The following is a 47,858-nucleotide window of genomic DNA, read 5'->3' as shown; positions in this document are numbered from 1 at the left end:
ATATTATAACACATTACCACAAATTGCTCAATACTAAATAGCAATAATTTGACGATTTTCTAACAAAAAAAGCCCTGTTTTCAAGGCTTTCAAAGATTTTAATATTTATGCAAGTGTCAAAGACCCGTCTATCCCAACATGAAGGTTATTCTTTTCTTTGTCAGTAATTCTGTGATGATGCGAATCCAGATTACATTCCCCCTCAAACAAATTCAGCAGAATTATTTTTCCATCTGAGGGGGTTATTATTCATTGTCTACCTTACCGTCTGAAGTTATTAGAAAAATAATATAAATTTTTCTACCCACATTCTGTCCTTCGTGTTAATATAGTCTTATGAAATCACAATGGAATATTATTACCCAGAACAGATGGAGCTCTCAAAATAGAACCGCTGGAATATAAATGATGAGAATCCATAGATTTATGAAAAAATGACTTTTCGATTCCGTGAAAAAGCTAAATCATCAAGGAAGTTCCTTTTGAATTGGATTAAGGGGGATGGGTCATGGGTAAACAAATCTATCGGTCTCAAAACAAAGTGATTGCAGGGGTCTGCTCTGGAATTGCGGAATATTTTGAAATAGATCCTACGATTGTACGGATTATCTGGCTGCTCGCATTTTTTGCTGGGATTGGAATTCTTGCCTATCTCGTCTGCTGGGTAGTGATTCCTCAAAAACCTTTTGGCTCATTTGGCAGTTCTCAGAACTATGCCGACTCGGCAGATATCCCAAACAATGATCATAATCAGGCCATCAATAAGGACAAAAGCCTTAAAGTATTTGGCATTGCGCTGATCATTGTTGGTGCTGTATTTTTGTCAGACAGACTCTTCGACTGGTTCGACATTGACATCCTGCTACCCATAGGTTTGATTGCCGTTGGCGTTTACGTATTGTTTGCGAGGAGAGATCATCAATGAAAAAAAATATTACCCTGGGTGCGGTGATCATTCTGGTCGGTGTAATCTGGCTGCTTAGTAATCTTGACGTTTTTTCGTTTTCGATCATCGGGACTTTTTTCCTATCACTCAGGAAGCTCTGGCCTCTGCTATTGATTGGTGCCGGTGTCAGTTTATTGATTAACAAGAACTCCATGATGAAAACAATTGTTTGGATCATCATCGTCATCTGCATCATGTTTTATGGTATTTATGGAATGAATAACGGCACGTTGAATTACCCGGAATTTAAGTTGCAGGAACATCTTTACTGATTGCATTGACCTTAAGTTGTATTTTTGCAAGGTCTTATGTCTCTTTAGATGATACAATCCGTATCAGAAAGATAAATATTTTGTCTATTTTAATAATTTTGATCTGGCTATGACTTTTCGTGTTGGCTTATTTGCAAGTTTTTTCAGCTGTTTTATGTTTTGGCACGCTTCTTGCATTTATTAATTTGGAAAATAGATAAACTTTATATATATTTGGATGATTTTTTTCGGTATATTGCTCACTGCAATAATATATTTTTACGAAAATGTATTATCTAAATATTTATAATTTTTATCCTATTTTATATTAAGTAAGAATTTTAATTTTTTTGGACATGTGGAGGAGGAATTGCAGAATGAACACATTTGATGCTCTGGCAGCAAGAGGAGTATCCCGGCGCAGCTTTTTGAAACTGATGACTGCGACTACGGCAGCTTTGGGTCTCCCTGCTGCAGTATCTCCCAAGGTCACTCAGGCTGTTGAGACTGCCTTGGACAAACCGCCGGTCGTATGGCTTCATGGAATGGAATGCACAGGCTGTTCTGAGTCACTTTTGGCAACACTGAACCCGTCAGCGGCTGAAGTGGTCCTGGATATGCTTTCGATCCGTTATCATGAGACCATTATGGCGGCTTCCGGCTATAAGGCCGAGGAAGCTTATCAGGAGGCCCTGAAAGAAAACTTTGTGCTCGTTGTCGAAGGAGCTATTCCCTCAAAGGAAGACAGGTATTGCATGGTGGGCGGCAAACCTTTCCGGGAAACCGTCCTGGAAGCTTCCAAGAAAGCTAAAGCCATTATTGCTGTCGGCAGCTGCGCAACCGATGGCGCCGGAATTCCCGGAGCCTGTGAGGTTGACGCTGTCGGCGTCCGTGAACTGTTGAAACAAAACAACATTTCAACCCCTGTCATCAATCTTCCATGCTGTCCGGTCAAACCGGCCACCATGCTCGGAACGATTGTTTACTACCTGACCTATGGCACGGTTCCACCCTTGGATGATCAGGCCCGCCCGGTCGTTTTCTACGGTAAGCTGCTTCATGACAACTGCCCGCGCCGCGGCCAGTTTGAAGCCGGCAACTATCTGAAAGACTGGAATGACCCCACCCAAAAAGACTATTGTCTGCTCCTGAAAGGCTGCAAAGGCCCGAAGACGTATACCGACTGCGCACAGGTTTGGTACAACGACAATACCAACTTCTGTATCAACGCCGGTTCACCATGTTCCGGTTGTTCAGAGGCAGGATTCTTTAAAACCTTCAGTCCTCTTTATGACAAACAAGAAGGCTTTGAACTTCCCGGCATCGGCCAAATTAATGCCGATGCTACCGGCAAGATTATCGGAGGCGTTGCCGTAGCAGGCCTTGCCGTTCATCTTGCAGCTACGGCAGCAACCGGCCGTTTAGGCAAAAAAGACCACGGACATAAGGAGGAGTAAGGAATGTCTGCACAGAAAATTGTCATTGATCCCATTACCCGTATTGAAGGCCACTTGAAAATAGAAGTAGAGATCGAAAATGGTGTCGTCTCTAACTCCCGTGTCATAGGCACCATGTACAGGGGCCTTGAAAACTTGGTTATCGGTCGTGATCCCAGAGATGCCAGTTATGTTACGGAACGTGCCTGCGGCGTCTGCTCGACAGTACATGGTTTAGCTTCCGCGCTGGCTTTGGACGCTGCTTTTGGTGCCGAAGTCCCCTATGGCGGCCGTCTTATTCGCAATCTGATTTACGGCGCAACGCTCTTGCATGACCACCCGCTCCATTTTTATCATCTATCTGCCTTGGACTATCTGGATGTCATGGCGATTGCCCAGTACAAAGGCAATGACGCTGGTTTAAACGGCGTTAAGGACAAAATTTTGAAACTGGTTGCAGCTAACGATACAGCGCCTCTGACGCCACGTTACAATCCTGATCAATATTGTGTCAGCGATCCTGAACTCGTTACGATGGCTGTTGCGCACTACCTGAAAGCCTTGGAAATGCAAGCAAAAGCCAAGAAAATGTCTGCGATATTCGCCGGCAAACAACCACACCAATCCTCGATCGTAGTCGGCGGCGTCACGATACTGCCTACTTTGGAGCAAGTCTTCCAATACCGTTCCATGCTGATGGAGCAGATCGCCTTCGTTGAAAATGTCTACCTCCAGGATGTCCTGACCTTCGGGACCGGGCCGCTTCTGCCTTTGGCTCAGGCCGGCGTTGGCGGTAGTCATGGCAATTACATGTCTTATGGTGGCTTTGCCGGAGATGCAGAAGGAAAAGACTTGTTATTTACATCGGGTATCATTCTCGACAATAACCTGGCGACCGTTCATCCGTTCAGCATCGACAAAATCACGGAAGATATCACGCATGCCTGGTACAAGAGCGACAAAGGCAGAACTCCTTATGAGGAAGACACAGTTATTGACTTGGATAAGAAGGACGCCTATACCTATGTCAAAGCACCGCGCTATGAAGGCAAACCGATGGAAGTCGGACCGCTCGCCCGTATGCTCGTCATGCAGCCGAAAGTGCTTATGGACGTTATTACGAAATATAACATCAAACCCGGCGCTGTCGCCCGTCATGCCGCCCGGGCGGTGGAAACCATTCTTATGGCTAAGAAAATGCTCGAATGGGTCGATTCCCTCATTGCCGAAATGGGCAAGCCGAACTTTAAGATCCATGATACCGATCATTGGGAAATCCCCGCAAGCGGTCAGGGCGCAGGCTTGATTGAAGTTGCCCGCGGATCGCTTGGCCACTGGATTAAAGTTGAAGACCATAAAACAGCAAATTACCAAATGGTCGTCCCCTCGACTTGGAACTTTTCACCGACAGATGGAAACGGCGTTTTAGGCCCGGTTGACAAATCCATGATTGGGGTACCGGTACCAGATCCGGACAATCCGATCAATGTCGTCCGTGTCATCCGTTCCTACGACCCATGTCTGGCTTGTGCAATTCACCTAATCGATCCGCAAAGCAACGAAATCAAGAAATACAATATCGGCTTCTAAGGAAAGAGAGGGAACGAAAAATGGCTAAAGCATCTGATCATCCGTTTACCCAGCGAATCTCTCACTGGATAAACTTAATCACCTTTGCGGTCCTGATCTCGACCGGTTTTATCATCCATGCTCCTTTCCAGGGAGCCAATATGAATGTCGCCAGAAATCTCCACTTTATCTTCATGTACATTCTGGTGATCAATGGGATTGTACGTTTCTATGTCTCCTTTTTCGGGAAAAATAAAGATTATAAGGAGTTTTTCCTGAACAAACTAGATCTGAAGACTTTTATCCCCCAGATTAAATATTATCTGTTTATCAGTAAGGAACATCCAAAGACCAACAAATACAATGGACTGCAGAAATGTGCCTATATTGCATTACCAGTCCTGGCTGTCTTTCAGGCCATCACCGGGATCATTCTATATCTGCCGATGAAGTTCTCAGGAGCTGCTCAAGCACTTGGCAGCCTGGCTGCAGTCAGAGGGATCCACTATGTTGTGATGTGGTTGTTTATTGCGATCATCCTTGTTCATGTTTACCTTGTCTTTACTGAAGCTAAGGATGAGTTTTTTCTGATGTTCTTCGGTAAAACCGGTAAGAAAGAAAAGGGTGGCGCTAACAAAGCAAATCAATCGGTCATAAAAAGCTGATATTTACAGGCTGAAAGATTCAATTCCATCATATTGAGTATAATATTGAAAGTAAAGCTAGTATCATCGTATTACTAGCTTTACTTTACGAAACTTTTTAGGAAAGGACTTCACGTATGACTCCACCAAAAATTATGCTGATGGGCGTAGGGAACGTTTTACTAAGTGACGAAGGCTTAGGCGTTCAGTTTTTAAATGAATTTAAGCCTGAAGAACTTCCTGACAACGTCGAGCTGTTAGAAGGCGGAACAGCCGGTCTGGAACTGGTCCATCTGATCAAGGAAACCGATTTCCTGATCATTGTGGATGCAATCAATGCCCAGACAGAGCCCGGCAGTGTCTTCCGGTTCTGTCCAGAAGATATCCGGGTTTTCCCGGAGAAGTACCAAGTATCGTTTCATCAGGTGGGCATTCTGGAAGTTCTCGCACTGGCAGACATTCTGGGAAATACTCCCCAAACCCTGATCTACGGTGTTCAGCCGAAGAGTCTTGAATGGGGCATGGACCTGTCCGAGGAGATTAAGGCGGTTTTCCCGCGACTCAAGGAACAAATGTTTAAGGAATTCGGCCAAATCAATGCCGCATCCAGCTTCCTGGCTATTCCGCATGCCGAATAGGCATAAAGTGCTTCAAGCGTAACTTTAAATCTAAAAAGATACTGCTGATAGTTTTATACTATTGGCAGTATCTTTTTGTAAACTTAGGATTTTACAACAAACCTCACTATTTCAGCTTATCCAGAAAACAATGCAGTCTTCTCATACCCTCCGTTATCTGTTCCGGAGAACTTGCATAAGAAATCCGTAAATACCCCGGCGCCAGGAAGGCACTGCCGGGTACGACGGCAACCAGTTCGGAATCCAACAGCATATTGCAGAATCCGATATCATCCTTGATCTTCTGTCCTTCAAAGGACATGCCGATACAGTTCTTAATGTTTACAAAAACATAAAAGGCACCTTCAGGTTCCGGAAAGGAGATATGCGGCATTTTACGCAAAAGTCCGCAGATCAGGTCCCGTCTGTCACTAAAAGCTGCCTTCATTCTCAGCACATCTTCCCTGCTTTCCCGCATCGCCCCGACTGCGGCCCATTGGGCAATGGAGCAGGCATTGGAGGTAAGATGACTTTGAAACGAATTGATCTTGGAAGATAACTCGAGTGGGGCAATCGAATAACCGATCCGCCAGCCTGTCATCGCATAGGCTTTGCTCACCCCGTTAATGATAATTGTCCGGGAAGCCAGCTCCGGCATAAGCTGCAGCGGATTAACATGTTTGTTCTGACCGTAAACCAGCTTCTCATAAATCTCATCCCAGATCAGCCAGAGATCATGCTTCTGGGCGATCTCAGCCAGGCCTCTAACGGTCTTCTCGTCAAATAGGACCCCTGTCGGATTGGATGGGGAGTTCAGCAAAAGTGCGATGGTTCTGTCCGTAATTGCGGCTTCCACGCGGTCCAATCTTGGTATAAAACCACTATCTTCTGTTTCCACGATCATCGGTTTCCCATCTACAAGATGGATCTGTTCGATATAGCTTACCCAAGCCGGCGCAAGCAGGACAATCTCATCCCCTGGATCAACGATCGCTGCCAGCGCTTCATATATGCAAGGTTTGGCTCCCGGGCCAACGACTACCTGTCCCGGATCAAACTTCAGACCAAATTCCTTTTGGTAATAAGCACAAATTTCTTGACGAAGTTCAGGAACCCCAGGTGTTGATGTGTAATGAGTTTTCCCTTTTTCCATCGCTTCCGCCGCATACTTGAAAGCGGACGGTGGGGACACGAAATCTGGTTCCCCGGATCCAAACGAAATAACATTCTTTCCCTGGCTCTTTAATTCTTTGGCTTTGGCGTCAACAGCCAACGTAGCAGACGGCTTCATGCCCAGAATGCGCTGGGACAGCTTCATACTTTCAAATCCTTTCACCTATGGCGTTCTGTATATGTTGCAGACATCATGATTGCAGGCATTATTATTGAAACTATTTATTATCATATCGTAAATAATCAAAAATTTCATCATATTTCTGCCATTTTGGCAAGATTTTCGACACTTTTAGCTCTGATCTTTTCTTTTGGATTCATAATCTTCGATAGCTTTTTTCAGGGCCTGGGGACCCAGCACGGAACAATGAACTTTACTTGCCGGCAGGCCATCCAGCGCGTCGAAAACATCTCTGCCGCCTATGTTTAAAGCCTCCTCAATACTTTTCCCTTTCACTAAAACCGTAAACATGCTGCTTGCTGCCACCGCCGCGGCACAGCCAAACACCAGATAACTGATATCCGTCAGGATACCATCCTTTACTTTCAGATAGATCGTCAGCGAATCTCCGCAGGTCACATCTCCAAAGATTCCCTCGGCATCTGCATCAGGCATGCTGCCCACATTTTGCGGGCACATAAAATGTTCAATAACTTTATCCGAATAATCCACGTTTCTTCCTCCGGTCTAATCCCAATCTGTTTTTCCAGAATCGTTCCAACCCTTTTGACCTATTCTCTTTAATAGTCTACAACCAAAATTCTTTTTTCTCAAATCTAAACCAGTGTGGTCTAAAAAAGAGTGTTTTTGCATAAACATAGTATGGCGTGCAGCGGCACACGCAGCTGCAAATCCGTGAACAAAGTGCTTCATCCATAAAAAGGATATTTGTCAGATGTATAGAATTATCGATTAATTACGTCTAATATGTTGTTAAACACGCTAATCTGTTATCAGATGCTTCTAAATATAATATTAAACTGACAATACCATCGTATTGTGTCGAAAGGATGGTTAATTTATGGCAAAGAATTTCAGGAACTTGATGAGTTGGAAAAAGTCAATCGGCATCGCCTTAGTTCTTGTAATGGCTATCAGCATTTTCTACGGATTTGACTTTTTTCGTCTAAATGACACAACAATTTTGGCCTCGGATATCGCTATTACTGCGGTTGACTTGGATCAGCTCGGGATTGATACTACGACAACTTTTTTACTGACCAGTAAAGAAAGCCTGACTGAAAAAATGGTGAAAGCATCACTCAAGCTTCGTCCGGAATTTTCCTACACCTTGGATAAACAGAATAACGGCAAGAGCTATAAAATTATTCCCAAGGAAAAATTAGCACCGAATACGATTTATCGTTTGGCCTTTGATCCGGAAGCATCGGGAAAGGAAAACCTTAGCTGGGCCTTCCAGACCAAATCAGCCTTTCAGGTGCTTCGTTCCCTTCCTGGAGATAAAAGCACCTCTGTTCCGGTAGACACGGGAATCGAATTGACTTTCTCTTCCGACAACTATGAAATTAGCAGCCTGAAGGATTATTTCAGTATCTCACCCGAGTTGAAGGGGGCTTTCGAAAAGCACAAAAAAACGCTGGTATTTACGCCGGAAGCACTGCAACCGGCCACCGTCTATACGGTCACGCTCAAAAAAGGCTTTGTACTCCCCGGTACGACGGAAACCCTGTTCGAAGACTATCGTTTCAGCTTTGAGACCGGGACGGTTGAACAGAACAATCCTCCTTTTACGTTTGATCTGAACACAAGTCTGACCGAATTCAGTACCAGTGAGCAGCCTGCATTTTCCGTATATTTCACCAACAATACGTATTCGGGAGGCCAAATTATAGACACACCTCCGCTTCATATCAACCTTTACCGCTATCCGGATCACCAAATCTTTCAAGCCTCTCTGGCGAAACGGGATGTGCTGCCTGATTGGTCGTACTATACTTTGAACCATTATCTCGAAAAATTACCGTCAGCCTACATACTGGCTGAATATGACACCAAATTTCTGAAGACAGACCCTTATAATCAATACATCATGCTACCAGAAACCCTGGAAGCAGGGTACTATTCCGCAGAATTCCAGGCAGACGAATCCGTCAGGCAAGTCTGGTTCCAGGTAACTGATCTTGCCGTCTATCTTGCCCAGGGACAGGATGAAAGCCTCTTTTGGGTTAATGACCTGCAGACCAAAACATCCGTTGCTGAAGCCACTGTCAGTCTTGAAAATAAGAAGATTACCGCCAGTACGGATAAATCCGGTACGGTTCTGATCAAGCAAAAGCTGTCCGGCGAGCAGAGAAACTATGCCTGGATCCGGCAGGGAGGCAAAGAAATCCTTGTCCCTATAGAGGCTTGGTATGAAGAAAGTAATACCGACCAGATCAATCCGTCGGATTACTGGAAGTATCTCTATTTGGACCGAGGACTTTATAAGCCTGGGGATACGGTGAACTTTTGGGGAATCGCTGCACCGCGGTCCGGGAACAGTGCGCAGGGCAGTCAGATTGAATCGCTTCGTGATCTCACGATTGAAGTGTATGGTTATGACGGCGCCTACTACCCGGGGGGTGAGATTTCTCCGGTCCTGACCCAGGAGACCGCAGTAAAAGATGATTGTTTTCAGGGTCAAATCAAACTTCCCGTTCTAAAACCCGGTTACTATGAACTGCAGGTTAAATCTGGCGATGTTCAGCTGCTCTCACGAAGCTTTTCCGTAGAAAACTACCAAAAACCGGCCTATCAAGTAACATTGACTCAAGATAAGAAAGCCATCTTCGCTGGAGAGAAGGTGAATTTTCAGTTCTCGGCCTCCTTCTTTGAAAGCACGCCTGTCCCAAATCTGTCTTTGCATTACTTTTTGTCTGATCAGGAAGGTGACCTGACCACCGATGCAAAAGGAACGGCGGTACTTTCCTATACCGGCAAGGCTCACGCAGAGAATTATACGGACTACGATTTCCAGACATGTGCGGCCAACGCCACCCTTCCGGAAGCAGGTGAAATCTACAATTACGCTGAATTGCTTGTCTTTAAAAGCAAAGTCTACATCAACGGCCAAGCAGTCCGCCAGAAAGATACCTATACCCTCTCCGCCAAATTGTCATCTGTTGATTTAACCAAGCTAAACAATGGAGAATTTGCTTCTGAAGAGAACTATCTTCAGGGGCCGGTTGCCAATGCCCCGGTGAAAGCTAAGCTCTACCAGGAAGTCGTTACAAGAACCGAAACAGGTCAGTACTATGATTTCATCAGTAAAAAAGTAGTCAAATCTTATAATTATGACTATGCCACAAAACTGGTCAGTGAGTTTACACTAACGACAGATGCTGACGGAACGCTGAAATATACAGGTCAAGTTGATCCGAAGGAATCCTACAATCTCTATCTTACAGCACACGACAGTGACGGCCGATCCTTTACAAGACAATTATCTATCAGCAAACAGGATCCTCAGCCGGATAACGCTTATTACTTCCTGCAGGGAACACCTGGTATTCACGGTTATAATCCTGGGGACCAAGTTCAGGTGTCCATGATGGTCAATAGCCAAGTTTTAAATCCTGCCGGAAGAAATATTTTATTCTACCACGGTCAAAAAGTCATTGATGCCTATCAGGTAAGCACTACCCCTAAGTACAGCTTTTTGTTTACCGATTTATATATTCCGAATGTTACCGTAGGCGGGGTCTACTTCGACGGGAACAGCTACTATGAAGCGAGCAGCGTCATGATACCATTTGCATGCCAAACAAAAAAACTGAATGTCGCGGTACAATCGGATAAGACTGAATATCGGCCCGGCGATAAAGTTCACTTAAGCCTTAAGGTGACCGACAGCAACAATGCCCCGGTTAAAAGGGCTCAGATTAATCTTAATCTTGTCGATGAAGCCTTATTCAGCCTGCAAAACCAGCGTGTAGATCTTTTGAACAGCCTCTATGGCGATAATCAGTATCTGACACTGATAACCAGAAAGTCCCATTATCACCCTGGTTTCTATGGTTTTGCTGAGTCCGGAGGGGAGGGCGGTTCGGAACGCAGTGATTTTCGGGATACCGTACTCTTCACCACGCTGCAAACCGACAGTGGCGGGAATGCCTCAACGGACTTTACCCTGCCGGACAATCTGACATCCTGGCGGGTTACCTATCAGGCTTTTACTCAGAATCTTCATGCTGGCAGTGGCACCTCGCAGCTTCCGGTACGTTTGCCGTTCTTTGTCGAAGTGACATTAAACAGCAATTATCTCATAGGAGACTCTCCGATTGTCCTTACACGTTCTTATGGAGAAAAACTCAGAAGCAGCCAAAATGTTTCTTATACCGTGAAACTAACCAGTCCCAGTGGGAAGGAGCAGACGTGGCGTCAAAGCGATGCCGCATTTTCTGCTACAGATTGGAAACTTCCGACCCTCGAAGCAGGTACTTACCGGCTGACCGTATCCGGCAGTCAGAATGGCCTTACCGACACGCTGGCCAAGGAATTTACCGCAGTAAAATCGTTTCAGCAAAGGATTATATCGGACCAAAATCTTTTAACGGAAGGCCAGGGATTCAAAGGTTCTTCTGAAGAACCAACGACAGTAATCTTCAGTGATTCTGAGAAGAGCCAATACCTCCGGGGGCTTTACCAGCTTATCTGGAATAATGGAAGCCGCCTCGAGCAAAAGCTTGCCGCCCAGGAAGCCGCCAGGCTTTTGGAAAAGTATTTCTCCGACAGTCCCGAATCTAATATCCCTCTGGTTGAAGATAGGGAGGATCGGGATTCTCTGCTCCTTTACCAGCGGTCCGACGGTGGAATCAGCATTCTTTCTTATGGAGAAAGTGATCCGGCCTTGTCCGCAATGGTCGCCTCCGCTGCCCCAGGTGTCTTTGATGATCAGGCCTTAATCCGCTATTTTTACAGAATTCTGGAAGCTGAAGACGCAGGAGAATCAGGAAAAGAGGAAGATCAAGGGAATCAGGGAAGTCAGACACCTGCAGCAGACGATGAAAGTATGATTCTTCTCGGACTTGCTTCCCTGGGAGAGCCTGTTCTTCTGCAAATTGACAACTATATGCAGAAGGAAGATCTGTCTGCGGAAGAAAAAATCAACCTGGCTCTGGCTCTGTTGGAAACCGGGGATGGAGCCTACGCCAAACAGGTTTATCAGGAACTGCTCAGCACTTATCAGCAGGACCTCGGTTCTGTGCTGCGAATCAACGTAGGAAGCGATCAGGATGATATGATTCTGGCTACAACCCGGATGGCACTTCTGGCAGCGCGCCTGGACCAGCCGGAGAAAAACAAGCTTTACCAGTACCTGCTTGAGAATCCCGGCAAAGATATCTTGAATACGCTCGAGCAGCTGGAGATACTCCGCTACAATCTTCAGTATATGGCCTCTTCGCCGGTAAGCTTTACCTATGAACTAAACGGGAAAAAAGAGACCAAAACCTTAAAAAATATGGACTTCTTTAAACTGACCATTCTTCCTAAGGATTTGACGAAAATATCATTTACCAGGATTAAAGGCAAGGTTGGCATAATAAGCTACTACAGTGTTCCGGTTCAAGCCGGAGAAGGATCAGAAAATACAGATCTTAAGATCAGCCGCACCTATCGCACCGGTAGTACGGAGACAAATACCTTCCATCGCCAGGACCTCGTCCAGGTCGTGTTAAGCTATAACATCGGCGATAAAGCACCCCAGGGGCTTTATGAAATTGTGGATGTACTTCCTGCTGGTCTTGCTCTTATCCCTCGTCCCGAAAATTACAATGAAGACCCGACTGCCAAAAATCACTGGGATTATCCGACAGAGGTTAATGGACAAAAGTTGGTCTTCCACGTCGGCAAGGACAAAGGCGCGATTACGTATCTGGCACGAGTCATCTCACCTGGTGAATTTAACTGTGAAGCACCCGTTTTGAGCAACATTAAGAACAGTATCGTTTATACAAGCGGCAGCCAATCCAGGATTGTGATCAAATAAAAATGGGGGCATGACCTATTACGAATAATCGCTGCTTCGTTTTATGTAAAACCTTCTTAAGCATGACTGTCCTACTATTATTATGCTTTTCTTTCTTACTCCTGTCCGGATGCGGCGGAACAAGCCTAACGGAAAAATCCTCCGGCGAAGACGGCGGGATATCCGTTTCCTCCCATCCCGGTTTTATCACCCGGGAGGAATTAAATGCTATCCTGGCGGACCAGCTTGCTGTACCATCAACGGCCGATAAAAGAATCGTAAGTGCCGTGATGCCTCATCATCTGACAGCCGCCCGCCTAATTAACAATCTGATGCAAATACTTGCCGCGCAGGAGCCAGGCCTAATCATCCTGGTGGGCCCAAACCATCTTAACAAAGGGAACCGAATCATTACAGGCCTGGCTAACTGGGAGACTCCTGAAGGCCTTGTCGAAACGGATCAGCCGACCGTCAACCTTCTGCTTAAAAACAACCTAGCAAGCAGAGATGAGGAAACCCTCTCTTTGGAACATTCCATTGGATCCCTGGCACCGCTTCTTAAGCATTATCTTCCCAAAGCAAAGATTGTACCGCTCATTCTGCATCATGATGTAACCCTTCAGGAAGTCAATACGCTGCTTGCCGGACTAGAGCCCTGTCTGAATGAACATACGGTTCTGATCTCGTCGGTTGACTTTTCGCATTATCTGACCCGGGTCGAGGCCCAAGGCAAAGACCGCGAAACCTTGAAATATATGCAGGAATTTAATTATCCTGCCCTCTTCAGGCTGGGCAATGATTACCTGGATTCCCCCGCATCGCTCACTGCATCTTTCCGTCTTGCTGAGAAACAAGGAATCCGGGCTTTTCACGTTTTGGGCAACACAAATTCCGGTATACTCCTGCAAAACGATATGACTCAGACAACCAGCTATTTCACGCTAGTGTTCTACGCTGATATCTGAAAATCATAAAAGGGGGGCGTAACGGCACTCTGATAGAGTTTGGCTACGCCCTCCCTTTTTATTCATTTTAATCTGTTGGTTATTATTATCTTATCTGTTCTTACTTTACGTTAAAGCTCCTTTGAAAGGCCTGCTCCAGAATCTCCATTGCCTTGTCAATTTCGTCAAATGTGACTGTAAGCGGCGGTAGGAAACGCAGGGTCTTGCCGCCGACGCAGTTAATTAGCAATCCGTTTGCACAGCAGTTGTTGACAATCTCGGGGCCGTTTTCTTCAACAGGCAGGCCGACCATCAGCCCGAGTCCCCTGACCTTACCGGGCAAATCAAATTTTTCAGCTAACTTCTGCAGCTTATCCTGGAAATAATACCCCTTGTTCTCAATCCCGGTCAGAAAATCTTCCCGAGTCATGATCTCCATTACTTTGCAGCCGACAGCCGAAACCAGGTGGTTGCCTCCGAAAGTCGAAGCATGGTCTCCCGGCTGGAAAGAAGCTGCTGCGTTGTCTGTTGCTAGCATCGCGCCAATTGGCACACCGTTGCCCAGCGCTTTGGCCAGCGTCAGGATATCCGGCTTTACGCCGGACCACTCGTAGGCAAACAGTTTCCCGGTCCTGCCCAGCCCACACTGGACTTCGTCAAAGATCAGCAGCGCCCCATACTTGTCGCATAATTCTCTGGCTTTTTGCAGAAACTCACGTGAAACAGGGTGCACACCGCCTTCCCCTTGCACAGGTTCGATCATTACAGCCGCAGTCTCCTCATTGATGACGCCTTCCAGTTCACTCAAATCATTCATCGTGGTATAGGAGAATCCTTCCGGCAGCGGCTCATATCCCTTCTGGTACTTGGCCTGGCCTGTGGCTGTTATCGTTGCTAGCGTCCTGCCATGGAACGAATTCTTCAGGGATACGATCTGAATTTTCTCAGCCCCAAAATGTTCCTTGGCATACTTCCTCGCCAGTTTGATGGCAGCTTCATTGGCCTCCGCTCCGCTGTTGCAGAAGAATACTTTATTCGCAAACGAATTGTCCGTTAGCAGCTTCGCGAGTTTGACCTGCCCAGGGATCCAGTACAGATTTGAGGTATGCAGGATCTCTCCGGCCTGTTCGCAGATGATTTCCACGATCTCCGGATTGGCATGCCCCAGTGAGGTTACAGCCAGACCTGCGACAAAGTCCAGATATTGCTTGCCGTCACTGTCCCAGACCAGCGATCCGGATCCTTTGACTAACGCCATTGGCAAACGGCCATACGTATTCATGACATTTTCTTTGCCCATCGCGATCATTTGTTCCGTATTCAGCTCTATATTCATATCGACTATCGACCTTTCTTCTCTATAATACAATTTATTGAATATTCTCCGTTTATTTAATCATCGTCCCGATCCCGCCGTCAGTAAACAACTCCAGCAAAATCGCATGCGGCTGTCTGCCGTCCAGGATATGAACGGTACCTGTTCCCTGTTCCAGCGCGTTTACTGCACATTCTACTTTCGGTATCATTCCGCCTTTAAAGATCCCTTCCGTCATCATTGCCGGTACATCTTCCTTCGGGATAACGGAAATAAGAGACTCCGGATCATTGATATCTTTCATAATCCCCTTAACATCGGTCAAAAGCAGGAATTTGTCAGCTTTTAAGGATCCGGCGATGGTTCCGGCAGCCGTATCGGCATTTACATTATAGCTTTCCCCATCATCTCCACCGGCCAGCGGTGAAATAATCGGAATATATCCCTGATCCAAAAGGCTGGTAATGATCCCCGGCGTAACCCTCTTGATCTCACCGACATACCCAAGATCGATTTCCTCGACCAATCCTTGTTCATTTGCCAATTGCATCGGTTTCTTCTCGGCGACGAGCAGTTTAGCATCCTGGCCGTTCAGCCCTACTGCCTTTCCTCCAAAGCTGTTTAGCATCGAAACAATCTCCGTGTTCAGCTTTCCGACCAGGACCATCGCTGCAATTTCCATGGTCTCTTTATCCGTAACCCTTAAGCCCCGCACAAACGTGCTTTCTTTACCGACACGTTTCAGCATCGTATTGATTTCCGGTCCTCCGCCGTGAACAATAACCGGACGGATACCAACCGTATGCAGCAGCAGGATATCGAGCATGACTTTTTCTTTAAGCTCCTGATCAATCATGGCATGCCCGCCGTATTTGATCACAACGGTAGACCCGGAGAACTTTTGAATATACGGCAAGGCTTCGATCAGAATATTGGCCTTATCCAGATTGCTGATCTTCACACTGAAATCTTCCATTTTGATGCGCCTCCTTTACTCCTCTTCATAAGGTGTCTCAAAAGACTCAAGTGTTTTAAACAGATAATTACCAGTAACTAACACTTATATTTAATAGTCACTCAATTACGCTGACATTATTACGTCCGGTAATCAGCGTTGATGTCAATATACTTATGTGTAAGATCACAACCCCAGGCCACAGCCTGTTCTTTTCCGTCACCCAGAACGACGTCGACCTTAATATCTGTATTCTTCAGCAAAACCGAAGCTTCCGTCTCGGAAAATGGCAGGCCCTGTCCGTGTGCAGCGACCTGCAGTCCGTTCAGGTAGATATCCGCTTTATTCGGATCAAAGCTGGCTCCGGAGTATCCCGCTGCAGCCAGGATCCTTCCCCAGTTGGCATCTTCGCCATACATAGCCGATTTCACCAAATTAGAGGAACAGACACTGCGGGCAATCATTCTAGCTGCTTCCAATGATGCGGCCCCTGCAACTTTCACTTCCAGGAACTTGCTGGCCCCTTCGCCGTCTCTTGCAATCGCTTTGGCCATCGTACAGCAGGCTTCCCGGACCATGGCAGAAAAATTCTCCCATTCCTGACCTTCCGGCGCAACTCCCGATAATCCGTTGGCCAAGATCACGACCATATCGTTCGTACTGGTGTCGCCATCCACGGTTACCATATTAAAGCTTTCATCCGTTGCCGCCTTCAGCAGTCCTTTCAGCTTATCCTGTGCAACCTGCGCATCCGTCGTGATAAAACAAAGCATCGTTCCCATATTAGGATGGATCATGCCCGAGCCTTTGGCCATGATACCAAGTTTTATAGTGCCCTGGGCGCACTGCAGTTCCAAAGCAAGTTCTTTGCAAACCATGTCTGTGGTCATTATAGCCGACGCCGCCTGGTGGGCGTATTCGGTTTTTTCACTTTCGGAGACTTTTCCCTTAAGTGCCTGAACTTCCTTTGCGGCCGTCCTGATTCCTGCGATGACTTTAGCCAGCGGCAGTTCCTGTCCGATTACCCCTGTGGACGATACCAGGATATCTTCCGGAGCAAGAGCGAGCTCTTCTGCGGTCACCTTGGCCATCTCCGAGGCAGCGTTGTCACCAATCTCGCCCATACAGGCATTGGCATTACCACTGTTGACAATAACAGCCTGCGCTTTGCCGTCTGCAAGATGTTTCTCGGTGAGTACCAGCGGGTGGGCCTTCACGACATTGCGCGTGAACGTCCCTGCCGCACTGGCCGGGGTTTCAGATAAGATCAGCGCCAGATCGTATTTGTCTTTATATTTGATTCCTGCTTTGACCCCGCAGGCATAAAATCCAAGCGGCGCGGAAATCCCGCCATTTATTTCTTTCCAGGGATACAATTTATCCATCATTTCTATTCCTCCTTAGATCGTTTCTGTGTCTGTATGTTTGGGGACAAAAAAACGTCCATTTGTCTCCCTATGGCCAGAGCGCGGTGGTTTGAAGCCCAGTCGTTTCCGGCAGATCAAACAGGATGTTCATATTCTGGATGGCTTGGCCGGATGCTCCTTTGACCAAATTGTCAATAACGGAAACCAGGACGACCCTGCCGGTCCGCTGGTCATATCTTAGCTGAAGGAATGCGTGGTTGCTCCCATTCGTATATTTCGTCTGGGGCCACTCTCTTTCCGGCATCACATGAATAAACGGTTCCTTCTCGTAATCTTGCTGCCAGCAATCCCGCAGTTCCTGCTCCGTTATTCCGCTCTTGACACCGGCATAGATGGTAGCCAGTATGCCTCGGGTCATTGGTACGAGATGTGGGGTAAAACTAATCACGACTTTCGCATCCGCCGCACCGCTTAACTGCTGCTCGATCTCCGGTGTGTGGCGATGCACACCAACACCGTAAGCTTTAAAATTCTCATTCACTTCGGAATAATGAAGGTTCTGAACAATCCCGCGGCCTGCTCCTGAGACCCCCGACTTGGCATCGATGATGATACTGTTCGGATCAAGCAGCCCTGCCCGGAGTAGCGGTACCAGCGCTAGCTGGGATGCTGTGGGATAACAGCCCGGATTCGCCACAAGGGCTTTCCCCGCAATTTCATTTCTGTATAGTTCAGGCAGTCCGTAAACAGCCTTTGGCAGTAAAGCCGGATCAGCATGCTTAACCTTATACCAATTTTCATACTCCTGGGCGTCTTTAAGTCTGAAGTCGGCTCCAAGATCCACGATTTTTATGCCGTGTTCCATCAATTCCCTAGCTCTAGCCGCTGCTATGCCATGCGGAAGCGCCATAAACACCACGTCGACATCAGGTAGCTCCTCTGTCTCCAGCACATTCTCCAGACTTTCCTGAAGGTGAGGGCAAATATCTGAAATACGCTTTCCCGCAGATGTAGAAGAGCCCAAATGCGCCAGCGTGACCTCTGGATGGTTATTTAATAAACGAAGCAGTTCCTGCCCTGTATAGCCGGTTGCTCCAAGAATTCCAACTTTAATCATCTATATCCCTCCTGTAACGGTAATGCAGCGTTTAGTCTATTTAATAATTATACACACGGACGAATAATTATTCAATACTTAAGCCATTTATTTTTACTTTTCTCCAATACTTCTTTTAAATTATTCTGATCAAGTTCTCTAAAGTTTATCTTACTATACATTCCGTCTTTTTCCAAAAAAAAATACTCTCCGTTATGCGAAAAGTATTTTTCATGAGACCTTACAACACGTCTTTAGGCATCATTAATAACATTAATGAATATGCACCTTCGTTCCTGCGGAATGTTGTCATAAATCCATTTGGCGTTTTCCACTTCGAGCCTGATACAGCCATGAGAAGCCGGTGTGCCAAGTTTAGTCGCTTCTTCGGCAATCATTTTTTTCTGTTCATCCATCGGGACGGAATGGAAAAGGTATACACCCCAGTCTTTGAAAGAGACCCAGTATTTGGCGCCCTGCTGGTATTTTTCCGAGAAAAACCATTCGCCACGGTTTTGAATTTCAAAATCCCCCAGCGGAGTCAAATTATTGACGCCTGTCGACGCTGTAAATTGTTTGATTTCAGAGTCCCGATAATAGATCCGGACAATTTGTTCGGTCACATCAACATCAATCCGGTAGTGGCTTTGCTGTGTTTCCTGAGAGTTGGCCGTTTCCTGCTGTCTATTCGCGGATTCCTGCTGTTGTACTTCAGCATTCTGATTGTTTTCTGTACCCTGGTTATTCCCACCGCTGTTTTCAGCCGTTCCATTCTGTTGGTTATGATAAGAAGTCTGGTTATCTTGCGGGGTTGTCTGGTCCTGATTAGAATTGTACCGAGAAAACACACTGACTACTTCAGATCCGCCCAGAAAGCTCATTAACCCGGCAACAATAAATAATATAACTACCGTGGCAATTGCGATTTTAGATTGTTTTCTTTTCAAAATGATCTTCTTCCTTTGCTGCGTAATGGGTTCATTTCTGATGTTCTTATTAAACCCTGAACCGATAGCCCGCTCCCCATACCGTTTCGATATATTGCGGGTTGGAAGGGTCGCTTTCAATTTTATCGCGCAGCCGGGCGATATGAACCGTGACCGTAGCGGAATCACCGAGTGCCTCAAGTCCCCAGACCTTTTCGAATAATTCGTCTCTGCCGAATACCCGGTTGGGATGCTTGGCCAGATATAAAAGCAGCTCAAATTCTTTCTGGGCGAGATTTGCTTCCCGGTTATGGATATAGACCCTGCGGGCTTCTTTCTCGATCCTGAGTCCACGGATCACAACAGCGTTGTTGCTTATCTGCTTTTCGCTGAATTTCTTCTTCAGTTTTTCATAATTCTGCAGATGAGCTTTGACCCTGGCGACAAGTTCACCGGGGCTGAAGGGTTTCGTGATATAATCATCCGCTCCGAGATTAAAGCCTTTGATTTTGTCGATTTCCTCTTTTTTAGCAGATACCAAAATCACAGGGACCTCTTTTTCATCTCTTAGACTGCGCAGAATCTCCAGACCATCCAGACCCGGAAGCATGATATCAAGGATTAGAAGATCATAGCCGTTTTCCTGGAACTGCTTCAGACCGGCAGAACCATCCGCACAAATGTCGGCTGCAAAACCTTCCACTTCCAGGTAATCTTGTTGCAGTTCCGCAATATTCAGATCATCTTCAATAATCAGAATTTTTTTCATAACAGTCCTCGTTTTGGATGGTGTTCTTCATGTAGATTTAGAGTTGACGTGGTACTAGTCTTTAAGATAGGCCAGTGAAATCAGAATACTCATTCCTTCCTTGCCGTGGGACATTGCCCAGATAATCCCCTGATGCCCCTCGACAACCTGTTGGGCAATCGCAAGTCCGAGGCCGCTTCCCTCAATCCCTGTTCTGGCCTGATCGGAACGGTAAAACCGGTCAAAAATATACGGCAGATCCTTTTCACTGACTCCACACCCATTGTCCTGAAACTCCATAATAATACTGGAAGGAGTCTCCCTGAGCAGAACCCTTATCACTGCCTCATCTTTGTCCATATACTTACGGGAGTTATCCAGAATGTTCATTACAATTCTTTTCATTCGTTCCCGATCAAGAAAAACGCAGCGCTTTTGGGTCAGGTCACTGAACATTTCCGTGTGTATTCTATTGTTTTCGAGTTCAGGTTCACTTTCCAGCAAACAGCTTCTAATAAATTCCTGAACATCGGTCCTTTCAAAATTAAACGGAATCTGGTTTAGATCAAGTTTGGCGTAGAGCAGCAAATCATCAATCATCTTATCAACCTGCTCAGCCTTTACATAGATGGTTTTTAAATATTTCTCCGTTTTTTCCGGGGTATTTGCGACGCCATCCAAAATGCCTTCAACATAACCCTTAATCGACGTAACGGGAGTCTTTAAATCATGGGATATGCTGGATATCAGCATTTTTCTGTTGTCTTCATATTTCAGCTGGGTATGGATCGATTCCTTGAGCTTAAGGCGCATAAGCTCGAGGTCCCGGCACAATGCTTCAATCTCCCGGTCACCTTCTTCGGCAATCTGGCAGTCCAGGTTGCCGGTCCGAATCTCATCTGCAGCATGCTGCAGGTGATTTAGGGGCTGCAAAACCGCCCGCGAAAACTGATAGGAGATCAGGATGTTCGTAGCAATAAAAGTGCAAAGAAACGTCAGGCCGATCACAATGAGAAATTGAATCAGGCCGTTAGCTTCCTGATCCGGCGGAACGAGCAGCAGCACGGTTCCTCCGGCGGCATCTGCGGGATCCTGCTCAATAATTTGAACCGTAAAGGACTGACTGCTGATCACAATGGTTTCCTTGCCAGGCTTGTTTTGCCCTGCTTCCAGGGCCTTAGCCAGCTCAATCTTGCCAATTCCCGGTGCATCCAGCGAGGTATAGATCACGCTATCATCCTTCAGGATGATCAGTTCGCCTCCGATTTCGGCTATTTTCTGGCGCAACAGCCGCTGAAACTTTTCATCAGCAATCGCGTCGGGGCTCTCCTGCTGGATCAGTCTTTCTGTATCCATCAGTGCTGCTTCAATCTTAGAGGCCCGCTGGTAGCTTTCCCAGGAATATATATTGCCATATAGTTTGCTGTATATAAACAGATACGCTATGGCGACCAGTGCTGTAATCAGTACCGGAATCGCCACGGTAGCTGCATTTGCTGCAATTAAACGCTTCTTAAGATTCATTGCCGGTCCTCTTATTCAGTCATTTAGCATCATTTTAAGCAAATTCTGAAATCTAGAACTCTTTTTTATCAAACAAATAAAACCCCGCTGCAAAAAACATCAATGCGTAGCCAAGCATCAGACAAAACTCCCGGCCAATCTTCGCCAGCGGCAAAGAATTGGCCAGCCACAAATTGTACCAGTCGAGCTGTGTGGTAATCAACAGGCTTGCGTACTCAGAAAAGAAAATACCAAAAGCCTTGATGGCCAGAAAGACAATAATTGCAACAAAAAATACCGACGTGCCGCTCTTTAGAATATTGGCCAAAAACACAATCCCTAGGGCCAATGTAAACAGCGGAAACAGGCTGATCACATAAACGAGCACGGTTCTCGCTACAGCGGTAATCGTAGCGGAATTGGCATTAAACAGAAAACCGGCAAGCATGGAGAAGACCATTAAGATCAGCAGGTTGGCCAGAATAAAGACTGCAATAGCTGTGACTTTGGCCGTATAGATTTTTAGCCTGCTGACCGGCCTGGTCAGCGTGACGCGCATCAGGTTATGGGAGAACTCCCCGGAAAAACAGTCAATGGCAATGAGCGCTGTAAACAGCGGCAGAATCGTATTGACGACGACCGACAAAACCAGTACGGGAAATTCTACGCTGCCGGCGCCTCTTACGCCAAAGCCGCTTCTGACACCAACGACAGCCAGCTGCCCCAGTACAATCACAACCAGTGAAATAATCAGCGCAACCAGGGCTTTTTTCTTTTTGTACAGCTTTTCAATTTCATTGATCAAAGCAGCTTTATACGCGGCCATTGCGTTCCACCTCACTGACAAAGTAATTCTCCAACGTGGCGTAATTTTGCAGAATCTCTTCCGTGCTGTCCACATTGAGCATCTTTCCATTGACGATGACCCCGATCCTGCTGCAGGTAAGTTCGACATCATGGATCAGATGGCTTGAAATAAAAAAGGTGGTTCCTTCCTGTTCAGCCATCTGCTTAATGAGATTACGGACATCGATCATCCCCTCGACATCGAGTCCGTTCAATGGCTCATCCAGGATCAAAACTTTGGGCCTGGCCAGAATAGCTGCAGCTAAACCCAAACGCTGCTTCATGCCCAGGGAAAACTTCCTAGGTTTTTCCTGTTTGTATTTGATCATACCGGTAAGCTCCAGAACCTCATCAATTCTGCAGTCATCGACTCCCTGATAATACCGGGCACGCTGCCTTAAGTTCTCATAAGCGGTCAAAAACGGATAAGAGTCAGCAATTTCAATAATACAGCCAACTTCCGCCATGGCCTTCTCGTACGATTCGGTAATACTATGCCCGAAAATCCTGACGTCACCGCGGTCCGGCCGGATTAATCCGGTCATGATCTTCATTGCCGTTGTTTTTCCTGCACCGTTTGGCCCAAGAAAACCAAAAATATCCCCCTGATTAATTTCCAGGTTAATATCGTCAATGCCCCGGCCATTTTTATACAGTTTGGTCAGGCTGCATATTTCAATCACTTTTTCCATTTAATTGCCCCCATTGCGCACTGCAAGGAGCCTGCCGGGATACCCCGGCAGCTCCAATTTTAAGCTATTTGCTATTTGCTATTTGTTATTCGTTTTGTTACTTGTTATTCGTTATCTGTCATCTAACAGCATCTGTTCATTCCAGGACAGGCGAGAAGACGGAATCGTAAGACCCATTAGACATGTTCAAGTTGAAATACACCTTGGCATTTGCTTCATCCAGATAGATACTTCCGGACCGGTTCGATCCATCATTATCTCTGAATTCAAACATGGCATCCGATTTTGCCTGATTGGAAGTTGTGGCGTCAAACGTAAAGGCCAAGGCATTCTGAGCATACGTTTCAAAGCCTTCTCTGTATTCCTCGGAATATTTTCCGGCAATATTTGCGCTCTCAACATGGGCGATTTGCAGAATGCGCTCGCCAATCTTGATAAATTTACCGTCTTGCTCAATGATAATATCGTTTTTAAATGTCCCGATAAATTTTTCAGGATTGGAGATCTGAGGTCCGGCACTGTTTCTTTCTGTTGTTCTCTGAACTTCTTTGCCGCTAAGATCCGGCTTCTGAACAACCGTTTCGTTGATATCCGTCAATTTTACAAGCGTTTCCATCGTAATTTCATGGACCTGTTCCTGTGCGTCCTTTCCGGATAATATCACTGTCGCCAGAATATAATCCAAGAGACCGTCCGAATTAACTGTGGCCGACCCTTCAATTTGTTTCACATAGATATCCTGCGTTAGTACAGGGATTCTGGCACGATAGCTGTTTTGTCCCGAAAAAGCCTGTTTGACCTGAAGGGAAGCCACCGCGTTGACTAAAGCCGGAATCTGTACTTCAGACAGGGAACCCGAAAGCCCTTTGCTGCCATCGGCATTTTCCTGAACAACCACATGGTCCTTCAAACTGCCGACAACCGCATCCACAATCTTCTCAACATCTTCCGCTTCATCCTGTTTAAAAGGATTGTCAAATACATCCGTTTCGCGCTCCTGGGTATATTCGGTATAGTAATAAGCTTCATTGCTGGTGCCGATATCCGTGCCATTGATCCAGGTATTCTTATCCGTATAGTAATAAGAATCGGAAACTTTTCCGTCTTGACTCAGACTGTGGGAGCTGTCTTCGGTCGCACCATTCAGCCGGTCAAACTTTTTGACATCGTTCTGGGAACTGATGATTTCACCGTTATACTTTATGGCAAATGAATAATCCAGGGTAAAGTTGTTAAATTTCTCTGAACAGCTCGCGGCGCTTTGCTTCAAGCCGTCCTTAAGCGTATCATAGCCGCTCTTGCTGACAATGTCCGCCAGTGCAGTCGTCGCAAACAACAGAATCCCGACAGTAAAGACTAACGGCAGCGCCGCTTTTTTAGATATTCTCATCTTCACTTACTCCTTTTCAAATATTGGAAAGCTTCCTGATCTTATTTTACTCCCAATATCTTGAATATCTGTAAACAGAATCTAAACAATTTATAAACAATGCTTCTGGGCAAAATGGACAATTCTTCTTTTTAGTTTTTTACTCTTTTTTACTCTTTGAAATTAATTTGAAATGGAATTAAGCACGAGTCTTTGAAAGGTCAGGTGCGTTGCAGCTTCCAAAGCGATTATCTGATATATTCGGGATTATCTGATATATTCGGGATTAATTGCGTATCTTCCTTTATTTATTACTAGGATGGTAATTTCAAAATTAATCGGCTGCCGCCACCGGCTGTTCCTTGGCCAGATAATTGCCCACTCCTTCGAAAATAGCCATGGCCAGCTGCTGCTGATAAGCACTTTCGTTTAATTTCTTTTCTTCCTCCGGATTGGACAGGAACCCGACTTCAATTGTCACGGCCACCATATCCGTATTCTTGAGGATAAAATAGCTTTGGTTTGCCTTTGCTTCCCGTTCTTTTGTTCCGACTTTATTCAAACTTTGCTGGATACTTTCAGCCAGCAGTTTTCCTCCATCGGATTCCGGATGATAAAACACTTGCGGGCCATGCTGTCTTTGATCGGAAAAACTATTGGCATGAATACTCAGATATATTTTAGCCTGGGATTCCATAGCGGTCTGAATCCGGTAGGCCAAGTCCTCTCTTTTGCGTTGAAGCAAGCTTAAAGAAGTCCCAAAATCCCGGTCCTGCTCCCTTAGCATCACAACTTTGCTTCCGGCCTGGGTGAAAAGTACCTGCAGCCTTTTAGAAACTTGCAGATTCACATCCTTCTCCAGGGTTTTATTGACACCAACAGCCCCAGGGTCAACCCCGCCATGACCGGCATCGATCGAAATGGTTACTCCGCCAAGTATCCAGCTCCATCCGGGAACATCCTTGGCGGTATGCACTGCTGTTTTCTGGCTGAGAAAAATACCGGTTACGGCCAGAAGAATGAGAATGCTTGATGCCAGTATAATCTTTGGTCTTGGCATTATCTGTCCGTGCATCAGTCCACTGATCCGTGAATAATTCAGGTGTTTGGCCATGGTTTTCCCCCTCTCACCTATATCTATGGTGAAGGGCAGTGAATTATTCAAAAGGGAATGATTTCAGCGACCTTTGATCGGATAAGGTTTGCCTGTCTGCATGCAGTGATTTTGTTTTGCCAATTACTTCACCTGTTTTCAACATAATACCCGCATTTTTATGGTCAAAATGATATCAGCAATTTTTTTATTCAATTAATAAAGTATAGAAAGGTAAAAAATGAGAAAAAGAGAAAAATCCCCCAACCTTTAGTTGAGGGATTCGCTGTTTCTTGGATATTAACGTTTCGAGAATTGAGGCGCTTTGCGGGCCTTTTTGAGTCCGTATTTGCGGCGCTCTTTCATACGCGGGTCACGGGTAAGAAAACCTGCGCGTTTTAAAGCCGGACGAAGACTTTCATCTGCTTTAAGCAAAGCTCTGGCAATACCCATTCTGAGGGCACCGGCCTGGCCGGTTGTACCGCCGCCGTGAACTCTGGCAATTAAATCGTATTTCCCTAAAGTTTCAGTAACTTCTAAGGGCTGCTGAACAATCATCTCTAAAGTTTTCTTGCCGAAGTATTCACTTAGGTCTCTGTCGTTAATCGTATATTTTCCGTTACCGGCCAGAAGTCTGACCCGGGCAACTGCATTTTTCCTTCTGCCTGTGCCTTGATACTGAAGCTGTGCTGACATGCTTTTACCTCCTTCCAACTATTTCATATTCCATACTTCTGCTTTTTGGGCCTGATGCGGATGTTCCGGTCCCGAGTATACTTTAAGTTTCTTATACATCTGTGCACCAAGTTTGTTGTGAGGAAGCATTCCTTTTACAGCATGTTCCATAGCTTTTTCGGGGGCTTTGCTCATCAGCACTCGGTAGGTCATTTCTTTCAGTCCGCCTGGATAACCGGTGTGCCAGCGATACATTTTCTTATCCAGTTTATTGCCGGTAATCAATGTTTTATCTGCATTGACGATAATGACAAAATCACCTGTGTCAACGTTCGGGGTAAATATCGGCTTATGTTTTCCTCTGAGCAAGCGGGCGGCTTCAGCTGCCACTCTTCCCAAAGAAACACCGGCTGCGTCAATGACTAACCATTTACGGTCCACCTCATGGGCTTTCGCAAATTGCGTGGTGGTCATGTTGGTTCCCTCCATTTTTAATCGCGTCCATCATGTTCTCATGTACGATTTTTGAGTTCGTTATATCATCACCGGACGTGAAGGGCTCATTCACGTTCGGTAAAAGACTACTTAAAAAGTTTAACTAAAATAACGTCTTTCGTCAACCTATGGTTTCCTGTTTCTTAAAGTTCCGGAAAGATTTCACCGGGACTGGATGCGTCATAATTGACATAGGTCAAGGTGAGTCCTCTGGCCGGAGCAGTTTCACCTGCTTTGGTTCGATCCCTGGACGCTAGTACTTCAGGGATTTCTTCCGGCTGTGTTCGGCCTTTACCCGCATCCATCAAGGTACCGGCAATAATTCTTACCATGTTATATAGAAACCCGTCACCAATACAGGTAACAACGATTTGTTCATCCAGCCAACATACTTTGCAGCGGTACAGTGTCCGGACAAAACTTTTAGCCGAAGACCCAGCAGCGGCAAATGCACTGAAGTCATGTTTCCCTTCAAGCTGGGAAGCAGCCATTTGCATGGCGCTGACATTCAGCTGCAACGGCTCATGGAGAGAATACAGTCTTCTGAATACGTCAGGAATTCGTCCGTTATCGATTCTGTAATCGTATCTCTTCCACTTGGCGCTTTTCCTGGCACTAAAATCTTCAGGCATATCCCTGGCCTCACGTATTCTGATATCATACGGCAGAATACTGTTCATGGCCTTAGGAATCTTCTCCTGCGGAATACGCGCTTCTGAGCAGAAATTAACCACTTGGCCGGCAGCGTGTACACCAGTATCCGTCCTGCCCGCTGTTGTGATTTTTATTTCTTCGGCAAAAAGCTTCTTCCAGACCTTTTCCAGTTCTCCCTGGATAGTTTGTCCATGTTCCTCTGGCTGGCGCTGGAATCCGTGGTAGTTTGTACCATCATAGGCTAATCGCAGAAGGATGTTGCGCATTTTTTTCTCCAGCAATCTTATAATATTGAACTGGACGGTATGCTTGTTTTCAAAAGAGCCAACAGGAAGTTCGAAGCTGAACATGTGTCAATGTTCAGAGGTACGATTCATGTGTGTGATTAATGGTTATCGATAGCTTATTTGGTTTCGTTACCCGGTATCAATCAATTCCTGGTATCCGGTTTCCGTTATCTGCGATCGAACACCGAACCTCGAACTTCGAACTTCGAAATTAGGCCTTCATCTTAGTCCACAAGCTCAACTAAAACCATTTCGGCAGCATCTCCACGACGATAGCCGTTTTTCATGATTCTGGTGTAGCCACCCTGCCTATCGGCATATTTCGGAGCTATTGTATCAAAAAGCTCTTTTACTACCGTCTCATCCAGCAAAAATTCCATCGCCTGACGTCTGGCAGCCAGGTCACCCCTTTTGCCTAGGGTAATCATTTTCTCTGCCAGGGAATTCAGTTCTTTTGCTCTTGCTTCTGTTGTCTCAATCTTTCCATGCTTCAGCAAGGAAGTTACAATATTTCTTAACATAGCCCTTCTGCGGCTCATGTTAACTCCAAGCTTACGGTATGCCAACTGTGATCCCCCCTTTAGGTTTAATCTTCCGGAGTACGGAATCCCAGCTCAAGTTCTCTGAGCTTGTGTTCGACTTCTTCCAGAGATTTGCGCCCAAGATTGCGTACTTTAATCATATCTTCTTCAGTTCTTTGTGTCAGTTCTTCAACGCTGTTTATGCCGGCGCGTTTCAGGCAATTATAAGATCTTACGGAAAGATCCAGTTCTTCAATGGTCATTTCCAGAATCTTATCTTTGGCCTCTTCTTCTTTTTCCACCATGATTTCAACATTACCCAGATTATCGTTCAGTCCGATAAAGAGCCTCAAATGTTCGCTCAAAATCTTGGCTGCGAGACTCGTTGCCTCTTTCGGGGTAATACTGCCGTTAGACCATACTTCCAGGGTAAGCTTGTCAAAGTCAGTCATCATACCGACCCGGGTATCTTCTACAGCATAGTTGACTTTATAAATTGGGGTAAAAATGGAATCGACAGGAATAACGCCGATTACCTGATCTGCTTTTTTATTCTTCTCAGCTGAGACATAGCCGCGGGAACGTTCGACGTTCATTTCCATGAAGAGACGTCCGTCTTTATCCAACGTGGCGATCTTCAAATCTGGATTGAGAATCTCAATATCGGGACCGGTGATAATGTCTCTTGCGGTAACAACCCGTTCCCCTTCACATTCCAAACGCAGAACGCGCGGTTCATCCGTATGGCCTTTGAGAGCGAGGGATTTAATATTGAGAATGATCTCAGTTACGTCTTCCAAGACTCCTGGAATGGTTGAGAATTCGTGTAGTACGCCTTCTATTTTTACTGAAGTAACCGCGGACCCGGGTAGAGAAGAAAGCAGGATACGACGCAGGGAATTCCCCAAGGTAATGCCATAGCCTCTCTCTAAGGGTTCAATAATGAATTTGGCATAGGTATTATCTTCAGATCTCTCAACACATTCAATATTGGGCTTTTCGATTTCAAGCATCGGAATGCACCCCTTCTTTCCCGGAAAAGTTTAACGAGAATATTTCTCTACGATAAGATGTTCTTCAATCGGAATCTGAATATCTTCACGGGTTGGCATGTTGATTACAGTCCCTGTGATGCTGTTGATATCCAGGCTTAACCATGCAGGAACAGCACGATCCTTTAAGGATTCGGCCATTTCCTTGATTCTATTGTTGTCTTTGCTGCTTTCTTTAATCGAAATTGCTTCGCCAGTGCTGACGAGATAAGATGCAATATCGACGCGTTTGCCATTGATTGTGATATGACCATGTGTCACAAGCTGACGTGCTTCGGGTCTGGATGAAGCAAAGCCAAGTCTGAAAACAACATTATCCAAACGGCGTTCCAATAAACGGAGAAGATTTTCCCCGGTCATACCTTTTTGACGGGCAGCTTTGTCGAAATATCCACGGAACTGTTTCTCAAGAACGCCGTAGATCCTCCGGACTTTCTGCTTTTCTCTGAGCTGAATGCCGTACTCAGTCGGTTTTTTGCCTCTAGCCTGTCCGTGCATGCCCGGAGCATACGCCCGACGGTCCACAGCACATTTATTGGTATAGCAGCGATCCCCCTTCAGGAATAACTTCTGACCCTCACGCCGGCACAGACGACATACTGATTCTGTATATTTAGCCATGTTTTACACCCCCTATACTCTTCTGCGTTTGGGCGGCCGACATCCGTTATGCGGTACCGGAGTTACGTCCCGAATAAGGTTCACTTCCAGACCTGCCGCCTGCAATGCTCTGATTGCGGCTTCACGGCCTGATCCTGGACCTTTGACAAAACATTCAACAATTTTGAGCCCATGCTCCATTGCTGCTTTGGCAGCTGTCTCTGCAGCCATCTGCGCAGCAAAAGGTGTGCTTTTACGTGATCCTTTGAAACCCAAAGAACCGGAACTGGACCAGGAAAGTGCGTTTCCGGTCGTGTCTGTTATGGTGACAATCGTATTATTAAAAGTCGACTTAATATGTGCTATGCCGCTTTCAACATTTTTACGTTCTCTTTTTCTGGTACGAACAACTTTACGAGCCATGCTTCAATGCCCCCCTTTACTTTTTCTTCTTTCCGCCAATTGCTCTTGCGGGACCTTTGCGTGTACGGGCATTGGTTTTGGTCCGCTGTCCGCGCACAGGTAGTCCACGACGATGGCGAAGGCCACGATAACTGCCGATTTCCATCAGTCTTTTAATGTTAAGGGACACTTCCCGACGCAGATCGCCTTCGACCTTGTATTCTTTATCAATTGTTTCCCTGATCTTGGCGACTTCGTCGTCTGTAAGATCTTTGACCCTGGTGTCAGGGTTAATCTGTGTTTTTGTCAGGATTTTTTTGGATTGAGAATTGCCGATACCATAGATGTAGGTAAGTGCAACCTCAACACGTTTGTCCCGAGGTATATCCACCCCTGCGATACGTGCCATCTAAATTTCACACCCCCATGTTCGATAATTAGTTCCAGTTACTTGATTTTCATATTTAGCGTCCGACTTTGTTAGTGTTAATCCGGTCCAAAGGCGACAACCCGCACATATTGCTAATCGATATTCTAAGTTCGTTGTCCGGTATTGTCTGCTAGATCTTTGATGCTTAATCATCGACCTTCGAACCTCGAACTTCATCCTCGATTTAGCCCTGGCGTTGCTTATGTTTCGGATTTTCGCAAATAACCATTACTTTTCCGTGCCGTCTAATAATTTTACACTTTTCACAAATCGGTTTCACAGAAGGTCTTACTTTCACCTGTGATTCCTCCCTTGTCCTTACTTAAATCTGTACACAATTCTTCCTCTGGTCAAGTCATAGGGAGAAAGCTCCACCGTGACCCGATCTCCAGGCAAAATTCTGATAAAATGCATCCGAATCTTGCCGGAGACATGCGCCAGTACCTTATGACCATTGTTTAATTCTACCGTAAACATTGCGTTCGGCAATGGTTCCAGTACTTTGCCTTCGACCTCAATCACATCTTCTTTTGACATTTGCGCCTATCCCTCCTTTGACATTTATTTACCGGTCTTCAGCCTTCAATTCGAGTTAGTATTTCCGGGCCATTTTCAGTGATGGCCACTGTGTGTTCAAAATGCGCCGATGCTCGGCGATCTTTCGTTACTACAGTCCACTGGTTCTCAAGAGTCTCAACCTGATAGCCTCCTAAGTTGACCATTGGTTCTATCGCCAGGACCATTCCTACCTCGAGTCTCGGCCCCCTGCCGGGTTTGCCAAAATTGGGTACTTGAGGTTCTTCATGCATTTTTCTGCCGATTCCGTGACCTACATAGTCCCGAACGACCGACATTGTATTCTCTTCTACATACGTCTGAATAGCGTAGGATATATCAAACAGCCGATTACCTTTCAGCGCCTGGGCAATTCCACACCTGAGAGATTCTTCAGTCACTGCCAGCAGATTCTGAAGTTCCCTGCTGATTTCTCCTACCGGCAGTGTGATCGCAGAATCACCGACGTATCCGTCAATGATTGCCCCGCAATCAATACTGATAATATCTCCAGTTTTCAGGGCCCTTAAACCCGGGATCCCATGCACCACTTCTTCATTAATCGAAGTACATAGTGTTGCGGGGAAGCCGTTATACCCTTTGAAGGCAGGAATCGCATTGCATTTGCCAATGTAATCTTCCGCTGCTCTGTCCAGTTGTTCCGTAGTTACTCCCGGGGCAACCATTTCCCGCATCAGTTCCAGAGTTTCTGCCACGATCCGGCCAGCTTTCCGCATGCGGCCAAGCTGTTCCTTACTCTTCAGTTCAATCATGGCTTCTTACTCCAACACGCTGAGAACATTGCTGAAAACCTGCTTAATTTCTTTATCCCCTTGAATTCTCTTGAGCAAGCCTTGGTTGTTATAATATGCAATCAGGGGTTCAGTCTGTGTATTATATACCTTCAGCCGATTTTGTGCTGTTTCAAGTGTGTCATCGCTTCTCTGGTAGAGTGCACCACCGCACTTGTCACAAACGTCCTGTTGTTTAGGAGCGTTGAAGACAGTATGGAAGGTTGCACCGCACTGTTTGCAGACTCTTCTTCCGGTGAGCCGTTCCAAGAGATCTGCTTCGCCCAGTTCAATGTTGATAACTCCATCCAGGGCAATTTTCATGTCGCTTAAGATTTTCGCCAATGCATCCGCCTGGGCAGCCGTACGGGGAAACCCGTCCAGAAGGAAACCATTTTGACAATCAGCCTGAGCCAATCTGTCGGCTACAATCCCAATCGTTACTTCATCCGGGACAAGGCCGCCGGCATCCATGTATTCTTTGGCCTTCATTCCCAGGGCAGTCTGTTCCTTGATTGCGGCTCTGAACATGTCCCCAGTTGAAATGTGGGGTATATGATAATGCTCAATGAGCAAATCGGCTTGTGTTCCTTTTCCTGCTCCAGGAGGACCCATGAGTATCATTCTCATCTCGATAGCCTCCTACTTTAAAAATCCTTGATAGTGACGCTGCATCAGCTGATTCTCCATCTGTTTCATCGTATCAAGAGCAACGCTGACCACAATCAGCAGGGATGTTCCACCTAAATAGATGTTATCTATTCCGGTGAATCCCATGATCAGACTGGGGAGAACAGCAATTAGTGCCAGGAATATCCCACCTGCCAAAGTCACTCTGCTCAGGATTTTAAACAAATAATCTGAAGTCGGACGACCCGGACGAATTCCGGGAATAAAACCGCCGTACTTTTTAAGATTATCCGCGACATCTACAGGATTAAAGGTAATTCCTGTATAGAAATAGGTAAAGAAAATAATGAGCAATGCATACATGATCAAGTACGGTATTGAATAGGCTGAGCCGTTCATTTGCAGCCATTTCTGGGCAAAAAGAGCGAAGGCTGAGTCCTGTGGGAGCCAGGTCGCAATGGTTGCCGGAAAGGCCATTAAGGAAATACCGAAAATAATCGGAATGACGCCCGCCTGATTAACTTTTAATGGAATATGAGAGCTCTGTCCACCGTATTGCTTGCGGCCGACGACTCTTTTGGCATATTGAACCGGAATTCTTCTTTGGCCCTCCTGGATAAATACAACAGCGGCAATAATCAGCGCTGCAATAACCACTAAGCCTACGATTGATATCCAACCGATTTCGCCAACCTGCAGCAGCCCAACCAAGTACTTGATTGCATCTGGAATCCCAGCAACAATACCGGCAAAGATAATGAGTGAGATGCCATTGCCAATGCCTTTTTCGGTGATCTGTTCGCCCAGCCACATCAGAAAAGCTGTACCTGCGGTCAGTACGATTGCAATCATAATGTAAATTAGAATCCTAAGCGACTCTTGAGGAATCGTAAGCGCACCTCTTAAGCCGATGGTCAGTCCAAAACCGTTGATGAAGCCAAGTACAACCGTACCATAGCGGGTATACTGAACAATCTTTTTTCTGCCCTGATCGCCCTCTTTTGATAGTCTTTCCAAATAAGGAATGACGACCGTTAAGAGCTGAATAATGATCGAGGCAGTGATATAGGGCATGATACTTAATGAGAATACAGAGAAGCGTTTCAGGGAGCCACCAGAGAATGTGTTGAAGAAATCAAACAATCCTCCACTGCCCATCATGTTTTGAAGCACTTCACGATCCATAAACGGAATCGGGATGTGAGACCCAATCCTAAAGATCAGAAGCATAAGCAAGGTGAACCCTATTTTCTTTCTAATGCTCGGAACTTTCCAGGCATCCTTCAGGGTTTCAAGTATCAATTTATTCCACCTCTACTTTTCCTCCGGCAGCAGTAATCTTCTCTGCTGCTGTTTTGCTTACCTTATGAACTTTTACGGTTAATGATTTGGTCAATTCCCCGTCTCCGAGTACTTTGACACCATCCTTGACTTTATTGATGAGTCCAGTCTCAAATAAAGCTTCAATGGTAACTTCTTCACCATTTTCAAATCTTTCTTCAAGATCGGATACATTGATGACCTCATATTCTTTTCTAAAATTATTTGTAAAACCGCGTTTCGGGAGTCTGCGGGTAATGGGCATTTGGCCACCTTCGAATCCGGGACGGACACCGCCGCCGGAACGGGCTTTCTGACCCTTGCTGCCACGGCCGGCTGTATTTCCAAGTCCTGAGCCATTGCCTCTTCCAACACGTTTACGTGATTTTGTCGAACCTTCTGCAGGTTTGAGTTCATGGAGTTTCAATATGGACACCTCCTTACTTGGTGCTGCGATACATTATTTTAGAGTATTTCTTCCACTGCCTTGCCGCGGGCTTTGGCAACGTCGACGTCGCGCTTCAGCGCCTTGAGGCCAGCCATCGTTGCATTGACAACGTTATGAGCATTGGAAGATCCCAGTGATTTTGTGAGTATATCTTTAACCCCTGCTACTTCGAGTACAGCACGCACCGGACCACCGGCAATAACTCCAGTACCTTTGGCAGCGGGTTTCAGCAGAACCTCGCCGGCACCAAATTGGCCGAGAATCGGATGCGGGATCGATGTTCCTTTTAAAGGTACAGCAATCAGATTCTTTTTAGCATCTTCTACGCCTTTACGAATAGCCTCCGGAACTTCGGTTGCTTTTCCGAGTCCTGCGCCGACAATACCATTGCCGTCGCCGACGACAACCAGAGCACTGAAGCTGAAACGTCTTCCGCCTTTGACAACTTTAGCAACACGGGCAATGTGTACAATTTTCTCGGTGAGCTCCAGTTTACTAGGATCGATATTTGACAATGATTTTCCCTCCTTTTCTAAAGATTAGAAGTCAAGTCCTGCTTCTCTAGCGGCTTCGGCCAGAGCTGCAACTCTACCGTGATATAGGCTGCCGCCGCGGTCATAGACCACTTTGGTGATTCCTTTATCCAGCACTTTTTTCGCAATGAGTTCGCCAACTTTTTTAGCTCCCTCAACGTTTCCTCCGGACAGCTCTGCTGCTTTAAACTCAGCATCGAGAGAAGAAGCTGCAGCCAGGGTGATTCCAAGGTCATCGTTGATAACCTGGGCATAAATATGGTTTAAGCTTCTAAATACTGCCATACGCGGTCTTTCAGCTGTGCCCTGGATTCTTTTACGGACACTTTTATGCTTATGTTTCAAAATTTTTCTGCGGTCACTCTTTTTAATCAAGCTTTTTCATCCTTTCTACGCGGCAAGAGATTTTGCCCTTACCTTATTTCTTACCGCCGGTTTTACCTTCCTTGCGGCGGATGACTTCTTTTTCGTATTTAATCCCTTTACCTTTATACGGTTCCGGTTCACGTTGCTTACGAACATCTGCAGCAAAATTACCGACTTGTTCCTTATCGATTCCTTTAATGATCACCTTGTTCGGTGCAGGAACTTCGATTTCAATCCCTTCATAGGGTTCCATTTCAACCGGATGAGATTTGCCGACAGTAAGCACAAGTTTTTTACCTGAAAGAGCAGCACGATAGCCTACTCCGACAAGGTCCAAATTCTTGCTAAACCCGTTCGATACACCTTCCACCATATTGGCAAGAAGGGTGCGGGTCAGTCCGTGAAGCGAACGGTAGAAAGGTTCGTCGTTGGGACGGGTAACGCTGATTGTATTTTCTTCTACTTGAATACCGATTTCAGGCCGGAATTCTCTGGTAAGCGTTCCTTTGGGGCCTTTAACGGTAACGACCTGACCTTCTTGTTTAACTTCCACCCCGCCTGGAATGGTGATTGCTTTTCTACCAATTCGAGACATATTCTACACCTCCATCCTTTACCAAATATAGCAGATAACTTCTCCACCCAAACCTTCACTGCGTGCTTGTCTGTCAGGCATGATGCCTTTGGAGGTAGATATCACAGCAACGCCCAAACCTCCTAAAACCTTAGGAATCTGGTCTTTTTTTGCATAAACTCTTAAACCGGGACGACTGATACGTTTCAAACCGGTAATGACTCTTTCCCGGTTAGGGCCGTACTTGAGGTATAATCTCAAGACCCCCTGTTTATTGTCATCAATATATTCATAATCCTTGATAAAGCCTTCCTGTTTCAGCAGTTCGGCCAGAGCCTTCTTGATACTTGAAGCAGGAATTTCTACTTTATCGTGGTAAACCATCCCGGCATTCCGGATCCGTGTCAGGAAATCGGCAATAGGATCTGATGTTGTTGACACTTTTATTTCCCCCTTTCTCCAATAATGCTTACCAACTAGCCTTCGTTACACCAGGCAGTTCGCCTTTATAAGCCAGTTCTCTGAAGCATATCCTGCATATTCCAAATTTCCTCATATAAGCATGCGGGCGGCCACATATTTTGCAGCGGTTATGCACACGTACAGAATATTTTGGTTGGTGACGAACAATCATCGACGTCTTGGCCATATCTTAAGCCTCCTTCATATCTAGTCCTTAAACGGCATTCTGAATGCTTTAAGCAGCTCTTTTGCTTCTTCATCCGTATTGGCCGTTGTTACAAAGACGATATCCATACCTCTAATTTTATCAATTTTGTCAAAATTAATTTCCGGGAAAATGAGCTGCTCTTTAATGCCGAGGGTATAATTGCCTCTGCCGTCAAATGCCTTGGCGGATACTCCCTGAAAATCTCTGACACGAGGAAGCGCTACGTTCAGCAGCCTGTCAACAAACTCATACATCCGGTCACCTCTTAAAGTAACCTTCACGCCAATCGGCATGCCTGCACGAAGCTTAAATGCTGCGATCGACTTCTTCGCCCGTGTTACGACCGGTTTCTGACCCGTAATCGTCATGAGATCATCTACAGCGGAATCTATGGCTTTCGGATTTTGAATCGCTTCTCCCAAACCTATATTGATAACCACTTTTTCCAAACGCGGTGTTTGCATGATATTCTTATAATCAAATTTTTTCTGCAGAGCCGGGGTTATCTCATTTTTATAATAATCTCTTAAGCGAGCCACCAGAGTACCTCCCTTCCAGAATTACTTCTTATTTTCTTCCGGCAAATTGTGTCCGCAATTCTTGCAGACTCTCACTTTACCTTCTCCAGTAATCTTAACACTCTTCCTGGTGACAGAATTACATTCTGTGCAAAACAGCATCACATTGGAGCTGTGAATCGGAGCTTCTTTATCGACAATTCCACCTTGGGGCATATCTTTGGTCGGTTTCTGATGTTTCTTTACAACGTTGACCTTCTCGACCACAACTCTGCCCTTCTGGGTTAGAACTTCAAGAACCTTGCCTTTTTTTCCGGCGTCCTTGCCGGTTATCACCATGACCATATCGCCTTTTCTGACGTTTACTTTTGTTCTTTCGGCGGACATTATTTATTCACCTCCGTCCGGTTTTTTCTATAGTACTTCCGGTGCCAGCGAAACGATTTTCATGTAATCTTTTTCTCTGAGTTCACGGGCAACAGGTCCAAAAATACGCGTTCCTTTCGGACTCTTGTCATCTTTGATAATAACTGCTGCATTTTCGGAGAATCGAATATATGAACCGTCTGGTCTTTTAATTTCTTTGGTAGTACGGACAACAACAGCTTTGACAACATCACCTTTTTTGACAACGCCGCCTGGTGTTGCTTCTTTAACCGCAGCAACGATGATATCACCAATTGATGCGTAACGACGTTTAGAACCACCCAACACACGGATACATAAAAGTTTTTTTGCTCCGGTATTATCTCCCACTTTAAGGGTTGATTCAGCCTGAATCATTGGGCGGAACCTCCTTTCTTAGCTGCTTGATATTTCCTTGGCTTAGAGAATAACCGCTTTTTCAACAACTTTGACCAGTCTCCAGTTCTTTTCTTTGCTTAACGGTCTGGTCTCCATAATCAGGACGGTATCCCCTAGTCTAGCCTCGTTATTCTCATCATGCGCCTTATATTTTTTGGTAACCTTTACTGTTTTATGATAGATTGGATGTTTTTTTCTGGTTTCAATTGCAACAACAATCGTTTTATCCATTTTATCGCTGACAACTTTGCCATATTGCGTTTTGCGCATTGTTCTTTCCAATGTTTTTGCCTCCTTTCCTACCTTAAGCACGTTTGAGCTCGCGCTCACGGAGAATGGTTTTGCCTCTCGCGATCCCTTTACGGACCTCTTTGATCCGCATCGGGTTATCAAGTTGTCCGGTAGCTAATTGGAAACGCAAATTGAATAATTCCGTTTTGAGCCCGTCAATCTGTTTCAGGAGCTCTTCATCGGTCATATCAGGGAAATTCTTATTCTTCGCCATCTGCGCCACCTCCAACCTGTTCTTCAGCCTGATCCTCTTTGCGGACAAACTTGCATTTAATCGGAAGTTTATGAGCTGCGAGCCTTAACGCTTCACGGGCAACTTCCTCAGAAACACCGGCCAGTTCAAACATGACTCTGTTGGGTTTGATAACAGCAATCCAGTATTCCGGAGTACCTTTACCACTACCCATTCTGGTCTCAGCCGGTTTTGCAGTTATCGGCCTGTCAGGAAAGATATTTATCCATACTTTACCGCCACGCTTAATGTAACGGGTCATTGCAATACGAGCTGCCTCAATCTGCCGGTTGGTAACCCAGGCATTCTCGAGCGCCATAAGTCCATATTCACCGTAAACTACTTTAGTACCTCTCTGAGCCTTTCCTTTAAGGCTCGGACGATGTTGTTTACGATGCTTTACTCTGGTTGGTACTAACATTTTATAATCCTCCTTCCTCCTGAACGGACTTCTTGGTCGGAAGAACTTCTCCACGGTAAATCCATACTTTTACGCCGATTTTGCCATACGTTGTATTGGCTTCGGAAAATCCGTAGTCAATGTCTGCGCGCAGCGTATGAAGGGGGACTTTTCCCTCGTTATACCATTCTGTACGGGCAATTTCAGCTCCACCCAGACGTCCGCTGCATGAAATCTTGATCCCTTGAGCGCCTGCACGCATGGTGCGACCTACGGTCTGTTTCATCGCCCTCCGGAAAGAAATACGTTTTTCAAGTTGCTGAGCGACACTGTCAGCCACCAGCTTGGCATCCAGTTCAGGCTTTTTAATTTCAACAATATTAACTGCAACCTGTTTGCCGGTCATTGTTTCTAATGCCTTGCGCAGGTTCTCGACTTCAGCGCCACCGCGGCCAATTACGATCCCGGGTTTTGCGGCATGAACAGATACTTTGACCCGGTTTGCAGCGCGCTCTATTTCAACTTTAGGAACTCCTGCTTGTTGGAGTTTGTTGGTTACAAATTTACGGATTTTTAAGTCTTCGTGGAGGAGCTCCCTGTAGTTCTTATCAGCATACCAGCGGCCTTCCCACGAACGGATAATGCCAATACGAAGACCTTTGGGGTTAACTTTTTGACCCATGCTTTGCCTATTCCTCCTTCTTATCCCCGACGACAACGGTAATGTGACTGGTCCGTTTGCGGATCCTGTCAGCTCTTCCCTGCGCCCGAGGCATGATACGCTTTAAGGTTGGTCCTTGATCAACGAATACTTTGGTAACATACAGATCATCCGGACTCATTTCCAGGTTGTGTTCCGCGTTTGCTACTGCTGACTTCAGCACCTTGCCAACCGGTTCAGCAGATATATTCGGCGTAAATTTCAAGATCGCCATCGCTTCTTCAACTTTCTTACCGCGAATCAGATCTACAACCAGGCGCACCTTGCGAGGAGAGATACGGATAAATTTAGCAACTGCTTTTGTTTCCATTTTTCTTTACCTCCTCTCAACTAGCGTAAGCCGCTCGATTTTTCACTTCCGGCATGTCCTTTGAAAGTCCGGGTCAGTGCAAATTCACCAAGTTTATGCCCAACCATATCTTCTGTAATATAAACAGGTACATGCTTGCGTCCGTCATGGACGGCAATCGTATGACCAATCATCTGCGGGAAAATGGTGGATCGTCTGGACCAAGTCTTCAATACTCTCTTCTCGCCGTTTTTATTCATATCTTCCACCCGTTCTAACAAACGAGCGCTGACATAAGGTCCCTTTTTTAGAGATCTGCCCATTATGAGGTCTCCTTTCGCTTACTTCTTATCTCTACGCTTGACAATGAACTTATTGCTTTGGTTCTTCTTTTTCCTGGTCTTGGCGCCAAGGGCGGGTTTACCCCAAGGAGTGACAGGATTACGTCCAATCGGGTTACGTCCTTCACCACCGCCGTGGGGGTGATCACACGGGTTCATGACTGAACCACGGACTGTCGGACGAATCCCAAGCCAACGGGATCTTCCGGCTTTACCGATCGTCACGTTTTCATAATCCAAGTTCCCGACCTGGCCAATCGTGGCCCGGCACTCGATGTGGATCATTCTCATTTCTCCCGACGGGAGTCTGAGTGTTGCATAACTGCCTTCTTTGGCCATCAACTGAGCTGATCCACCGGCTGAACGGACTAACTGGCCGCCTTTGCCGGGTTTCATCTCAATATTATGAATCAGTGTTCCGACCGGAATATTCTTAAGCTTTAACGTATTGCCGGCTTTAATATCGGCCTGTTCGCCGCTTACAATTTCCTGGCCCACCTTAAGTCCATTGGGAGCAATAATGTAACTTTTAAAGCCGTCAGCATAGTTCAGAAGAGCGATGTTAGCAGAACGGTTCGGATCATATTCAATGCTAGCAACTTTGGCAGGAACGCCATCTTTGATTCTTTTAAAATCTATCAGACGATAACGTCTCTTATGACCGCCGCCTTGGTGACGGACTGTCAAACGTCCTGTATTATTCCTTCCAGCCTTCTTGCGCAGGGGGGCGATAAGGGAACGTTCAGGCTCATTCCTGGTAATCTCATCGAAATTCAGTACAGTCATCTGTCTGCGTCCCGGAGATGTTGGTTTGTACGATCTAATTGGCATTTTTTTCTACCTCCTTTGCCTTAAAACTACAGACCTGCAAATCCTTCAATTTTGTCGCCGGCCTTCAGGGTTACGATAGCTTTCTTCCTGGTAGGTGTCATGCCCGAATAACGGCCCTGACGTTTTTCTTTTCCTTTAACCTTCATGGTGCGAACGTCATCAACTTTAACTTTGAACATTTTCTCTACAGCTGATTTGATTTCAATCTTATTAGCTGCAGTGCTAACCCAGAAGGAGTATTTGTTTTCCTCTACCAATCCGACCGATTTTTCAGAAATGACCGGTCGAATCAGTACGTCACGAGCATCACGCATTGCTCAGCACCTCCTCAGTCCTCATCACAGCCGCCTTGGTAAATACCACAAAATCATATTTCAAAAGATCTATAACATTTAAGGCATCTGCTCTTGAGGTAAGCACTCCCTGAATGTTGCGCGCAGAGACCAGAACGTTATTATCGTCATTGTTCTCGACAACGAGAAGCGCTTTTTTATCAATTTTCAGAGCTTCCAAAAGTTTAACCATTTCTTTGGTTTTTGGCTGCTCAAAGCTGATTTGATCAACCACGATCAGGCTGTTGTCAATCACTTTGCTGGAAAGCGCAGAGCACAGAGCCAGTCTCTTCACTTTCTTAGGAAGCTTTTTACTATAGTCTCTCGGTTTTGGTCCAAATACGATGCCGCCGCCTCTCCAGAGCGGTGAACGGATCGTGCCGGCTCTGGCCCGACCTGTTCCTTTTTGTTTCCAAGGCTTGCGACCGCCGCCTCTGACTTCGCTCCGACCTAATGTAGAATGGGTGCCGACTCTGGCGTTGGCCAGCTGGGCTACAACAGCGGAATGCATAACATGGGTATTGGGCTCTATTCCAAATATCGTTTCATTTAATTCCATTTCTCCAACCGGAGATCCTTGCATATTTACAACCTGTACCTTAGGCATTGCTTTATCCTCCTTTCCTTACGGATTATTTCGCTTTAACCGATTCTTTCAGTATCAGCAGGCTTTTTTTAGCACCAGGTACGCATCCTCGAATAAGGATGTAGTTTTTATCAGTATCAACCCTTACAACTTCAAGGTTTTGAACCGTAACTCTTTCTCCACCCATCCGTCCAGGTAAATTTCTTCCCTTGAAAACACGAGCTGGCCCTTTCGCGCCCATGGAACCTGTACGGTGATGATATTTTGATCCATGACCCATGGGTCCGCGGCGGGCTCCATGACGCTTATGCATACCAGCAAAGCCCTTACCTTTGGAAGTTCCGACTACATCAACTTTGTCACCGGCTGCGAAGATATCTGCTTTGATTTCCTGACCAACTTCGAAGGAATCTGCCTCAGCAGTTCTGAATTCCTTGATGAAGCGCATGAATTTGACACCGGATTTTTTGAAATGACCTTTTTCAGGTTTAGTTGCAAGATTTTCTCTTTTCTCATCAAAACCAACCTGAATTGCATTATAACCGTCTGAAGCTTCAGTTTTTTTCTGCAGGACATAACAAGGACCGGCCTGAACAACAGTCACCGGAATCACTTTTCCGTCTTCTGCAAAAATTTGGGTCATACCCACTTTTTTACCCAGAATTCCTCTAGACACGACGCCACCTCCTGTACACTTTGAAGTGCACCGTCTGAAACGGGGCACGAGAGTGTAATCAATTAATATATTATATGCGTTTAGCAACACTTACCCCAAAGGTGTTCCACACCTCCGGGTGTTTCGTGTCACAAACATATCTATTCTACCACATATTCTAAAAAAACGCCAGACTCTAATTATAATTTAATTTCGATATCTACACCGGAAGGCAGATCCAGTCTCATCAGTGCATCCACTGTTTTCGAGGTAGGATCAATAATATCGATCAATCTCTTGTGTGTTCTCATTTCAAACTGTTCACGGGAATCCTTGTTGACATGCGGAGAACGTAAAATAGTGTAAATACTCTTTTCGGTCGGAAGGGGTATTGGCCCATTGACGCTCGCACCGGTTCTTTTCGCGGTATCAACAATTCTTTCTGCCGACTGATCAAGCGTTTTGTGGTCAAAGGCCTTCAGCCGAATTCTAATCTTTTGGTTCATTTCTTTACCTCCTAAATATATCGCCTGTTAAACAGGACTATTGGCGCAAAAATTCCCTGCCTTACGGCGGAGTCACCGAAGACAGCAACCTTTTGCGTAGAGAGCATCAGGGAAGCTGTGCAGACAATTTCTGGCAGCTTCCCTTAATATCAGCAGCTAATTATTCGACAACTTTGGCTACAACGCCGGACCCAACAGTACGTCCGCCTTCACGGATAGCGAAGCGGAGTCCCTCTTCCATAGCAATGGGGGTGATCAATTCGCACTCGATGGATACACGGTCACCAGGCATAATCATTTCTGTGCCTTCTGGGAGTTTGATTACACCAGTAACGTCGGTTGTTCTGAAGTAGAACTGAGGACGATAGTTGTTGAAGAACGGCGTATGACGTCCGCCTTCTTCTTTACTCAGAATGTAAACTTCACCGCTAAACTTCGTATGCGGTTTAATACTTCCTGGTTTAGCCAGAACCTGTCCGCGCTCAATGTCTTTACGCTCGACACCACGCAGCAGAGCGCCGATATTGTCACCGGCCTGAGCCTGATCGAGCAGTTTTCGGAACATTTCAACGCCTGTGCAAACACTCTTACGCGGTTTTTCAGAAAGACCAACGATTTCAATTTCATCGCCGACTTTAAGGACACCACGCTCTACACGGCCGGTAGCAACAGTACCACGACCAGTGATCGTGAAGACATCTTCTACAGGCATCAGGAATGGTTTGTCTACAGCACGTTCCGGTTGAGGAATATAGCTGTCAACAGCATCCATCAGATTCCAGATTTTGCCGCACCATTCGCAGTCTCTCTGTCCGCATCCGCACTCCAGAGCTTTGAGTCCGGAACCGGGAATAACAGGAATATCATCACCGGGAAATTCATATTCACTTAACAGCTCACGAACTTCCATTTCAACCAGTTCGAGAAGTTCAGGATCATCAACCATGTCAACTTTGTTCAGCCATACAACGATGTAAGGCACACCTACCTGACGGGCAAGAAGGATGTGTTCACGCGTCTGAGGCATCGGGCCGTCAGCAGCGGATACAACCAGGATGGCACCGTCCATCTGAGCAGCACCGGTGATCATGTTTTTAACATAGTCAGCATGGCCCGGGCAGTCAACGTGAGCATAGTGACGGTTTGCCGTTTCATACTCAACATGAGCGGTAGAAATCGTAATTCCGCGTTCACGCTCTTCAGGCGCTTTGTCGATCTGATCAAATGCAGTTGCAACAGCACCGCCGACCTTGGACAAAACAAATGTAATCGCAGCAGTCGTTGTCGTTTTACCATGGTCAACGTGGCCAATTGTACCTACGTTAACGTGCGGCTTGGAACGGTCAAATTTTTGTTTACCCATTTAAGTTTCACTCCTTAAATAAATTTAAAATGTTATTTTTTTGCAGTTAATTTCTATATTAAGCCCCCTGCCGCTTGGCAATAATACCTTCGGCAATATTTTTGGGCACTTCCTCATAGTGATCAAACTGCATTGAATATACGCCCCTGCCCTGAGTACGGGAACGGAGCTCTGTCGCATAACCGAACATCTCCGAAAGCGGCACATAACCACGAATAATCTGGGCACCCGAACGAGCTTCCATACCTTCGATTCTGCCTCGGCGCGAGTTCAAATCTCCGATGACATCGCCCATATATTCTTCCGGCACGGTGACTTCCACCTTCATCATTGGCTCCAGAATTGCGGGGTCTGCTTTGGCAGCCGCTGCTTTGAAAGCCATTGAACCGGCAATTTTGAAGGCCATTTCAGAGGAGTCGACATCATGGTAGGATCCGTCAACGACGGTCGCCTTGATATCCAGAACCGGATACCCGGCCAAGATACCATTTTGAAGGGCTTCTTCTATACCAGCACCGATCGGCGATATATATTCTTTAGGAATAACGCCACCGACAATCTTGCTTTCAAATACAAAGCCAGTGCCCTGTTCTAGCGGTTCGAATTCAACCCAGCAGTGACCATACTGTCCACGTCCACCAGACTGCCGAACATATTTTCCTTCTGCTTTGACATGCTTGCGGATCGTTTCCTTATAGGCTACCTGTGGACGACCCACATTACAGTCAACTTTAAACTCTCTCATCAGTCTGTCAACAATGATTTCCAGGTGAAGTTCTCCCATCCCTGAAATAATGGTTTGTCCGGTTTCTTCATCCGTACGCATCTTAAAGGTAGGATCTTCTTCAGCAAGCTTTGCGAGTGATCCGCCAAGCTTTTCCTGGTCAGCCTTTGTTTTAGGTTCAATTGCAATATGAATAACTGGTTCGGGGAATACCATCGATTCGAGAATAACGCGGTTCTTTTCATCGCATAACGTATCCCCTGTGCTGACATCTTTGATGCCGACAGCTGCAGCGATATCCCCAGCGCGGACTTCATCGACATCTTCGCGGTGATTGGCGTGCATCCGAAGAATACGGCCAATTCTTTCCTTCTTGCCCTTGGTCGAGTTCGTGATATAGGAACCCGCACTGAGCGTTCCGGAATAAACGCGGAAGAAGGTCAATTTTCCAACATAAGGATCCGACATAATTTTAAATGCCAATGCTGAAAAAGGTGCGTTATCATCGGAATGACGCACGTCTTCCTCACCGGTATCCGGATTGACACCCTGGATAGCCGGCACATCAAGAGGCGACGGCATATAATCGACGACAGCATCAAGCAAAGGCTGAACCCCTTTGTTCTTGAAGGATGATCCGCATAAAACCGGAATGAATTTTAAGTTAATTGTGCCTTTGCGGATCGCCTGCTTGATTTCCTGTTCGGAAATCTCTGCGCCCTCCAGATATTTCATCATCAATTCTTCATCGACATCTGAGACAGCTTCCAGCAATTTTTCACGGTATTCCTGCGCCAATTCCATCAGGTCTGCAGGAATATCGGAAACATCGCTTGCTGTGCCGAGGTCATCTGTGTATATTGTTGCTTTCATGGTAACCAAATCCACAATCCCGCTAAATTTGTCTTCAGTTCCAATCGGAAGCTGAATAGGAACAGGATTTGATCCCAGGCGGTCAACAATCATGGAAACTCCACGGAAAAAATCCGCACCGACTCTGTCCATCTTATTTATATAAGCGATACGAGGTACACCGTATTTGTCGGCCTGGCGCCAAACTGTTTCCGACTGAGGCTCAACCCCGCCAACTGAACAGAACACTGCTACAGCGCCGTCCAGCACGCGCAGAGAGCGCTCAACCTCAACAGTAAAATCAACGTGCCCGGGTGTGTCAATGATATTAACATTGTGCCCTTTCCATTGACAGGTGGTAGCTGCAGAAGTAATGGTAATCCCACGCTCCTGCTCCTGAACCATCCAATCCATCGTGGCAGCACCATCATGCACTTCACCGATTTTATGAACACGGCCAGTGTAAAATAAGATGCGCTCTGTGGTTGTGGTCTTTCCAGCATCAATATGCGCCATGATGCCGATATTCCGAGTTTTCTCCAAGGGAACTTGCCTTGCCACTTATTATCAGCCTCTCTATCCAGATAAATAAACTCTAAAGTAACCCCAAGCTAATCATTGTGATTACCAGCGATAATGGGCAAAAGCCTTGTTTGCTTCGGCCATTTTATGGGTATCTTCTTTTTTCTTATAAGAACCGCCAGTATTGTTGGCAGCATCCATTAGCTCTCCGGCCAGTTTTTCCTGCATGGTTTTTTCTCCCCTTTTACGGGCATACTCAACCAGCCAGCGCAGGCCTAGGGTCAGACGACGGTCCACACGTACTTCGATCGGCACCTGATAGTTGGCGCCACCGACTCTGCGTGCTTTGACTTCTAATACAGGCATAACATTTTTTAATGCTGTCTCAAATACTTCGATCGGATCTTTACCGGTCTTATCTTGAATAATCTGAAAGGCATTATAGCAATTCGATTCAGCAACACCTTTTTTGCCATCAAGCATAATCTGGTTGATAAATTTTGTGACGGTCTTATTCTTATAGATTGGATCCGGCAGGATCTCTCTTTTCGCAATATAACCTTTTCTGGGCAACTGTATTCCTCCTTTCTAAAAACACTGCAATAAAATTAGAGTGCAGCCAAAATATAACATATTTTAGGCTACGATACTTATACATTATTTTTTCTTAGGTCTCTTGGCCCCATACTTGGAACGAGCCTGACTTCGGTTTTGAACACCGGTTGTATCCAATGCCCCACGAACGATATGATAACGTACGCCCGGAAGATCCTTAACACGGCCTCCACGAACCAGAACTACGGAGTGTTCCTGAAGGTTATGGCCGATTCCAGGAATATACGTGGTTATTTCAATGCCATTGGTCAGGCGGACACGGGCTACCTTTCTCAGAGCAGAATTCGGTTTTTTAGGTGTTGTGGTATACACTCTCGTACATACCCCTCTCTTTTGCGGAGAACCACCCGAAGGAAAATCCTTGCGTTTCAGTGAATTATGTCCCCATTGCAGAGCAGGAGCGGTCGATTTTGCAATAACCTTTTCTCTCCCTTTGCGGATAAGCTGATGAATTGTCGGCATAACTGCACCTCCTTCCTGTAATAATTATTCTACAAAAATCAGATGGTTTTTGGCAACCAAGAAAGCTGTTTATAGGAACCCTAGTCATTCAGAATGGCTGCGACTGCAGCACCTACTTTAATACCACAGGCTTTACCCAATTCAGTCATCGTAGGAACTTCCTTGATTTCAATTTGTCTGACAGCACACATCTCCAGGATCGGGCGAAGAAGCTTTTGATCTGCATCCTTGGCAAGATAAATACTGCCGACTTCGCCTTTCTCCAGCGCCCGGCTGGTTTGTTTAAAACCAACCACAACTCTTTGCGTTTTTTTTATAGATTCATCAAGCATTTTAAAATGCTCTCCTCCCC

59 protein-coding genes are annotated in these 47,858 nt (G+C 46.0%); 8 read left to right on the top strand and 51 right to left on the bottom strand.

What is annotated here, in order from left to right; genetic code table 11:
- Positions 1 to 508: 508 nt before the first annotated feature.
- From OKX56_RS13445 to OKX56_RS13420, 6 genes are all read left to right on the top strand, one after another.
- Entirely contained in the window at positions 509 to 925 is a 417-nt protein-coding gene (locus tag OKX56_RS13445; RefSeq protein ID WP_019225241.1) for a PspC domain-containing protein, read from the top strand.
- On the top strand, positions 922 to 1,218 hold the full coding sequence (locus OKX56_RS13440; protein ID WP_019225240.1) for a LiaI-LiaF-like domain-containing protein: 297 nt from the start codon (positions 922 to 924) through the stop codon (positions 1,216 to 1,218). Before OKX56_RS13445 ends, OKX56_RS13440 begins: the two co-directional genes overlap by 4 nt.
- 356 nt (positions 1,219 to 1,574) lie before the next feature.
- On the top strand, positions 1,575 to 2,654 hold the full coding sequence (locus OKX56_RS13435; protein ID WP_019225239.1) for a hydrogenase small subunit: 1,080 nt from the start codon (positions 1,575 to 1,577) through the stop codon (positions 2,652 to 2,654).
- A 3-nt stretch (positions 2,655 to 2,657) separates the two neighbouring features.
- The gene (locus OKX56_RS13430; RefSeq protein WP_019225238.1) at positions 2,658 to 4,223 is read left to right on the top strand and encodes a nickel-dependent hydrogenase large subunit; all 1,566 of its coding nucleotides are present in this window, start codon (positions 2,658 to 2,660) and stop codon (positions 4,221 to 4,223) included.
- A gap of 20 nt (positions 4,224 to 4,243) precedes the next feature.
- Entirely contained in the window at positions 4,244 to 4,867 is a 624-nt protein-coding gene (gene cybH, locus OKX56_RS13425) for a Ni/Fe-hydrogenase, b-type cytochrome subunit (protein WP_287896840.1), read from the top strand.
- Between the two features lie 116 nt (positions 4,868 to 4,983).
- Complete coding sequence (locus OKX56_RS13420; protein ID WP_019225236.1) at positions 4,984 to 5,484, top strand: HyaD/HybD family hydrogenase maturation endopeptidase; 501 nt, start codon at positions 4,984 to 4,986, stop codon at positions 5,482 to 5,484.
- A 106-nt stretch (positions 5,485 to 5,590) separates the two neighbouring features.
- On the opposite strand, the gene OKX56_RS13415 is transcribed toward OKX56_RS13420, so the two are convergent.
- Both OKX56_RS13415 and OKX56_RS13410 read right to left on the bottom strand, forming a co-directional pair.
- Positions 5,591 to 6,781 (bottom strand): pyridoxal phosphate-dependent aminotransferase, encoded by a 1,191-nt coding sequence (locus OKX56_RS13415; RefSeq protein WP_019225235.1) that lies wholly within the window; start codon positions 6,779 to 6,781, stop codon positions 5,591 to 5,593.
- Positions 6,782 to 6,928: 147 nt separating this feature from the next.
- Positions 6,929 to 7,309: an iron-sulfur cluster assembly scaffold protein gene (locus OKX56_RS13410; protein WP_019225234.1), complete on the bottom strand. Its 381-nt coding sequence runs from the start codon at positions 7,307 to 7,309 to the stop codon at positions 6,929 to 6,931.
- Positions 7,310 to 7,658: 349 nt separating this feature from the next.
- On the opposite strand from OKX56_RS13410, the gene OKX56_RS13405 reads away from it, so the two are divergent.
- Positions 7,659 to 12,626, top strand: coding sequence for an Ig-like domain-containing alpha-2-macroglobulin family protein (locus OKX56_RS13405; RefSeq protein WP_019225233.1), 4,968 nt, complete (start codon positions 7,659 to 7,661; stop codon positions 12,624 to 12,626).
- A 62-nt stretch (positions 12,627 to 12,688) separates the two neighbouring features.
- Complete coding sequence (gene amrB / locus OKX56_RS13400; RefSeq protein WP_019225232.1) at positions 12,689 to 13,570, top strand: AmmeMemoRadiSam system protein B; 882 nt, start codon at positions 12,689 to 12,691, stop codon at positions 13,568 to 13,570.
- A gap of 100 nt (positions 13,571 to 13,670) precedes the next feature.
- Here amrB and OKX56_RS13395 read toward each other — a convergent pair whose 3' ends face one another.
- The 49 genes from OKX56_RS13395 to OKX56_RS13155 all read right to left on the bottom strand — a co-directional run bounded on the left by OKX56_RS13395 (position 13,671) and on the right by OKX56_RS13155 (position 47,838).
- Positions 13,671 to 14,885: an aspartate aminotransferase family protein gene (locus tag OKX56_RS13395; protein ID WP_025205212.1), complete on the bottom strand. Its 1,215-nt coding sequence runs from the start codon at positions 14,883 to 14,885 to the stop codon at positions 13,671 to 13,673.
- 52 nt (positions 14,886 to 14,937) lie between these two features.
- Entirely contained in the window at positions 14,938 to 15,840 is a 903-nt protein-coding gene (argB, locus tag OKX56_RS13390) for an acetylglutamate kinase (RefSeq protein ID WP_019225230.1), read from the bottom strand.
- Between the two features lie 119 nt (positions 15,841 to 15,959).
- Positions 15,960 to 17,207: a bifunctional glutamate N-acetyltransferase/amino-acid acetyltransferase ArgJ gene (gene argJ / locus OKX56_RS13385; protein WP_019225229.1), complete on the bottom strand. Its 1,248-nt coding sequence runs from the start codon at positions 17,205 to 17,207 to the stop codon at positions 15,960 to 15,962.
- A gap of 67 nt (positions 17,208 to 17,274) precedes the next feature.
- Positions 17,275 to 18,303: an N-acetyl-gamma-glutamyl-phosphate reductase gene (gene argC / locus OKX56_RS13380; RefSeq protein ID WP_019225228.1), complete on the bottom strand. Its 1,029-nt coding sequence runs from the start codon at positions 18,301 to 18,303 to the stop codon at positions 17,275 to 17,277.
- A gap of 233 nt (positions 18,304 to 18,536) precedes the next feature.
- A complete protein-coding gene (locus OKX56_RS13375) occupies positions 18,537 to 19,229 on the bottom strand; it encodes a L,D-transpeptidase (protein ID WP_019225226.1) in 693 nt (230 codons plus the stop codon).
- A 49-nt stretch (positions 19,230 to 19,278) separates the two neighbouring features.
- Positions 19,279 to 19,977 carry a response regulator transcription factor gene (locus OKX56_RS13370; protein ID WP_019225225.1) on the bottom strand — a complete coding sequence of 233 codons (699 nt, stop codon included), beginning with the start codon at positions 19,975 to 19,977 and terminating at the stop codon, positions 19,279 to 19,281.
- Positions 19,978 to 20,031: 54 nt separating this feature from the next.
- Complete coding sequence (locus OKX56_RS13365) at positions 20,032 to 21,480, bottom strand: sensor histidine kinase (RefSeq protein WP_026071833.1); 1,449 nt, start codon at positions 21,478 to 21,480, stop codon at positions 20,032 to 20,034.
- A gap of 52 nt (positions 21,481 to 21,532) precedes the next feature.
- Positions 21,533 to 22,285, bottom strand: coding sequence for a DUF2705 family protein (locus tag OKX56_RS13360; RefSeq protein ID WP_019225224.1), 753 nt, complete (start codon positions 22,283 to 22,285; stop codon positions 21,533 to 21,535).
- Positions 22,272 to 22,997 carry an ABC transporter ATP-binding protein gene (locus OKX56_RS13355; RefSeq protein WP_019225223.1) on the bottom strand — a complete coding sequence of 242 codons (726 nt, stop codon included), beginning with the start codon at positions 22,995 to 22,997 and terminating at the stop codon, positions 22,272 to 22,274. The genes OKX56_RS13360 and OKX56_RS13355 overlap by 14 nt, the downstream gene beginning before the upstream one ends.
- A gap of 136 nt (positions 22,998 to 23,133) precedes the next feature.
- The gene (locus OKX56_RS13350) at positions 23,134 to 24,387 is read right to left on the bottom strand and encodes a hypothetical protein (protein ID WP_019225222.1); all 1,254 of its coding nucleotides are present in this window, start codon (positions 24,385 to 24,387) and stop codon (positions 23,134 to 23,136) included.
- A gap of 313 nt (positions 24,388 to 24,700) precedes the next feature.
- Positions 24,701 to 25,480 (bottom strand): N-acetylmuramoyl-L-alanine amidase, encoded by a 780-nt coding sequence (locus OKX56_RS13345; RefSeq protein WP_019225221.1) that lies wholly within the window; start codon positions 25,478 to 25,480, stop codon positions 24,701 to 24,703.
- Between the two features lie 279 nt (positions 25,481 to 25,759).
- Complete coding sequence (gene rpsI, locus OKX56_RS13340) at positions 25,760 to 26,155, bottom strand: 30S ribosomal protein S9 (protein ID WP_015043912.1); 396 nt, start codon at positions 26,153 to 26,155, stop codon at positions 25,760 to 25,762.
- A gap of 18 nt (positions 26,156 to 26,173) precedes the next feature.
- A complete protein-coding gene (rplM, locus tag OKX56_RS13335) occupies positions 26,174 to 26,608 on the bottom strand; it encodes a 50S ribosomal protein L13 (protein WP_015043913.1) in 435 nt (144 codons plus the stop codon).
- Positions 26,609 to 26,772: 164 nt separating this feature from the next.
- Positions 26,773 to 27,549 (bottom strand): tRNA pseudouridine(38-40) synthase TruA, encoded by a 777-nt coding sequence (truA, locus tag OKX56_RS13330; protein ID WP_242837015.1) that lies wholly within the window; start codon positions 27,547 to 27,549, stop codon positions 26,773 to 26,775.
- Between the two features lie 245 nt (positions 27,550 to 27,794).
- A complete protein-coding gene (gene rplQ, locus OKX56_RS13325; RefSeq protein ID WP_025205209.1) occupies positions 27,795 to 28,136 on the bottom strand; it encodes a 50S ribosomal protein L17 in 342 nt (113 codons plus the stop codon).
- A gap of 20 nt (positions 28,137 to 28,156) precedes the next feature.
- Positions 28,157 to 29,104 (bottom strand): DNA-directed RNA polymerase subunit alpha, encoded by a 948-nt coding sequence (locus OKX56_RS13320; RefSeq protein WP_019225218.1) that lies wholly within the window; start codon positions 29,102 to 29,104, stop codon positions 28,157 to 28,159.
- Positions 29,105 to 29,134: 30 nt separating this feature from the next.
- A complete protein-coding gene (gene rpsD, locus OKX56_RS13315) occupies positions 29,135 to 29,764 on the bottom strand; it encodes a 30S ribosomal protein S4 (RefSeq protein ID WP_019225217.1) in 630 nt (209 codons plus the stop codon).
- 12 nt (positions 29,765 to 29,776) lie between these two features.
- Entirely contained in the window at positions 29,777 to 30,166 is a 390-nt protein-coding gene (rpsK, locus tag OKX56_RS13310; protein ID WP_015043918.1) for a 30S ribosomal protein S11, read from the bottom strand.
- 16 nt (positions 30,167 to 30,182) lie between these two features.
- Complete coding sequence (gene rpsM, locus OKX56_RS13305) at positions 30,183 to 30,554, bottom strand: 30S ribosomal protein S13 (protein WP_015043919.1); 372 nt, start codon at positions 30,552 to 30,554, stop codon at positions 30,183 to 30,185.
- A gap of 205 nt (positions 30,555 to 30,759) precedes the next feature.
- A complete protein-coding gene (rpmJ, locus tag OKX56_RS13300; RefSeq protein WP_021315208.1) occupies positions 30,760 to 30,873 on the bottom strand; it encodes a 50S ribosomal protein L36 in 114 nt (37 codons plus the stop codon).
- Between the two features lie 20 nt (positions 30,874 to 30,893).
- Positions 30,894 to 31,112, bottom strand: coding sequence for a translation initiation factor IF-1 (gene infA, locus OKX56_RS13295; protein ID WP_015043920.1), 219 nt, complete (start codon positions 31,110 to 31,112; stop codon positions 30,894 to 30,896).
- A 38-nt stretch (positions 31,113 to 31,150) separates the two neighbouring features.
- Positions 31,151 to 31,903 (bottom strand): type I methionyl aminopeptidase, encoded by a 753-nt coding sequence (gene map, locus OKX56_RS13290; protein WP_019225216.1) that lies wholly within the window; start codon positions 31,901 to 31,903, stop codon positions 31,151 to 31,153.
- A 6-nt stretch (positions 31,904 to 31,909) separates the two neighbouring features.
- Positions 31,910 to 32,551, bottom strand: coding sequence for an adenylate kinase (locus OKX56_RS13285; RefSeq protein WP_019225215.1), 642 nt, complete (start codon positions 32,549 to 32,551; stop codon positions 31,910 to 31,912).
- A 12-nt stretch (positions 32,552 to 32,563) separates the two neighbouring features.
- On the bottom strand, positions 32,564 to 33,853 hold the full coding sequence (gene secY, locus OKX56_RS13280; protein WP_015043923.1) for a preprotein translocase subunit SecY: 1,290 nt from the start codon (positions 33,851 to 33,853) through the stop codon (positions 32,564 to 32,566).
- A gap of 1 nt (position 33,854) precedes the next feature.
- A complete protein-coding gene (rplO, locus tag OKX56_RS13275; RefSeq protein WP_015043924.1) occupies positions 33,855 to 34,298 on the bottom strand; it encodes a 50S ribosomal protein L15 in 444 nt (147 codons plus the stop codon).
- Positions 34,299 to 34,336: 38 nt separating this feature from the next.
- A complete protein-coding gene (gene rpsE / locus OKX56_RS13270) occupies positions 34,337 to 34,834 on the bottom strand; it encodes a 30S ribosomal protein S5 (protein WP_015043925.1) in 498 nt (165 codons plus the stop codon).
- A 24-nt stretch (positions 34,835 to 34,858) separates the two neighbouring features.
- Positions 34,859 to 35,227: a 50S ribosomal protein L18 gene (gene rplR / locus OKX56_RS13265; protein WP_019225214.1), complete on the bottom strand. Its 369-nt coding sequence runs from the start codon at positions 35,225 to 35,227 to the stop codon at positions 34,859 to 34,861.
- A 43-nt stretch (positions 35,228 to 35,270) separates the two neighbouring features.
- Complete coding sequence (rplF, locus tag OKX56_RS13260; protein WP_019225213.1) at positions 35,271 to 35,813, bottom strand: 50S ribosomal protein L6; 543 nt, start codon at positions 35,811 to 35,813, stop codon at positions 35,271 to 35,273.
- A gap of 18 nt (positions 35,814 to 35,831) precedes the next feature.
- On the bottom strand, positions 35,832 to 36,233 hold the full coding sequence (gene rpsH / locus OKX56_RS13255; RefSeq protein ID WP_015043928.1) for a 30S ribosomal protein S8: 402 nt from the start codon (positions 36,231 to 36,233) through the stop codon (positions 35,832 to 35,834).
- A 28-nt stretch (positions 36,234 to 36,261) separates the two neighbouring features.
- Positions 36,262 to 36,441 carry a type Z 30S ribosomal protein S14 gene (locus tag OKX56_RS13250; RefSeq protein ID WP_015043929.1) on the bottom strand — a complete coding sequence of 60 codons (180 nt, stop codon included), beginning with the start codon at positions 36,439 to 36,441 and terminating at the stop codon, positions 36,262 to 36,264.
- A 20-nt stretch (positions 36,442 to 36,461) separates the two neighbouring features.
- Positions 36,462 to 37,001: a 50S ribosomal protein L5 gene (gene rplE, locus OKX56_RS13245; protein ID WP_015043930.1), complete on the bottom strand. Its 540-nt coding sequence runs from the start codon at positions 36,999 to 37,001 to the stop codon at positions 36,462 to 36,464.
- A 21-nt stretch (positions 37,002 to 37,022) separates the two neighbouring features.
- The gene (gene rplX, locus OKX56_RS13240) at positions 37,023 to 37,367 is read right to left on the bottom strand and encodes a 50S ribosomal protein L24 (RefSeq protein ID WP_015043931.1); all 345 of its coding nucleotides are present in this window, start codon (positions 37,365 to 37,367) and stop codon (positions 37,023 to 37,025) included.
- Positions 37,368 to 37,394: 27 nt separating this feature from the next.
- Positions 37,395 to 37,763, bottom strand: coding sequence for a 50S ribosomal protein L14 (gene rplN / locus OKX56_RS13235; protein ID WP_015043932.1), 369 nt, complete (start codon positions 37,761 to 37,763; stop codon positions 37,395 to 37,397).
- Positions 37,764 to 37,805: 42 nt separating this feature from the next.
- Complete coding sequence (gene rpsQ / locus OKX56_RS13230) at positions 37,806 to 38,066, bottom strand: 30S ribosomal protein S17 (RefSeq protein ID WP_015043933.1); 261 nt, start codon at positions 38,064 to 38,066, stop codon at positions 37,806 to 37,808.
- A gap of 22 nt (positions 38,067 to 38,088) precedes the next feature.
- Positions 38,089 to 38,289 (bottom strand): 50S ribosomal protein L29, encoded by a 201-nt coding sequence (rpmC, locus tag OKX56_RS13225; RefSeq protein WP_015043934.1) that lies wholly within the window; start codon positions 38,287 to 38,289, stop codon positions 38,089 to 38,091.
- Positions 38,276 to 38,728: a 50S ribosomal protein L16 gene (gene rplP / locus OKX56_RS13220; protein ID WP_019225212.1), complete on the bottom strand. Its 453-nt coding sequence runs from the start codon at positions 38,726 to 38,728 to the stop codon at positions 38,276 to 38,278. The genes rpmC and rplP overlap by 14 nt, the downstream gene beginning before the upstream one ends.
- Position 38,729: 1 nt before the next feature.
- A complete protein-coding gene (rpsC, locus tag OKX56_RS13215; protein WP_015043936.1) occupies positions 38,730 to 39,389 on the bottom strand; it encodes a 30S ribosomal protein S3 in 660 nt (219 codons plus the stop codon).
- A gap of 7 nt (positions 39,390 to 39,396) precedes the next feature.
- On the bottom strand, positions 39,397 to 39,738 hold the full coding sequence (rplV, locus tag OKX56_RS13210) for a 50S ribosomal protein L22 (protein ID WP_019225211.1): 342 nt from the start codon (positions 39,736 to 39,738) through the stop codon (positions 39,397 to 39,399).
- Positions 39,739 to 39,758: 20 nt separating this feature from the next.
- Complete coding sequence (rpsS, locus tag OKX56_RS13205) at positions 39,759 to 40,040, bottom strand: 30S ribosomal protein S19 (protein WP_015043938.1); 282 nt, start codon at positions 40,038 to 40,040, stop codon at positions 39,759 to 39,761.
- Between the two features lie 18 nt (positions 40,041 to 40,058).
- Positions 40,059 to 40,889 (bottom strand): 50S ribosomal protein L2, encoded by an 831-nt coding sequence (gene rplB / locus OKX56_RS13200; protein WP_019225210.1) that lies wholly within the window; start codon positions 40,887 to 40,889, stop codon positions 40,059 to 40,061.
- 26 nt (positions 40,890 to 40,915) lie between these two features.
- Complete coding sequence (rplW, locus tag OKX56_RS13195; protein ID WP_015043940.1) at positions 40,916 to 41,203, bottom strand: 50S ribosomal protein L23; 288 nt, start codon at positions 41,201 to 41,203, stop codon at positions 40,916 to 40,918.
- Positions 41,196 to 41,828, bottom strand: a complete 633-nt coding sequence (gene rplD / locus OKX56_RS13190) for a 50S ribosomal protein L4 (RefSeq protein ID WP_015043941.1) — start codon at positions 41,826 to 41,828, stop codon at positions 41,196 to 41,198. The genes rplW and rplD overlap by 8 nt, the downstream gene beginning before the upstream one ends.
- Positions 41,829 to 41,853: 25 nt before the next feature.
- Positions 41,854 to 42,483 carry a 50S ribosomal protein L3 gene (gene rplC / locus OKX56_RS13185; RefSeq protein WP_015043942.1) on the bottom strand — a complete coding sequence of 210 codons (630 nt, stop codon included), beginning with the start codon at positions 42,481 to 42,483 and terminating at the stop codon, positions 41,854 to 41,856.
- A gap of 179 nt (positions 42,484 to 42,662) precedes the next feature.
- Entirely contained in the window at positions 42,663 to 42,968 is a 306-nt protein-coding gene (gene rpsJ / locus OKX56_RS13180) for a 30S ribosomal protein S10 (protein ID WP_015043943.1), read from the bottom strand.
- Between the two features lie 160 nt (positions 42,969 to 43,128).
- On the bottom strand, positions 43,129 to 44,331 hold the full coding sequence (gene tuf, locus OKX56_RS13175; RefSeq protein ID WP_015043944.1) for an elongation factor Tu: 1,203 nt from the start codon (positions 44,329 to 44,331) through the stop codon (positions 43,129 to 43,131).
- 58 nt (positions 44,332 to 44,389) lie between these two features.
- On the bottom strand, positions 44,390 to 46,468 hold the full coding sequence (gene fusA / locus OKX56_RS13170; protein ID WP_019225209.1) for an elongation factor G: 2,079 nt from the start codon (positions 46,466 to 46,468) through the stop codon (positions 44,390 to 44,392).
- Positions 46,469 to 46,531: 63 nt separating this feature from the next.
- Entirely contained in the window at positions 46,532 to 47,002 is a 471-nt protein-coding gene (gene rpsG / locus OKX56_RS13165; RefSeq protein ID WP_015043946.1) for a 30S ribosomal protein S7, read from the bottom strand.
- Positions 47,003 to 47,086: 84 nt separating this feature from the next.
- Positions 47,087 to 47,506, bottom strand: a complete 420-nt coding sequence (gene rpsL / locus OKX56_RS13160) for a 30S ribosomal protein S12 (protein ID WP_015043947.1) — start codon at positions 47,504 to 47,506, stop codon at positions 47,087 to 47,089.
- A gap of 80 nt (positions 47,507 to 47,586) precedes the next feature.
- The gene (locus OKX56_RS13155; protein WP_015043948.1) at positions 47,587 to 47,838 is read right to left on the bottom strand and encodes a L7Ae/L30e/S12e/Gadd45 family ribosomal protein; all 252 of its coding nucleotides are present in this window, start codon (positions 47,836 to 47,838) and stop codon (positions 47,587 to 47,589) included.
- Positions 47,839 to 47,858 lie beyond the last annotated feature (20 nt).

It is taken from the genome of Dehalobacter sp. (assembly GCF_030063005.1).
In the GTDB taxonomy this organism is placed as follows: Bacteria; Bacillota; Desulfitobacteriia; order Desulfitobacteriales; family Syntrophobotulaceae; genus Dehalobacter; species Dehalobacter restrictus.
This window is presented reverse-complemented; position numbering and strand designations above follow the sequence as displayed.

Bases quoted from the DNA above. Each gene is read 5' to 3' on its own strand.
- rplW (WP_015043940.1), bottom strand. From the start codon at position 41,203: ATGCGTGATGCTCGTGACGTACTGATTCGACCGGTCATTTCTGAAAAA.
- amrB (WP_019225232.1), top strand. From the start codon at position 12,689: ATGACTGTCCTACTATTATTATGCTTTTCTTTCTTACTCCTGTCCGGA.
- rplV (WP_019225211.1), bottom strand. From the start codon at position 39,738: ATGGAAACAAAAGCAGTTGCTAAATTTATCCGTATCTCTCCTCGCAAG.
- infA (WP_015043920.1), bottom strand. From the start codon at position 31,112: ATGTCAAAAGAAGATGTGATTGAGGTCGAAGGCAAAGTACTGGAACCA.
- rplX (WP_015043931.1), bottom strand. From the start codon at position 37,367: ATGTCCGCCGAAAGAACAAAAGTAAACGTCAGAAAAGGCGATATGGTC.
- OKX56_RS13360 (WP_019225224.1), bottom strand. From the start codon at position 22,285: ATGGCCGCGTATAAAGCTGCTTTGATCAATGAAATTGAAAAGCTGTAC.
- rpsM (WP_015043919.1), bottom strand. From the start codon at position 30,554: ATGGCACGTATCGCAGGGGTGGATATACCTCGGGACAAACGTGTTGAG.
- rpsC (WP_015043936.1), bottom strand. From the start codon at position 39,389: ATGGGTCAAAAAGTTAACCCCAAAGGTCTTCGTATTGGCATTATCCGT.
- OKX56_RS13435 (WP_019225239.1), top strand. From the start codon at position 1,575: ATGAACACATTTGATGCTCTGGCAGCAAGAGGAGTATCCCGGCGCAGC.
- cybH (WP_287896840.1), top strand. From the start codon at position 4,244: ATGGCTAAAGCATCTGATCATCCGTTTACCCAGCGAATCTCTCACTGG.
- rpsK (WP_015043918.1), bottom strand. From the start codon at position 30,166: ATGGCTCGTAAAGTTGTTCGTACCAGAAAAAGAGAACGTAAAAATGTT.
- rpsJ (WP_015043943.1), bottom strand. From the start codon at position 42,968: ATGAACCAAAAGATTAGAATTCGGCTGAAGGCCTTTGACCACAAAACG.
- rpmC (WP_015043934.1), bottom strand. From the start codon at position 38,289: ATGGCGAAGAATAAGAATTTCCCTGATATGACCGATGAAGAGCTCCTG.
- rpsI (WP_015043912.1), bottom strand. From the start codon at position 26,155: ATGTCAGCACAGCTTCAGTATCAAGGCACAGGCAGAAGGAAAAATGCA.
- OKX56_RS13370 (WP_019225225.1), bottom strand. From the start codon at position 19,977: ATGAAAAAAATTCTGATTATTGAAGATGATCTGAATATTGCGGAACTG.
- rpsL (WP_015043947.1), bottom strand. From the start codon at position 47,506: ATGCCGACAATTCATCAGCTTATCCGCAAAGGGAGAGAAAAGGTTATT.
- OKX56_RS13345 (WP_019225221.1), bottom strand. From the start codon at position 25,480: ATGGCCAAACACCTGAATTATTCACGGATCAGTGGACTGATGCACGGA.
- rplD (WP_015043941.1), bottom strand. From the start codon at position 41,828: ATGCCTAAGGTACAGGTTGTAAATATGCAAGGATCTCCGGTTGGAGAA.
- rplP (WP_019225212.1), bottom strand. From the start codon at position 38,728: ATGTTAGTACCAACCAGAGTAAAGCATCGTAAACAACATCGTCCGAGC.
- argB (WP_019225230.1), bottom strand. From the start codon at position 15,840: ATGGAAGATTTCAGTGTGAAGATCAGCAATCTGGATAAGGCCAATATT.
- argC (WP_019225228.1), bottom strand. From the start codon at position 18,303: ATGATTAAAGTTGGAATTCTTGGAGCAACCGGCTATACAGGGCAGGAA.
- OKX56_RS13155 (WP_015043948.1), bottom strand. From the start codon at position 47,838: ATGCTTGATGAATCTATAAAAAAAACGCAAAGAGTTGTGGTTGGTTTT.
- OKX56_RS13250 (WP_015043929.1), bottom strand. From the start codon at position 36,441: ATGGCCAAGACGTCGATGATTGTTCGTCACCAACCAAAATATTCTGTA.
- OKX56_RS13445 (WP_019225241.1), top strand. From the start codon at position 509: ATGGGTAAACAAATCTATCGGTCTCAAAACAAAGTGATTGCAGGGGTC.
- map (WP_019225216.1), bottom strand. From the start codon at position 31,903: ATGATTGAACTGAAGAGTAAGGAACAGCTTGGCCGCATGCGGAAAGCT.
- rpsS (WP_015043938.1), bottom strand. From the start codon at position 40,040: ATGGGCAGATCTCTAAAAAAGGGACCTTATGTCAGCGCTCGTTTGTTA.
- OKX56_RS13395 (WP_025205212.1), bottom strand. From the start codon at position 14,885: ATGAATATAGAGCTGAATACGGAACAAATGATCGCGATGGGCAAAGAA.
- argJ (WP_019225229.1), bottom strand. From the start codon at position 17,207: ATGATGGATAAATTGTATCCCTGGAAAGAAATAAATGGCGGGATTTCC.
- OKX56_RS13415 (WP_019225235.1), bottom strand. From the start codon at position 6,781: ATGAAGCTGTCCCAGCGCATTCTGGGCATGAAGCCGTCTGCTACGTTG.
- rplN (WP_015043932.1), bottom strand. From the start codon at position 37,763: ATGATTCAGGCTGAATCAACCCTTAAAGTGGGAGATAATACCGGAGCA.
- OKX56_RS13365 (WP_026071833.1), bottom strand. From the start codon at position 21,480: ATGAATCTTAAGAAGCGTTTAATTGCAGCAAATGCAGCTACCGTGGCG.
- OKX56_RS13355 (WP_019225223.1), bottom strand. From the start codon at position 22,997: ATGGAAAAAGTGATTGAAATATGCAGCCTGACCAAACTGTATAAAAAT.
- OKX56_RS13285 (WP_019225215.1), bottom strand. From the start codon at position 32,551: ATGAGAATGATACTCATGGGTCCTCCTGGAGCAGGAAAAGGAACACAA.
- truA (WP_242837015.1), bottom strand. From the start codon at position 27,549: ATGCGCAACATCCTTCTGCGATTAGCCTATGATGGTACAAACTACCAC.
- OKX56_RS13440 (WP_019225240.1), top strand. From the start codon at position 922: ATGAAAAAAAATATTACCCTGGGTGCGGTGATCATTCTGGTCGGTGTA.
- rplB (WP_019225210.1), bottom strand. From the start codon at position 40,889: ATGCCAATTAGATCGTACAAACCAACATCTCCGGGACGCAGACAGATG.
- OKX56_RS13320 (WP_019225218.1), bottom strand. From the start codon at position 29,104: ATGCTTGAAATCGAAAAGCCCAATATTGAATGTGTTGAGAGATCTGAA.
- OKX56_RS13405 (WP_019225233.1), top strand. From the start codon at position 7,659: ATGGCAAAGAATTTCAGGAACTTGATGAGTTGGAAAAAGTCAATCGGC.
- tuf (WP_015043944.1), bottom strand. From the start codon at position 44,331: ATGGGTAAACAAAAATTTGACCGTTCCAAGCCGCACGTTAACGTAGGT.
- OKX56_RS13420 (WP_019225236.1), top strand. From the start codon at position 4,984: ATGACTCCACCAAAAATTATGCTGATGGGCGTAGGGAACGTTTTACTA.
- rpsD (WP_019225217.1), bottom strand. From the start codon at position 29,764: ATGGCTAAATATACAGAATCAGTATGTCGTCTGTGCCGGCGTGAGGGT.
- rplF (WP_019225213.1), bottom strand. From the start codon at position 35,813: ATGTCTCGAATTGGTAGAAAAGCAATCACCATTCCAGGCGGGGTGGAA.
- rplM (WP_015043913.1), bottom strand. From the start codon at position 26,608: ATGACCACCACGCAATTTGCGAAAGCCCATGAGGTGGACCGTAAATGG.
- OKX56_RS13430 (WP_019225238.1), top strand. From the start codon at position 2,658: ATGTCTGCACAGAAAATTGTCATTGATCCCATTACCCGTATTGAAGGC.
- OKX56_RS13350 (WP_019225222.1), bottom strand. From the start codon at position 24,387: ATGAGAATATCTAAAAAAGCGGCGCTGCCGTTAGTCTTTACTGTCGGG.